The organism is Njordella calcicola, assembly GCF_056494125.1.
Map to the genome: position 1 here is coordinate 6,689,892 of NZ_CM151396.1, position 57,671 is coordinate 6,747,562.

Sequence of the window (57,671 nt, forward strand, 5' to 3'; positions counted from 1 at the left end):
TTGTGGTTAGCACAGCGAATCGCCCCCCACGTATCTGCCTCCCCGGTTGGCTTGCCCAACCGGAAGGGAAGTTTACATCCAGTTCTAACAGCTTCGGACGCAAAGATTGCTCCGCTCCTCAATCCGATTGCGATTATTCGATCTCAACGGTCCCTTTCGCATAATCCACAATCAATTTGTGCTGATCGAGCACTGTATTGCCATCCGCAAGTATGGCCTCTGCCGTCGACTCAACAGACAATCCAACAGACTTACAGAATCGTAGCGGAATTACCAAACTACCCGTGGACGCGGTATCAACCCATAATTTGACTTCGAAATCAGGTCTTTTACCACGTTTGCCAATCCGCACAGCAACCAAAGCCCGTGACTGATCGTCGACAACGCCCTTTATCATTTCATCAGGCCAATATGGAAGGCTCCCTTGTGTCCGATACGGATTGTGTGAGACACTCGGTCGGGATACGCTCCTCTTGCGGCATCTACCGCACCATCGAACGTTTTTGCAATGAAAACTTCACGGGACAAGCCAATAGGTGCCAGGTATTCTTGGTCACTTGTTAGCTGAATATTGGCCGATTCGGAAGAATTGCCAGACTTCATAGGTCACAATCGCTGGCAACCAAGACAGCCAAGCCAGCAAGCCATAAGTCAGGATCGATTCCAGTCTAAAGTAAATCGTCGTCTCTGCCAAAACACGCAGCACGACTGCTGAACTCATCAGTATGAAACTACGGGTCATCCAGCGTCGATGTGAAGCAAAATCTCCTTGACGAGCATCCATCGCACCGCGTGACGTTGTCCAAACGGCTAGCGTACCAAGCATGATGAAAGCGACCATGGCCGTTGTGCTGCTGTCGGTCTTTATTGCCATTGCCAGCCCGCTGGGCAGCGCAAGAAACAATGCGATTCCGACATACAACCTGCCAAGGATCCGATGGATTTGGGGATATCGGGATCGTATGAATGCTATGAATTGAGCTAATCCCAAAAACAGAACCGCTGGAGCAGAGATTATGTGGCCGTAAAACGCGATCGCATACCAGCCCAAAAAGTAATCTTGTCGACCTGCCAAAAATCCCTCAGTGAATCTTGGAGGGAAATACGTTAAACTAGTAATGACAATCAAAATGCCGACCCAAGCGATTAAGCTAAACGCGCAAACCTTCAGCGTCCTGACAACGGCTTCAAGGTTTACAGCATTGTTGATTCGCATCTTACGTTGCCAGTGTTCCAGTCTACTCGGCATTCGCACTAAGGCATGGAAACCTTATGACCACTTCTTCCCCCGAAAATCAATCACCAACTCAAAATCCTTACTCGGCACCCAAAAGCCCACCGAAGGCAATTTCCAAGAGCATCTTGACATTAGTTATCTGCATGGGACTCATCGCAACCTCCGTGTTTGTTGGGAGTTGGCTTTATAATCGTCGGACCGATCGTCTAGAGCATATTCTAAATCGGTTTCCACCGCTCCGCGATGCCGAGCCGATGGTTGCTCCTTGACGCACAATAGAAGGGCAACTTAGTTGTCATGCGTCAGACGACTACCAGCTTCCAACAGGCGTTCTTCCGAGGATAGGAGTCCGTAGTATGAATGGGATTGCCTCACCCGCACGCAATCTCTATCCTCTAAACAAATCGCTCATATAAATCTCGATCTGCAGAGCATTCGGCTATGAATCGCGTTGCTACTACCATTCTTGTATTAATCGTCTTCACTGCATTGACTTTGCACGGACAAGAACTGCCCCGCGAAGCGGCAGCGGTCGCATCAACTCGTCAGCGAGCGATCTGCAAGTTTGAACTTATTGAATTAGACCTCCACAAACTTCGACAGCTTGGCGTTCAATGGGAATCCACCGACGAATCAAGTCCCAGGTCAATTTCTAAAACGCACGCAGACAGTTTCCGCTCATTCGTTTCAACACTTGAGACTAATGGGGTTGCAGAATGCTTCTTCTCACCTTCGATGACTGTATCGTGGGGAGCAAGTGGTGCAATTACTGCCACAACAGACGGCTGCGAATATCGGCTAGAAGTGCAGCCCAATCTTACCGACGATGGCTTCACAGCCACAGTGTTCTTTCACACGCTCCAGCCCGAAGTGAATGGCCCGAGCGCTCAGCCAGGACGATTCGTCGAATTCGTTGGCTCCAACACACTTGGTAATACTGTCCTTGTCGACGTTACGAAGTTGTTTGCAAATGAGTCGCTACAAAAGGATGTGATCCTATTATTGACGATTGACCAGAACCGCAAAGCAGCCGATCGCTCTGAATAACTTCAGCCACAGCGGACAAGATTGAGCTTAACTCTAACTGGTTCAGAATTTCCGCTGCGAAGCGGAATCTCGAAAGGCAGCGCGACTTTGCCGGGGTTAAAACAATATTCTTCCATGCCGCTTTATCGCAATAGAGTGTTTACGATGCAAAAGATTCTAATGTTTGGGCTTTTCATTTTTGCGGCAACTGTGGGAATCATTGCTCAAGAAATTCTGGCAACTGGTCAGAAATATTTGACCGTTAAGTTTGTTGAGCAAGGCGAATCGAAGAAAGTTCTTATCGACCAAACCCTTGCACTTGGGGACGATGGCAAGATGAATTTTTTTTCCGGCGGTAGGCTTGACGTTACCGACGCGGACACCATTCCATTTGGAACTCGAATTGACGGAACCTTGATAAGCCTGGAAAACGGTCTGTGCAAACTTGCAGCACGATTTGAACTTGGCGTGGCGGTTGGAACAGAGGACCCTACAACAGAAATAGTTCGTTCTGATGCGTTAGAAATTCGCACCACACTGGTACCCGGAAAGACAAGGATACTGAACTGCGGCGGTAATCGGAGTATTGAGCTCACTCTATCCAACGATTGACCAACAAGGCGCTGCACCGAAGTTGTTTTTCATACGATTGCTTTCTACCGTTGTCGGCGGATGTGAGCGATGTGAAGAAAGTCACACGTTGTGTGGCAAGCTTACTGACCTTCCGTTTCGAGATCATAGTAGCTCGCTACGTCATCAACGTCACGATGTGCAATTTCACGCCTAATCGGGTAGCTTCTAAGGTCAACTATGACCGTCCCCTTCGGCACTGAAACAGTAAAGCTCGCCTCGTTTAGGGGCTTATTGAGTTCGATCTGGTCAAAAATGCAAACTTTGACGTTCGATGTCAGCCCTTGGTCATAGTCTGCCGTCCAGTATATTCGAGGAAAATACACGTCATCGCTGGACGATTCGAACTCGGCAGCATGAATCTCGAAATCCAGTTCGCCTGCTTTGTTGAAATGCTGCAATGCTTCTACGACGCCGTACTCCCTGTCAATTCGTAACTGTGTGCAAGGATTGGAATCAATAGGCCCGCATCTGACTACTAACTTGGAGTCACCGTCTAGAAATACTTGCGAAGCGCCCTTAAGACTCTCAGGAACAATAGTAAAGTCCGCGGCGGTTGCCGCAACTATCATGCTGCTTGTGCCTGTCTGTATCGTTGCCTGCCCAGTGGCCTTAAGATAATCGACGATGACATCCGAACCTTTATCTCTTAAAAAAGAAGAAGCGAACTCGGAATGCAGCACCTCTAACTTAAACCTTACTCCGTCCTGCACGATTGAACGTTTCGAATCCCAATCAAAGTAAACGCCCTTTTTGGGAGTCGGCGCAAATGCTGCTAGATGAATCGACAAGCCTGTCTGCTTAATCTGCTTACTGTCAATGGATTGGAGTAACTGCCTAGCGGTCTCGCGAGGAACCTTCACGCTGCTTTCGACGACCTCATACGTAAGAACGGCAGTCTTCACCGATGTGCGAAACGCGTCCCACTTTCCCTCAATGAACGCCCTTGTAGAAATCCATTCTGGCGAATCCAATTCGATCTCGCGAGTAGGTTCTACCGCACTGACGACTGCACTTGCAACAGGCAAAAGCAACATGCAACATAGCAACAAAACGGTAAGTCCATCCTTGGCCTTCATGATTTAATTCTTTGCAATGAGGAGGCCGTAATGCTGCGCGCCACTCTGAACGTATCAACGCCTAATGGTTTGAACGGTTTCGCTATATCATTGTGAATTAGCTTAATCCCCATGTCAAGGTACAACAGCGGCGGTAGTTGGCAGACGACGCAACCAACCATTCGTCTTTGGCAAGTTTTTTCAACCCTCATTAGGACTTTTAGCAAGCCCCGCGTCGTTGAACAATGTTGGGATTGGAAGATCTTGACATGAAACTTCGCTTCCTGCCGGGCGAGCCGGCTAGGGGAGCGGTTCTCAAGGTTTATTAAATTCGTTAGCTAACCTCAAAACTAACGCTCATGTCGAGCGAGCCGACATGGGGCGACTCCGCTCCGGGCAGGTCGCTGAATCGGAATGGGCGTTTTGCATTTGGCAGGCGCCCTTGCTGGCTTGCCAGCAGGAGCCAGAGTTTTGTGGTTAGCACAGCGAATCGTTCGCCCGTGTCGAACCTCCCCGGTTGGCTTGCCCAACCGGAAGGGAAGTTTACATCCAGTTCTAACAGCTTCGGACGCAAAGATTGCTCCGCTCCTCAATCCGATTGCGATTATTCGATCTCAACGGTCCCTTTCGCATAATCCACAATCAATTTGTGCTGATCGAGCCTGTATTGCCATCCGCAAGTATGGCCTCTGCCGTCGACTCAACAGACAATCCAACAGACTTACAGAATCGTAGCGGAATTACCAAACTACCCGTGAACGCGGTATCAACCCATAATTTGACTTCGAAATCAGGTCTTTTACCGCGTTTGCCAATCCGCACAGCAACCAAAGCCCGTGACTGATCGTCGACAACGCCCTTTATCATGTCATCAACCCAATATGAAAGGCTCCCTTGTGTCCGATACGGATTGTATGAGATACTCGGTCGGGATACGCTCCTCTTGCGGCATCTACCGCACCATCGAACGTTTTTGCAATGAAAACTTCACGGGAAATGGGCTCGATTGCAACAAAACTACCTGCATGTTCGGCTTCTAAGTCCGCACGAATTGCGTGGTATATTTCCTTGGCCCGCTCGATGACGGAATGTGAATTATTGGCTAACATGTTCGTTCTATCCTCCGTTTTGGCGACGCCCACATTCTATCAGCGTAACTTTACTCTGTCATCTTCGTAGGATTATTTGATTCAGATGACAACCCGTCTGAGAAAGGGGCTTATGGCTAGCCTCAAATGAAACACTTATGTCGGGCGAGCCAACCTGGGGCGACTCCGCCCATCGGATGGCACGCTCAAGCAGAAGAGAAGTTTACATCGCTCGCCAGGTCGTGATCAAGGGAGTGCTGCGGTGTGGATGAAGTGTTCACGATTGTTTGCACCGAAAGAGCAGCAAATGATCTTGATTTGAAGAACAGACAGGACCTTTAACAAGATCCACTACCGCCGACGCTTAGCTGCCATGGATCTTGGGCTGCCCGTGGCATAGTGGATGAAGGTCGAAAAGTGTTATCGCTTCAAGCGTTCTTTAATTGCTCGGTAGTAGTAATCAAAGAGCGTGTTCTCGAGAAGATCGGAATCCTTTGTATAGGAACCGCTGGTCAACGTTTTCTTCAGCTCGGGCAAACCGTTGTAAGACTTCAGTTCTTCTCCATCTAGAACTGAATCATTATTCTTGTCATACGTCTGAAACAGTCGCAGCGTCCAGATCGAGCATAACTCGCGCAGGTAGCTCGTCAGTTCTGCGTCTTGTGCTTCTACTTCTAACGCTTCGACGGCGGCCCAATAATTTAAACTGGCAATCAGTCCATTGACGGATCGCGTGCGAGCTTCAGGATTAGAGGAGAAGTGGAAGTCGAAATCTTTAAAAACTTCTTTGGTGCCCATATTTTGCCGCAACGTCTCCGTTTCAAATCCAACTGGAAATACTTCGCTCGTAATCCTGATGGCAGTTTCGTGATTTGCATGCGCAACGCGCTGAATCTCTGATTGTATTTCCGAGCTGATGTTCAATATTTTTGTAAGCTGGATAAGATTAGAGAGTAGTACACAGTCGATCGTCTCAGCACTAACTGCACTCCACGACCATGAAGCAGGCACCATCCTTGGGAAGGCAGCCCCCAGTCCCTGAAGTCTAAGGTATTCGGACCAGGAATTAGCCACCACTCCGAAGTTCGATTTCACGTAGGGTTCAATCGTCTCAGGGTTTTCTGCGAGCCGATTTATTTGCGCAATTAGCGATTGCTTCAGCGAAACAGTGACAATCATCGGTTTCGCGCCGGCACGATTAAAAACCCGTTCCGCATCAGACCTTCCACCAGCTTGGTCATTAGCAATCGCACCATTGGTGTGCAACAAGACGAGGACGGCTGAGGCAATTTGACTATCGCTAGCACCTTGCGTTTCAAGGGTTCTTGTCGCGGACCACTCCAGCAATTCGACGGCCGCCGGGTTCTTACTCGCTAATAGGTCGAACGCGTAGTTGTTCCATTGAAAGCGGTTTAACTCGATGCCTGTTTTAATTGCTGCAACGATGTTTTTACTCTCTCCCACGCCATTGCGCAAGGCTAGCAATTTATAGAGGCAGTTTGCAGTAGCGTCATACATCTCTTGAGTTGCCCCTTCCTTGCTGAGAGCGTTCACACACCAGTCAGTTAATGGCTTCATGGTTTGTTCGTCTGCCTTGGCAAGCCTAGAGGATGCCATACGAAGCACTTTCAAAGACCACTCCGAGTCCTCTGCTTTCAGTTGATCCAAAACAAACTGCACAGCATCTTTAGGTGTGCGGGCGGTTGACGTACGCCAATTGATAACACTGTTTGCCAATGTCGGCATGACCTTTCCGTTATCGTCAAGGTACTTCAGATTAGGATTTGCTTTCGCTCTACCGACCAGAAACTCAACCGCCAATTCCTCTTGTTCTCCTTCGGCTAAACTTGTGATCGCATTAAATGCCACTCCTAACTCGGCCGGATCGCGTTCTAATTGAAAATGTGTCATCCATTCGCTCAACGTCTTGCCTCGATAAAGTGGACCGCTGCTAGGCAAGACTTTTTCATCCGGCGTTAGCGGCGCAGAAGTTGGTTCCGATGGAGCCAAAGTTATCTTTGCAATCGCCACTTGGCCGCGCTCTAACGTGATGGATTGCTTATCCAGACTATACCGTTCTGCAGTACCGTCGATTTCGACTTCGTATTTGCCAGCGTACAGCTTTGTGATGTTGGTCCCTGGAACAATCTGAATGGATTCTTGCACTTGCCCGTCTTGGCGAATGTTCACGCGGACGTTGGCATCGGTCGATTCGATAATCAACTGCCCTTTTTGAGTCTCAATCGTGATCAAGACGCCAGCTAAGATAAACAATGGCAAACACGCTGCCGCGATCCATTTCCAAACGCGATTGGAATTCGAACCTCGATTGCCAGCGGCTGCTTGTACGCCTCGTGAAACTCCAAGCGGCAGGACACTTTCATCGAGTTCGTGGTCAACGACCAATTGCTGCGCGTCTCCGATCAACTTCGCCAGATCAGCACCTTGCGTAAACGGCTCAAGTAACTCAGCCACATGTGCTGCACTGCTGGGGCGATTGTCGGCCGATCTATCTAAGATTTGATGCAACAGGTGGCATAACGCGAGCGGTGCATCGCTGCGAAACATCTTTAAGTTCGGCGCGTCGGTGCTGGCTATCAATCGCAGTTTTGCCAGCGGTGATAGGTTTGGAGTGGCCACCAATGGCGGACGACCGGTCAGTAATCGAAACAACGTTGCTCCCAGCGAATAGATGTCGGCGCGATGGTCAACCAGCTCTGGCTTTTCGGCTTGTTCGGGAGCCATATAGTCGAGTGTCCCCATCAGTTGTCCAACGGTAGTGATCTCCGCTGTCGCTTCATCCCAGAAATTGGTTTGGGCCAGTCCAAAATCCAGCAGCTTCACGACACCGTCGCAGCGCAACATGATGTTCGATGGCTTGATGTCGCGATGAACGACTCCTTGAGCATGGGCATACGACAAACCCAAGGCGGCTTGATGCACAATCATGCAAGCATCGGCAATCGATAGCGGGCCAATTGCCCGAGCCAGTTTGCTGAGATCAAGACCTTCGACATATTCCATCGCTAAAAAGTGAACGCCGTTGATCTCGCCAGCATCGGTGGCACTGACAATCGCGGGATGATTCAGTTGGCCGACGGCGCGAAACTCGCGTTGAAATCTTGCTTGCGAGCTGGCATCGTGAAATTTGTTGGCTGGCAGGATCTTGATCGCGACTTGTTTATTCAGTTCTTGATGTTTGGCCAGATAAACCGCTCCCATACCTCCGCGTCCCAGAGCAGAAAGCAACTGATATGGGCCAATGTTTAGCGGCAGTAAGTTTGGCTGCGACGCGTCTTTGACATCGCGATGCAGTGGAGCATCGTTGGGCAAGGATTTTGCTTTGGCCAGAGCATAGTCCAGTAGTTGATCGTTGGCTTGTTGCAGATCATTCAAATGGCCTTCGGTGTTACGCAAAAATTCGGCCAGTGTGTCCGGTTCGCGTTCGAGATTGGATAACGTTTCCTCGCAAGCGACGCAGGCTTGCAGGTGAGCTTCGATTTGCTGCGCATCGTTGGGATCGGTCCAACCTTGCAGATAGCTTTTCAATTCGTCTTTTGCGAGGCATTGGTCGATTGGCATGATGCACCTAAATAAAAAGTTGGATTCCCATTGTTTCCGATGCGAAACGATCGAGCTATAGTTAAAAACGTTTTGAGTGTGACACGACTTCGGAAAGTTCCAAAATGTCTCTGCAAAGCACCAATCCAAGCTTGTTATCGCGAGCCAGGCTTCGCGATTCGCAGGCGTGGGAAAGCATCGTTGATTTGTATGGACCTTTGATTGCGTCTTGGTGTCAACTTTCCAAGCTGGACTCGCATCAAACCGCCGATTGCGTTCAAGAAGTATTTGCGTCGGTGCTGAAGTACTTGCAGGATTATGTTCCGAAGAAGCGCGAAGGCTCGTTTCGCAATTGGTTATGGACGATCACGCGGAACAAGATCTTGGATCAATGGCGTCGGGATGGTTTGCGTCCACAAGCCGTCGGTGGCAGCACGGCATTGCAAGAAATCCATGATGTAGCAGACCTGGAGGAATTGGATGTCGAACCCACCACGGCACTGGAACACGAGAAACTGGTCGCTCGAGCGATGCAGCAGGTACGTATGGAGGTTGAAGAAAAGACCTGGGCGATTTTTCAACGCTTGATTTTCGATCAAATACCGACAGCGGTGGTGGCCACAGAGTTCGAAACACAACCTGCCAACGTACGGCAGATTCGCAGCCGATTGCTGAAGCGATTGCGACAGCAGTTAGGGGATTCCTGTTAGGAGCGATTGGTGCAAACTACTCGATGACATCCACGATCACTCGGCGGTAACGCGTCAGTCGCGGCGTGCCATGGTCGGTTACGGAAAGAATTACGTGGATCGTGCCGATGCCTGGTGGCATGACTGTGCGGGCGGGGACAATGAACGACGCTTGTGGCTGGTCAAAATTCTGAATCACAAGGGGCTGGCCGGTCGTACCGCTGGTGGAAAGAAAGCTCCCCGCCTCGCCATAACAGTACCAGAGGTACGACACCGCATCCCCATCCGGGTCCCGAGTTCCCTCGGCGCTCAGCGATACGGACTCTCCCTTTCTTGCGGTCAGACGATCGGCGTGCCCAAGTCTTGGTTCAGGTGGATGATTGGCTTCTTCGTACGGCTTGATCGTCCAATCCATGCGTGCAGAGAAATCGTTCTGATAGGCTTCGCGCCAACGCCAGATGGTGGCATGGTTGCTGGTGTGCCAACGTCCATCAACCCCCATGACTTCATCCTGAGCGTCGGCCCAAAACGGTCGCAACTCGGGTTGGAAGAACCACTTCTTTAACGGCGGCGTGTAGTTTTCGTACCGCCCACCCCAACCGCCCCAGTCGGGGTGTTCCGGATGGCTCAGTCCGTTGTTGATGAGATTCATGAACGAAGGCGTGTCGCCTTCCATCAGATATTCCCAGTGAGGATACTCTTTTCCAAGCGGTCCTTTGCGTCGAATGTTTTTATCAAGCCATTCGTTGGTGACTAAGCTGAAGTCGGCACCGGAGAAACGACCGTGAAAGTAATCGCCACTAATTCCACTCCAGGTCGCATGGTGGTAAGCGCCACCCGGATAATAACCCGGACTCGCGACATAAAATAGCCCAGGGAATTGTTCCCGCATCCAGGGGCCGCTGTCGTCCTGGTCAGAAATTGTATAAACCCTTAATTTGCTAACGAACTGATTGAGCGCTTCTGCCGAACGCGTCTCGCGAACTTTCCATAACGCTTGCGCCAAGACATTCGGACCGCCCCAAGCCGTGACCCACAACGGTCGCGGATCGTCGGTATCCACCGCCTTGATTAGCATTTCGGAAGCGGGTGAGTCCTGCTCCTGGCCGACCCCGCTCATACCATAGACCGGATTCCCTTGGGTAACCAGATCAAGCAACTGGGCGGCAGTAGGGAACCCTGACTCGTGCTTTTCAAGGTTGTCGCGGACTTCGCCATATGCTTTGACGATCTGTCGGATGCGGTCCGGTGCGACCCTTGCCTTTTGGTGCACCGATGTGGTCGCTGCTAGACCTTCGATTTCGAAATGATTGGCATAGGTCAGAAAACGAACCATCGACATTGCATCGTCAGGTTCATTCTCGATGTCGGTAAGCACAAAGATTCGGGGTTTGTCACCGTCGGCTGCGAGCAAGACGGCCGAGCAAGAGCTGCCGCTCGCCATCCATACAAAGGCAAAAACCAACACGGTTGCAACCAGTAACTTGTTCATGGGTCAAACCTGTTCCGCAGACTCGATGTGAGAAAGCCAACATTATACCAGAAACGATCGGTGCAAAGGTCGGTGGCCGGGAAAGGTGCCAGGGCACTTTTTGGAGCACAATTTCTTCGCTTTGTGGTCACGTTTGGTAATCGAATGGCAATTTGAAATCTAGGGAGGAACGTCTTGTTCCCCGTTCGCTTCTGACGACCACTTTACGAGTACGATTATGAGCCAACTCACTGCAAGCGTTGGAGAGGGTGGGAGGAACATTAACTCCGATGTTACTATCGTTCAACAACTTCTCAATGCTCGGGCAAGTACTATAGGGCTCAAGCCGCTTCTATTAGTCAACGGGCAAGTCAATTCGAGCACGCTTGCTGCGATCGTGTTGTGCCAAGTGCATATAGGCTTTAAAAAACCTGATGGACGAATCGACCCTGGGGGCAGAACATTTCGTTTTCTATCCCAAGCGTCAACTCCCGTAGCGCCAGAAATCAAACGCGGACTCGCTGCAGCAATCCTAATACCTGGACAGGGCGAAGACGCTGCTTCATTCGTGGGGACAGCAAGACACTTCGCCGATGATTTTTATAGCGGAGCAGGTGGAGCAACCGCTTACCGTTCCGTTATAACTCAAGTCAGAAGTGGTGAGTACGCTATTCATTATCAGCGATGCCAGTGGAGTAAAGGGACAGATGACTTCTGGGAAGCTGTTCGGCAAGCTTCCACGTTCATCATGTTGGCACACTACGGAGAGATTGATGGTCCAATTCTCAACCATTGGAACTGGAGAGACAGACGCCTTCCGTCAGTCGATAGATTTTGGCAACCTTGGCCAGCTAACTCGACTCAAACCGATTTGTCCGAAAAGGGAAAGGCCTTTTGGCAACAGGTTTGCTGCGGAAGTGGCACGGAACTGAAGAAAGTAGTTCTGATGGGCTGCAAAACGGCTCGTTATTATGGGCGATTTGTTGCAAGACTATCAAGCATGCCTATCTTTGGCTACGAAAGCGAAACCGCGGCAGCGAATCACGATATCCAAATACCGAAACTGAGGAAAATCGAGAAAGGCGAACTCCCAGCCGGCGTGAGAAGGTGCTAATCAAAACTGTTTTGCCCAATTTGAAGCAGCGTCAATAGGCGCTTTTTGGAGCACAACGAATTGCAGCAGACGATGAATGCAGTTGCGAGATTCGAGGTCTCCCTTCATTCGTTGGACTCTTCTTAAGCTCCACTGAAAAGTGCCAAGCGCGCTTGGGGATTTTCGGCAGAGTTGACGCGGCCCGCTGGGCACGCGGTTAAACGACATTTGGACTGAAGGCCTTGATAGGTGCCAGGCGCCTTGATAGGTGCCAGGCGCCCTTCCGGCTAAAGCCCAATACCGCTAAGTTAGTATTCCAAAAAGGCAGGCTTCCTGCGAGGATCGGAGGTGTTGAATTTCATCACCAAGCAAGGAAGCTGCCATGACTCATGTTCGCACGATCTCTCAATCAAAGCAAGACAAGTTAATTTCACATGAGCGAATTACTTGCCTCAAGAGGACTGTTCGCAGTTGCATGCTGAAAGCCGAAGTACGCCGTCGCAAGCTCGAAAAACGAAGCAGTCGAAAGTGCCCGGCTGACATGATGGTTTGGTTTACGATCGCCTTGTGGCTATATGGCGACGATTGCTACACACACGTGTTTCGCTGGTTGCACCGATTCTCCATTGGGCTCATGCCCTCATCCAGCGCCCTGACTCAAGCCCGAGGGCGGCTGGGCGTTGCAATCTTGGCATTTGTCTACCAGAAGTTGGTTCACTGCCTATGTGATAGCCAGACACCTGATTCCTTTTACGCAGGTCGTAGGCTCGTGGCGGTCGATGGATTTGTATTGAACCTTCCTGACAGTGATGCCAATCGCCGTGCTTTCGGAAGGCCCAAAAATGGAACAGACTTCGGTGCGTTTCCACAAGCCAGGATCATCGCACTTTGCGAAGTGGGCTCGCACGTCTTTATCAACTTTCTTATTAAGCCAATGCGATGTGGCGAAGCGACCATGGCGAAACACGTTTATCGAAAATTGCCAGAGAAAAGTCTACTTTTGTTCGACATTGGCTTTTGTTCGTACCAACTAATGAACCAGGTCATTGATCAGAAGTCGGACTTCCTGGGGCGTTCGAAAATGAACCGTTGTTTCAAAATTATGCAGGTGCTTTCCGACGGAACGTTTCTGTCAAAGATCTATGCCAACGAGTATGACCGGCGCCATGATCGTAACGGCCAAAGCGTTCGCGTGATCGAATACAAATTGGATGACCCTCAGCGTACTGGCCATGGCCAGACGCATCGTTTGCTGACAACACTGCTTGATGAGCATGAGCACCCAGCCCAGGCACTGATAGTTCTATATCACGAGCGTTGGGAAGAGGAGATTGCTATTGATGAGGCTAAGACTCATCTTCGCAATTCCCCAAAACTCCGCAGCCATAGTCCGGCCGGGGTGGTGCAGGAAATCAATGGTTTACTGATAGCACATTTCGTGATTCGCAAGTTAGCACTTGAGGCGGCAGTCCAAGCTGGAGTGTCGCCGCGTCGGATATCATTTACAGGTGCGATCAAGGTACTGCGAATGTGTTTGGTAGAAGCTCCGCGTTCGCAAAAGTTGTTCCAGCCATGGTACAGCAACATGGTCTTGCAGATCAGCCTTGAGGTAGTTGAACCACGTCGCAACCGCCTCAATCCACGAGTGATAAAACGCACACAAAGCAAATGGCCCAAAAAACGCGACGAACACTGTAATTTGCCGCCTCCAACGCACACTTTCCCAGAAACCATTCGCCTGCTAACTTAGCGGTATTGGGCTAAAGCCGGGACTACGAACGAAAACCACGAAAGGTGCCAGGCACTTTTTGCGAAGAGGGCATAAAAAAACGGCTCGCGAGGAGCCGTTTCTAAGTGCTGTGTTGAGTAATTGCGGTTGCGGCCCGAGGGGAGCAACCAGCCAACTACTTCTTCTTTTTCTTCTTGTCGTCCGCTTCGTCTTCCTTCTTGACCTTCTTCTTCTTCTTCAAAGAGATCTTGGGAACACGGACTTTGGCCATGCCGACGACACTCATCTCATCGTTCCACTTGTCCAAATCCTTTAGTCTTTGGACGCGTTCAACGCGCGTCATCACGTTGCGAGACTTAATAGCACCCGCTTTTACTTTCAAACTCTTGTCTAGTGTCATCGTACTATCCGACCGCTGGATCGGAGATATGAAATAAGTGTCAAAGGAATCTAAAATCACAATTTCAGCTTGCCATTTGCAAGGGGCGGAATTTTAGCAGGCCCGACGTTGGCTGGCAAGACGTAAAAATTATGACGATCGACGTTTCGTTCTGCGCCGACCCGCCATTTGAGCCGACTCTGAGCCCAGCTCCTGCGGCAACTTTTCCAAAATCCTCAACATGCAGCGTTAAAAACACTTTGGTTTGTGCCGGTTGCTGCCCATACTATCATGCTTCAGGTACCGCGCCTTAGACGCTAGAAAAACTACTTCCTACTCGCCTTTTGAAGATTTACCCCATGAAGCGTTTGGTGATTTTCGCTCTGTCGATACTGTTAGGAGTGCCCACCGCGTGCCTAGCTCAACAGTCAGCCCTCCCGCCACTGATTCTCGATGCAGACACGGCCAACGAAATCGACGACCAGTATGCAATCACTCGGCTGCTCCATCAAAATCAATACCGCGTCATCGCATTGAACTCAGCGCAGTGGTTGCACCATCTGGGTGATCCCAAGTCGGTGCAGGCCAGCCAAAAAATCAATGAAGACCTGTTGCGATTGGCTGGCCGTACGGATATCCCGGCCATTCTCGGAGCTGAATTTCCAATGGGTAAGCCTTGGGGCGGCGAGGAACCTCAAAACAGTCCAGCGGCACAAATGATCATCAAGTCTGCGAAGGAACTGCCCGAGGGCCAAAAATTGAGCGTCGCTTGCATCGGCGCGTCGACCAATCTCGCCAGCGCTATCAAGCTCGCTCCGGAAATCGCCCCGCTTCTCAAAGTCTATCTCATGGGCTTTCGCTATGACAGCAAAGTGCGAATCTGGAATAAATCCGAATTCAACATTCGTCGCGATTTGAATGCCGCCGACTTTCTGCTGAATCATCCCGACGTGGAATTGCACATCATGCCAGCCACCACGTGCCTGCCTTTCACCTTCGATCGCGATTCCACGTTCGAACGACATAAGAAGCTCGGTAGCTACGGTGCATACTTAACTCAAAAATGGAACGAGCACTGCCCGAACGATACTTCGCGAATCATGTGGGACTTGGCATTGGTCCAAGCCATGCTCAATCCATCAATGGCCACCGTGCAACAAGTTTTTACACCGCCAGAAAACACCCATCGGCACGTCTTTATGTATACCGATTTAAATGCGGAAGCGATGCGTGCAGATTATTGGCAAAGCTGCCTGCCTGCTGAGTAATAGCCGATCGTAACGGGCAATCCTATAAGTCGTACAGTTCAGGATCGATATTGGGGCGATCCATCATGCGTCGCAAACGTTGCGTCAGCGTACCACTTTCGGAAGCAAACGGATCATCGGCGTCCATCGCATCGCCCAGTTCCTCATCGATCTTGTCGGGATCTTCACCTGACTCCATTCGGCGGATCGCTTCCATCATAGTGTCGTTGGGTTTCATACCCGTGGCATCGAAGAACTTCTTCATGACGGCAGCCATTTTCCGTGGATCTTCTTCGCCCCCTTGGCCTTCGTCGTCCCCCATGACCGATGCCATTTCGGCCATGATCGATTCCATTTTCGATTCATCCATATTTTCAAAGGGATCTTCAGGTCCCTTTTGATCGGATTCCTTTAGGCCTTTAGAGATAGCGAATCGTGAGACTTGTTTGTCCAGTTTCTTGAATCCGCATTTCGGGCACTTCGGCTTTTTGTCGGTGCTGGTCGAACGTGCATAGAAATTGAAGATCGTGTGGCACGGCTTACAGTAGTACTCGTAGATGGGCATGATCGTTGTTCTAATGAGCAAAAAGGGAGGAATCCAGCGGAAAGGGGTCCGCAGCGATCAGTTTAAGGAAACACAGTAGAATAGGTAAAGACGTTAATTTGCGAAGTTCCCCTCGGTTTCGGTCTGTCGACGGCAGCGGCGTTTTTCTATGATCGGCTCGTCCAACTGGCCGCCTTTCCGCCCAATTTTCAAGGAACCGCATGGATGCCGTTTCCGAACCATCAGCCAACACCTTCCAATAGCCCGTCACCGCCCCAAAGCGTTCTTCGCCAATTTCCCGCTTTGCTAGGGATTGCATATCGATGGGAAGCCGCCTTTATCGCGGGAGCATTGCTGTGGACGCTCTGGTTTGGTTTGGGCAGCCCGCGTTTGTGGGATCGAGATGAACCGCGAAACGCACGCTGCGCCGTCGAAATGATGGCCCGCCACGATTGGATCGTACCGATGTTCAACGACGAACTTCGCACGCACAAACCGATTCTGCTGTATTGGATGCAGATCGCCAGCTATGCGGTGTTCGGCGTCAGTGAATTTGCAGCCCGCTTCGGCTCGGCCTCTTGCGCAACGCTTTCGGTCATAGCGTTATATCTCTTTGGGCGTCGCCATGTGGCATCGGAGTTTGGCACATGGGCCGCGGTGGTTCTGGCTAGCTGCCTCATGTTTGTGGTTGCTGCTCGCGCGGCAACGCCGGATGCAGCGCTAATCGCTTCGACCACCATTGGCATCCTGCTGCTAGCTCATGGCCGCATGATTGCGGACGATCATCGAAAATCGAGCACGGCAACGCGGTTGGGCTACGTCGCTCTTGGATGTGCCGTTTTGGCGAAAGGCCCAGTGGGCTTGGTCATCCCCCTGACCGTCATTTGTGTGTGGCACTTTCTTCAAAATTGGCAATCCAGCGTCACCTCCTCAGAGACTATTCCCGTCGAGCACCAAGTGTGGTGGAAGACCTGCTTGGAATTGCTGCAGCGGCCTAGCGGTTGGTTCCAATGGCTGTCCAGTCGCATGCGCACCGCGTTTGCGATCGCTTGGCAATCCGCACGACAGTTACAACTCTTTAGCGGCTTGGCCATCGTGCTCCTGATCTCGCTCCCCTGGTATGTTTGGGTAGGCGTTAGAACTGATGGGCAATGGCTATACGGCTTCTTCGTTGAACATAATGTCCAGCGAGCTGTGTCGTCGATGGAGGGTCATTCCGGTGGCATTTGGTACTACCCGATCGCTATGCTCTTTGGTGTATTCCCTTGGTCGTTGCTATTGCTGCCAATTGTTGGTTGGACGGTGACTCACGCTTATCGCAGTGCCCATTCTGCTTGGGTGCAGCTAAGTGTTCTGTGGATTGCGATCACCGTGGCTGCGTTTACGTGCGCAGGTACGAAGTTGCCAAGCTACATCACGACGTGCTATCCGGCGGCTGCGTTACTCACAGCGGGATTTTTTTGCGATTGGCACTGCGGGCGACTTCGACTGGGCCGTGCAATGACGCTCACAGCCTCGGGCGTGATGCTGCTGTTCGGTATCGGCTTGAGCATTGCAATCACTTATGCGAGCCTTCGATTTGCCATACCGAAGCTGATGCTTTGTGCCTTAGCCCCACTGCTGTTGCTATGGCCAGCCGTGACACTTTACCGATCAACTCGGCGTTCTGCTCACAACGCCCCAGCTAGCTCCATCAACCATACCTTTCAGTTTGCGTTGGCTTGCGTCCTGCTCGTAGGTACTTGCCTAGGCGTAGCTCCGGCGATTGTTAGTCAATATCGATTCGACTTAGATCAACTCATCGCGGTATCCACGGCGGACCGTGCGACGCTGGATGACCAGCCCGCCCCCTGGCTAGCCGTCGGTACGCTTGATCCAAGCTGGGTCTACTATTTGGGCCATCCGATTCGCGAGATCAGCAGAGGCCAAGCGGATGGGAACCAGCCTGATGGTTGGCAGCGAGTTGCCTTGGAACATCTCCAACTACCGCACGCTCGCTTGATCCTATCTAAAGGCGATGCCAGTTTGATCCAAGAACTTTGGTCCAGCGAAGTTCGCAACGCAGCGGCCCCGACCAGTTTGGTCCCCGTGCTTCAATTCACACGGTTTTTAAGCCGCCAGGAACTGGTAGTGCTGCGTGCGATTCCGTCAGATGCCAGCACACGTGTTGCCAACCTGCCACGCTCGGCGGTTGATGAGGACAGGCCCAATCGTTTGCAGCGATAAGCGGCAAATCGTCCCAGACAGCTTGCAATCCCAGGCGACTGGCAGGCGAAGCCCTGACAAATGTTGCAGATGTCGTTAAAATTTCGGAGTTGGTATCCAAGGTGCTTGGCTATCGACGCCTTGGGCCGGTTGCCAGCACTGCACCGGTCCGGCAAGCCTGCCTTGAGGTTCGTCGTTAGCCCTCATTCCACTGTTCAACGATTTATTTGTTCAACGATTTATTAAAGATCAACTTATGGTTTCATCGCTGCGTTTTGGGCACTTGCGTTTCTTGGGTGTGATCGCGTTACCGGCGATCGCCTTGTTGAGCTCATCAGGTTGCGAACAGCATGTCTCCACAGACACTCCGCGATCTTTCGAGCCGAATTATGTCTACGCCAAAGTAATGGCGATGCGCGAGGATGTTGAGACCGACAAGTTCCTGGCCGATGTCAATCGGCTTGTCGAAGAGTGGTTTGGAACGCCCGACCAGCCGAAGCTGCCGCCGCTGTTTGAAAAAGAAGATAGCCTGAAGGAACTAATCTCGCTGGAAAGCCTGCAGATGGCCGCGGGTCCCGCACCGCTGACTGCTGAAGCGGGCGAGACGGGTTTATTCCGTCAACAATGCGCCACTTGCCATGGTGAGACGGGGCAGGGGCGTGGAGTTGTGGCCGCGTCGCAGAATCCTTACCCACGCGATTTCCGCCGGGGGATTTACAAGTACAAGACGACTTCTCGCAGTGGCAAGCCGACGAAAGAAGACCTAAAGCATATCCTTGTTCATGGCTTGGAAGGCACACAGATGCCTCGCTTTGAAAAGCTATCTGAAAAGCAGCTCAACGCAATCATTGACTATGTGGTTTATCTTTCGATTCGTGGTGAATTGGAAAGGAAGCTGTTGATGAACGCTGCTTACGATGTAGAACCAGACGAACCGCTTTTTGATCGCTCACGTATTGGGTCAACATTCAAAGACGAAACTTACACGGAAGAGTCCTACAAGGACCAAGTCGAAGAAGCTGAAGACGAACTGCTGGAAATCGCTGAGAGTTGGACTGATGCGGCCGATGACGTCGAAGAGGCAGACGAACCCGAAGAAACATTTGTCGTTGGGATTTCCGGGGATGAAGTCGACGCCGAAGCGCTCGCTGCATCGATCGAACGAGGTAAGATAGTGTTTGCGACTGAAACAGCCGCTTGCGCCAAATGCCACGGCCCAACTGGCAATGGCATCGGCCAGCAGATCCCCGATTACGATGACTGGACGAAAGAATGGACGACGGCCATCAACGTTGATCCGAAAAACCGAGATGAGCAGTTGCCATTCCTGGTCAGTGGAGCTTTGCCGCCGCAACCGCTTATGCCGCGCAACTTGATCGAAGGCAAACTACGCGGCGGTCGCGATGCGGAGGCTGTCTATCATCGAATTCGACATGGAATTGCCGGTTCCCCCATGCCTGCCGCGACGCTCAAGCAAGGCGCGGACGGCCAAGGGCTGACTACCGACGAGATCTGGGACTTGGTGAACTACGTCTTGTCGCTAAGAGAAGAGCCTACGACCGGTGCCGGGCCCTCAGTCGCACTTCAATAGGACACTTTGCTTTTGCTTGGTCCGAACTGATTGACACAGCCTGCACTTGCAACGGTTGTATACTGCCTGTGCAAAACCCCTTTTCATCCCTCTTGGAGTTGATTTTGGGACTGTACTCGCCTCGTGTATCGCATCCGGATTTAGGTCAATCATTTATCGGCTATGAGCAGCGTCCCGCCAGACCATCGTGTCGCGTTAGTTGTTGGAGGTTCGTCCGGCGTTGGGTTGGCGTGTGTAACGCGACTCAAAACTTTGCAGCATTTTCACGTCTACTCCGCAAGCCGCCGCCCCCCTCAGCAACCCGTGGCAGCAGTAACTCACTTGCCGCTGGATGTGACCTGCGACTTGTCGGTGTCGGACGGCATTGGGCAGGTCCTTGATCAGCAAGGGCGGATCGATGTTTTAGTTTACTGCGCCGGTTATGCGTTGGCTGGTCCAGTGGAAGAAACAACGCTGGAGGAAGCCAAACAACAGTTTGAAACGAACTTTTGGGGTGCGGTTCGAGTCAATCAAGCGGTCCTACCTGCGATGCGATCGGCTGGTTCGGGGCAGATTGTGGTCGTCGGCTCGCTCGCTGGGTTGCTACCGCTGCCTTACCAAGCGTTCTATTCAGCAAGTAAGTTTGCGTTGGAAGCATATTGTGAAGCCTTGCGCTTTGAGGTCGAGGGCTTTGGTATACAGATCAACTTGATCGAACCGGGAGATTTGAAGACTTCGTTTACCGCCAATCGCCAAGTCGCCCAGCAGTGCTCCATCGACTCCCCCTATTGGCCTTCCTTTCACCGTTGTTTGGAAAACGCCGCAAAGTTCGAAGCGTCTGGTTTATCAGCCGATCATGTGGCCAGCAAGGTCATGGCAGTCCTTGGCCAGCCTAAGAGCAATCTTCGATACCGCGTAACCAAGCCGCAGGAGGAAGCCGCACTGTGGGTACGAAGTCTTGGTATTGGCAAACTGTACGATCGCATCATCCGAAGCGCATTCAAGCTGTAGTGCAAGAAGGCAGTAGACCTAGTACTTCTATTTCGGCTCAACGTCCTGCTGTTTTTGTTTCTTTGCCCTCAAAAGACGTTCTGTATAAGTTAGTTGCGAGCTTGGAGTTTCATCGATCCCCTTATTTCCCAGTGATCGGATGTGGCGAGAGGATTCGACCTGTGGTACATCATGGAACTCGGTCAGGTCGTGTGTTTCAAACGTGTGTGCCATCGCGCTGTTGTGTTCCCGGTCGCGATTCGATATCGGTGATGCCGCAACAGAGTCGCCTGCGATTAAGACCGAGCGAGATCGCTTTATTGCTGGGTACCAAGCAATTCGCCGAACCGCAACATCCAGCACAAAGAGTATCGCGGTGAGCAATACACACATCGGCCAAATAGACACCGTGGCAGTTGACCTGGAGATGGTCGGACGATAAGCATTGGGTACAAACTGACTGCCCCATTCACTTACCTCCACCGGTAGTTCTACATAATTATCGAGCACCGTTTCGTGACCGTTATTTGCCGAGCGGTTCGATTGGTAGCCTGCTAGTTGAAACAGCAAACGTCGATTGCTCTCACGAACCTTGTATTCCTCACTGTTGGTGAAACTAAATCCGGTTCGGATCACGGCTCGAGAATCGGTTGGCGAAATTGCAACAAAGTAATTGCCGGTGTCCTGAAGCAAATGTTTGGCGGTGTAGACGCCCGGCCCGCTCTGTGAGAACCCAATGCTGCTGGGGGTCGAACCGCCAAGATTCTTTATTAGACCGTCAAACTCCAGTCCATTGACCAACTCTCCGCTTTGATCAAGTACACGCATCATCACCGTGATGGTATTACCTTGCAGTTGAGTTGAGGTGAAGTAGTTTCGATCGTCGCGAGAGGGCCTCATCGCCCAACGACACATCTGCAAGAAAAGTGCTCGAAATTCCGGCGTTTGACTCCATTGTGACGCCCATCTTTTGCCTAAATCCGTCGTAAATGCAATGGACCTACCCGCACCGTATTGCCATGCAGTCAAAACGCTATTGTTTGGCGATGAAGGTTGGTCTGCGGCTAACAACAATTCAACCAGTGGGTTATCCTTGAGCGTCGTTAGCACATAGCCTGTGATGGGTGGAACATTCACCTTGCCAACAGGCAAGATTTCATGCCCGCCAGTCCGCTGGACATTGATCCCCTCCTTTTGCTCGAAGAGGAGAGGCCGCAATATTTTACGGGTTTCCTTCATAAAGATGCGAGGTACAGCGCGTAGCGATGTAGGTCTATAAAAATTACCTTGTCCCGCGTTCGCTATTGCGCTAAGCAATTGGAGATCTGCATCGGTACCAATTGCGACCGCCGTTGTCGTAATACCCTCCGCTTGCATTTGAGCAGCCAACTGCTGATAGCCCGATCCATATGATTGTCCATCGGTCAGCAGCAACAAATGCTTCGTCGCTGCTGGAGCATTACGAAGATCTTCATAAGCCTTCCGAAGAGCGGGCTCCATATTGGTACCGCCTGATGCCGCAAGTGCACCAATTCGCTGTGAAATTGCATTGATCGAAGTTCCAACTTTCTGCATCGGTACCACCGACTGAAGCCCATCATCAAATGCGTAGATGCCTATATAGTCGCTTTCTCCCAACATTTGACAGGCGCTTCGAGCAGCAACTCGGCAGATAGCGATCTTTTCATTTGCCATCGAGCCGGATTTATCAATGACTAATGCTAAGGCGCCTACTGCGTTCACTTGATCGTTTTTCACTTGGAAACTCACGGGCATCGCGTCTTCCAATAATGTATTGCTCCAGCCACCCGCACCGAAGCTATTCTCACCCCCAAACATCAACAGCCCAGAACCAAAATCGCGAACGCTACTGACCAAACTCTTGATCTGGTCATCGGAGAAATTGACTTCGCCTTCCATTTGCGAGTCGACTCTCGCGACGTTGGCGAGGATGACGGCATCGTATGCGGCGAGATCAGTCAGATCACTAAATGGGTAAGATTCGTCGCGAACCACGACCTCAATCTGCGCTTGCTCAAGCTCGTCCATGAGGAATTTGTATTCATCGGTATAGCCGGAGGGCACGACCCAAAGAATTCGTCCAGCTCCGTTGACTGTGATAAAGGCTGACGAAGTATTGTTCTGCTTAAAATAATCTCTCTCTGCATCTTGCGGAATAAACGTGGCGGTAAAGGAGTGTACGCCGGCGTTTAGTCCCGACTGTCGAAAACGAATCAAGTTTTCACCCGGCACCAATGAGACTTCTTCGTCCAGCACGATGCGCTTGGCGGCACCGGATTCTAATACGACTTGTAGCCGTCCATGATTCACGGAAGGATCGCTTCGGTCCTGAAGCTGATGCTCTAACCAAACAGAGACATCAAAAGGCGCCGCGACTCGCATTTCGGCAGGGGCGTCCACCCGCGTGACCGCGACATCTTCAAGAGCATGCGTCGGAATTGCTAAGACATCAATATCAAGCCCACGTGTAAGGACAGCTGGCAAGCTCGACAGTACCTGTCCTTCCGTTTCTTTGCCGTCAGTGATCAGAACGATTCGTTTGTTGCCTTGGTTTGTAAAGGATGCGGCAGCCAATGAGATCGCGTCGGACAAATTAGTTGCTGATTGGTCCATTTGGATCTCCTTCCGCTGTCCAACCAACGTCATTTGATCCAGCGGTTCCTCAATCATCGCATTTCGACCAAAGACGACGACTCCAGTCGAATCACCCAGAAAATCACGTTGATGCTGCTGTTGCATTGACGCGGCCAAATCAATCACTGCTCGCCGCTGTTCTTGAGTTAAACTGCCCGATTGATCCAAGACAAAATACACCCCGATGTCTGGCGGTTCTTTCTCCAATTGTATGCCGCTCAAGCAGAACACAACTAGTGCCACCAACAAGCTTCTGAGAAGCAGAGATACTCGCGACTGCCAAACCGACCAAGGAAATAAACTGTTGCGGGCAGTAAACCAGAGTATCGGAATGACTGCCAGCAGCCACAGGAAGACTGGATGCTCAAATTCGAATTTGAAATCCAACATATGCTATTCAACCTACCGTGTATCTCTTGGGCTCTGATGAATTGAACTATTCTAACAAAGCACAGTCACGAATGGGGCACGGTTTATCACATGACAACTATATAGCTTCAACTGCACACTGCGTTCGAATTAGGTAGGAAACGCCGTCAAGCTCGCATGGGAAAGTTTCTGATTTCTGAGATTGACGCCGAATATTGTCTCGATAAACTTGCGGCCGTTCGAGGTGACTTGTGTTGAAACTTCAACCAAGTGAACAGGGAACTCCGGTGCGTTTTCATAACGAGAACAATTCCGGGACGGTCCGGCCGCTGTGTGCCATCGGCGATCTTTACACGATCGCTATCATTGCTCCTTTCTTTGGATTGAGCCATTGTCTGTTGTTGAAACAGATGAGAAGGCTGTGGGCGACGATCAGATGGTGAGTCAGAAGACCTACCTCGAGCTAGGCGATTGAGTGCCCTCCTGGATTGGGGCGATTGCTGCAACGTGCGGATTGCCAGTGCAATATTCGCAGTACGCCGTTGATGATCCTTTCAGTTGCTGGACGTCTTACGCTCACCTAGATAGCGAACGGTTTCATCGTTCGGAGACATTGCGTTTGTTGTAGCATACGTGATGAGGGAGATTGTATGCACCTACGGCAGCTCGGCTTTCATCCCAGATGGATCCCTTATTATGTCCCGTTTGTTCGCTCATAGGTTCTTGCTGTCCTGTTTGTTCGTTTGCTTTCCATTCGCCTGTATACGCCCAGCGTTGGCTGGAATATTTTCTGGCCCCACCGACACCACTCATCCGATTGATCCAGCGATAGCCGCCACGGATAGTCGCTTTCAAGAATGGGCGAATTTCATTGATCCGACTCGAACTTATTTCGCCCCACGCGGGAGCACCACGATCAACCAAACAGGGGGCTTCAACAGTCTAGGCGATCTTGATGAGACGCAGATCACCAGAGGCGATTCACCAGGCTACCTGACGGTGAAATTCCCAACAGGCATTCGCAATGGTGCAGGGCACGACTTTGCTGTATTTGAAAATGGGTTTAACTTTGGCGTTAACTCCGATGGTGTTCCTGGCTTGTTTGCGGAGTTCGCTTATGTTGACGTCTCTACCAATGGCACCGACTTTGCGCGCTTCGCAAGTATCAGCTCGAACACATCTGCATTGCCCGGCGGTTTTGGCAGCGCGTTTTCCGGTTTTGACGTGACGCAAGTTTATAACTTGGCAGGCAAGCATGCCGCTGGCTTTGGAACTCCGTTTGATTTAGATGAGCTTTCGTCGCACGCGTTGGTGCTCAGCGGCCTATTGGACCTGAACAACATTCAATACGTTCGACTATTTGATATACCTGGCAACGGAGCGTTTCTCGACAGTTTAGGCAATCCCATTCTCGACACTTGGCTGGGCAGCGGCACCAGCGGCGGCTTTGACTTTCGATTGGGCGTTGGACTGGGCATAGGAGTGATCCACGCGGTTCCCGAGCCTGCAAGTTTAGCACTACTTGCCTGCGCCGGATTTGGCGGTATGTGGCATCGACGTCGACGAGCCACGTAGAACTTAGCACACCAATCCTATTGCGACGCGTTGGGGCAAGCCCAACGGTCGCCCTGAACTCGCGATCTCAGAACGAAGCGCCTTAATCCTCTGTCTTTCAAATGCTCCCGGCTTGCCCGGGAGATAGTTACGTTTCTCGCTACATGCTTACGACCATACAACCTCTTTAACGCTAATGCTCCTGGCTTGCCCAGGAGATCCTTCCGTTTCTTGCTAGAGGTGGTTACTGCACAGCAAGAAGCCGAACAATCCACCGGACGAGCCGGTGGGATTCTGCAGGCTATGGCGGCCTCTGTCGTGTAGCGAGAAACCCAACGATCCACTGGACAAGCCAGTGGGATTTGGCTCGCGCTGTGGTGCAAGCATCGAAGCGAAGCTGGGCCTTGTGCCCAGACTTCGCAATAGGATTGGTGTGCTAAGGCTTTACTTCGCATTCACGACGTGCTGCAAATAGATCGAGGCTGGGCTCAGGAAACAATACTCTTGTGGGACCCATCGCAAGCGGGAAGCTTCTTGGATAATCCACAAGTGCAGTCGTTCATGCCTTTGCCATCCATGATCTGTGGCGCATATTTTTGGATTCTTGCAATGCGCGTTGCGGACTGCTTGGCCGATGTAAAGTAAAGCAAGTAGGCCCGCTGTCTACCAGGTGTCAACGTTTCAAACGCCTGCTGTAGCTCTGGCGACTCGCTGAACGCAGCCTGCAACTCCTGAGGAATAGCGATTGCCGCACCCTCATTAAAGTCCACGGCCAGTCCGTCTTGCTCAATCTGGATGGCCTCTTGGATATAAAGCTGAAGCGACGCTTGCAATTCGTTGATCTTTTCAATATTCGTAAACCGAATCACACGAGCTGCGCGTGAGTTTTCACCAGGCTTGGTCAAGATACCATGCGTGTCTTTCAGCAATGCTCCCTTGAAGAAGCTCAGCACGCAGCATGCTTTTAACTCACTGATAGCAACGACATTTCGATTTTGCAGCGTATAGACGGGAATGTTCCATTTCCATTCTTCGGAGAGCCCGCAACTCAATGCAATTTCCCGCAGCTTTTTTAGCTCGCCCTTCCACGCCTTGGACGCTTCCAAGTACGCATCAACCTTTACATTCTTTGTCATTGTGAACTACAACACAGCGCCTACGGTCCAGGGGATGAACTCGTCGTCGCCGTAGCCCAAAATTTCGCTCTTGGTCTTCTTGCCAGATGCAACGGCGATCAACTCTTCAAATAACGCATATCCATTTTCTTGCAAAGTCTGGTCGCTTAACATCCGACCTGAATCAAAATCCATATCTTCCGGCATGCGCTGGTAAAGCAAACTGTTGGTAGTAATTTTCAAACTAGGCACAGGCTTGCTCCCAAAGCAACTCCCTCGCCCCGTCGTAAATGCAACAACGTTACAGCCCGACGCCATCATGCCAGTAACACAAGCGGGATCAAACCCCGGTGAATCCATCAGCACTAAACCTTTCGTCGTTACGGGAGCAGCGTACTCAATCACGTCTTCCAGCACACTCGATCCGCTTTTCGACACCGCACCCAACGATTTTTCCGCGATCGTCGTTAGTCCTCCGGTTTTATTCCCCGTCGATGGATTGTGATCGATCTCTTCACCAAACAATCCTGTATACCATTGCCACCAATCAAGCTTGGCTTGCAGCTTGTCAGCAGTCGCTTTACTCCTAGCCCGCCGCATTAGCAAATGTTCGGCCCCGTAAATTTCCGTCGTCTCTCCCAGCACCGTCGTGCCACCGGCGGCAACAATCAAGTCGGATGCATAACCCAGCGCTGGATTGGCCGTGATCCCCGAATAACCATCCGATCCACCACACTTTAAACCCACGCAAAGCTCGCTTATCGATTCTGCCGTTCGCTGCGCTGCATTCACCCTGGGAAGCATCGCGACAATCGCTTGATCAATCGCTTCGATGGCGGCTCGAGTTCCACCGGCTTGCTGGATGTTTAATGTCGGAATACTGGACTCATCAAAACGGGAGCCGTGTTTGCCCGGCGGGCTGATCTGCACAAGCTTGGTGTAATCGATTAAGTGAGCTGTCGTTGCTTGCTCGCAGCCCAATCCAATAACGACCGCGCCTCCGATATTGGCATGGCCAGCAATGCCCGATAACACACGTTCGAGCATCTTATGCTTTTGCCCTTCATAGGCCATGCCGCAGCCCGTCTCATGGCGTATCGCAATCACGCCATCCACATTAGGAAACTGAGCCAATCGATCATCGATAAAACGTGAGGCTGACCAGCGCGCGACCGAGGCCGAGCAGTTGACGGTCGAGATCACCGCAATATAGTTGCGTGTCCCCACTTTGCCATTGGGTCGGCGAAAGCCTTCAAAAGTTCGTTCGCCATAACTGGGGACGTCGCTAGCGGCGCTGCTGGCCAGCCAAGCGTTAAGATCGACATGATGGTCGTTTCGAAGATTATGGCTATGAATCCAATCGCCCGGCACAATATTTTGTGTTGCGATGCCGATCGGCCAACCATATTTGATCACCGGTTCGCCTTGGGCAATTTTTGTAATCGCCACCTTGTGCCCGGGCGCGATTGCTTGGCGAGCAGCCACAGGTTGCTCATTGAAAACTTCAATGCAAGCCTCTGCGGCAAGGGGTCGGGTGGCAACCACGCAGTTGTCCAGTGGGTTTAAATGCAAATAGTAATTAGAATGGTATTTGGTTTGGGGCGATGTCATCGCTAGGCAACAACCGATTTTGTACGAATGGTAATTGAAATGCAGAAAATTAAGATCTTTAAGAGCATCGAAAGCGAATTACATCCGCTGGAAGACGAAATCAACCAATGGATCGAATCCAGTCAGATCAACGTCATCTCGATCACGGGCAACATCGCCTCACAAACGCCGGGCTCGCATGTGGGGTCCTTCAGTGCATCGGATGTGCTGATCGTGGTGTTGTACGAGTCCCCCTCTCATCGCGAACCGGTTTCCAGTCCGGAAGTTTAGGGCAGCTTGTAACTCATGACGTGATTCTGTTCTCGCAGGTATAGTCTACCATCGGATATCGCCGGGTAAGCCCATGATTTGTCTTTCTGGGTGGCCGGTGTGAAGCTGCGCAAGACTTCATACTTGTCGGGCGTTGCTTTAACAAACGAAACAACGCCGTCCTCAAAGCGAAACACAACCACGCCATCGGCGTAAGCGACCGAGGCTTCGCCGCGTCCAGCGCCTCGCACCGGTCCCCAAGCGACTTTGCCCGTTTGCAACTGTACGCAAATGGGCAGCCCGCTCCCGTTTCCATGTCCGCAATAGACATATCCATCGACCAGCACCATCCCGCCATGCTTGTTCTGTAAATGATTTGCCGGCAAGAAATACTGCTCTTGGACATTCACTTGACCATCGCCTGCACTAACCAGCCTCAGTAGAGCAGAGCCCGTATCGTAGGCGGTGGAGCAGAAGACGAAATCGCCATCGATCAAGACCGTCGGAATATTCGCCACGGTGTTTCCGACCCGCGTGTACCGCCACAGCACCTGCCCGTCGGTTGCCCGAACTCCGATCACGCCGCGGCCGACCAAGGAAACATACTGTTTGACCCCGCCGCCATGACTGACCATGATCGACGAGTAACCCGCGCCTTCGCGCAAGTCTCGCTCAAAGGGATCTTGCTGAGGCGTTGGGATGGCGGCGGCCCAAACCTCTTCACCAGTGAACTTATTCAAAGCCACGATGACTTTGTTATCAGCACCTGGAGTACACAACACGAAATCACCATCGACCAGAGGCGATTCGGAAAACCCCCAACCGCTCATCATCTTGCCATTCCAATCCGAGTACTGTCTGGCCCAAACGGATTGACCATTACTGCGATTCAAACAGTGGATACTGCCATTGGAACCGCAGACATAGAGATGATCGCCATCGATGGTCGGAGTCGACCGAGCTCCCGCGTAATCATGTCGCGGTATATCGGAGGTAATGGGTTGCTGCCAAGCGATCGTGCCATCGGCGACATGGATCGCCGAGACAACTTGTACTCCGTTTCGATTGCCTGTGGTTAGCAATTGGCCGTCGGCAATTGCAACGCTGGAATAGCCGCTGCCCACCCCTTCGGCGTTCCATTGCAGTTCCGGCTCTCGCTCTCGAATCCTGCTAAAAATGCGATGTTCGCCGCTGAGACCAGCGCGATGAAGCCCTCGCAATTGTGGCCAGGGTTCCGCGACAGCGGGCGCTGGATACGCACAGTAGCTAGCGGCAATTGCCAACGCCGTGAAAACTCTTTTGGGCAGGCAAAGCATGGACGATAAAAATCCGGGGCGGTAGGGGATCATGGCCAGGTATGGAAGGCGAAGTAAAAAATCGAACCAAAGCTTGGAGGGAGGCAGGTTGCAGCCAATCGTAGCATTTAAGTTAACTGCAACTGCGTTTGTAAGCAAATTATCGGCCAAAGTGAGCTGAACTATTGGCATTTGCTGAGCAGATTGATGTGAAGAAGCCGTTCGCCAAATTTCTGTTTTGTACTATCATACTAGCTAACGTTTCGGTGAACCTGGCGTTCAGAACGGCTGTCTACTACGCTTTTCGCTGGTAAAAACGCCCACTGGCCCCCTGTGTCCCGTCGTAGAACAAGCGGGCTACGCTGTCCCGACACCGGGCGTACCTGCCATTTATTACTGTTATCGCGATTCCGCCGCACACACCGAATGCTTTCAACTTGGACCCCAAATAGCTGGCAAACCAAGACCATTGTCCAGCAACCAACTTACGAAGACCCTGTCCAATTGGAGGATGTGCTCAGCCAATTACGCCGGCTTCCGCCGCTGGTCACAAGCTGGGAAGTGGACAATTTGCAGCGTCAATTGGAAGCTGTGCACCGCGGCGAAGCTTGGCTGCTGCAAGGCGGCGACTGCGCGGAAACCTTCGAGTCATGCCAATCTGAGCCGATTGCCAGCAAGCTAAAAGTGCTGCTGCAAATGTCGCTAGCGATTGTCTTTGGCGGTCGACGTCGCATCGTCCGCTTGGGTCGCATGGCAGGTCAATATTGCAAACCTCGTTCAAGCGACACCGAGACTCGTGACGGAATCACTCTGCCAGCCTATCGTGGCGATATTGTCAACGAGAACGCATTTACGCCCGAATCGCGCCGCGCCGATCCGATGAAGCTGCTGCGTGGCTACGAACGATCCGCCTTGACGATGAATTTTATCCGGGGCTTAAGCGAAGGCGGTTTTGCAGATCTGCATCATCCAGAAAACTGGAACTTGACGTTCGTGGAAAAAGCGACTGCCGAAGTCGCGATGCGTTACAACAAACTCGTGGAATCAATCGGCAGTTCGCTAACCTTTATGGAGAACATCGCTGGAGCCAACCCCAAAGAGTTCTCGCGCGTCGACTTCTTTGTGTCGCACGAAGCGTTGCATTTGGCCTACGAGTCTGCTCTTACACGCAGCAGCGTCCGTGGCACTGGCTACTACAATTTATCGACTCACATGCCTTGGATTGGCGAACGCACGCGTGCATTGGATGGGGCGCATGTTGAGTATGCTCGCGGGATTCGCAATCCGTTGGGTGTAAAGGTTGGTTCGTCGGTGACTCCCGATCAATTGCTAGATTTGATCAGTGTGCTCAATCCCGAAAACATACCTGGTCGACTGACGTTGATTCATCGTATGGGTGCCAGCAGAATTGGCACCGCATTGCCTCCATTGATAGAAGCAACCAAGCGTGACGGGCTGAATGTCTTATGGATCTGCGACCCGATGCATGCCAATACGATCCCTACTAGCCAAGGCCGCAAGACACGGCGTTTCGAAGATATCTGTGAAGAGCTTCGGCTGGCCTTTGAAGTCCACGAAAGCTGCGACTCGCATCTCAGCGGCGCTCATTTGGAGCTCACCGGCGAAAACGTCACCGAATGCACGGGCGGCAGCGCTGGCTTGACCGAAAGCGATCTGGAGTCCTGCTATCAAACGCAGGTCGACCCACGTTTGAACTACGAGCAAGCCTTAGAAATTGCATTTGAAATCGCCGAACATCTACGAACCGCAAACCTGCCTTAGCCCCTTTAAGCTCCTCGATATTTGTCTACAAAATCGAGGAGAGCTCGCGTTGCTTCGTCGTCGGGCTCGCCAAGGCGGGCATTGATTTGCGAATGAGTTGTCTCGCGAACGCCGAAATCGACTGCTGGAACTCCCGCGGATTGCAAACTATTCAACAGCCGCTTGGCCTGAGCGGTGACGTCGGGATGACCTGCGACGTATAAGACGAAAAATGGAGGAATCCCTCGATCGCTCTTCACATAAGTCACCGCTGAGAAATCAATGTGCAGCTTGGGATCGTTGCCAAATTTCACGCGATGACCGTTCTCTGGAAGCGGAAGCCCATGAAACGTCTGTCGCATCTCGGCTGTCGCGATCATGGCTGGAATATCATAGGTGTCTCCATCGACAGGCACACAGCCTCTGAGTGCACTGATGGGCACACCTTCGGCTTCCAAGTAGCGATGATCGGTCGCTAGGATCGCGGCTAACTGCGCACCTGCAGAATGCCCCATGACAAAGATCCGATTGGGATCGCCTCCTTGTGACTTGATGTTCGCGTGCACCCAACCTAGGGACTTAGCGACATCTTGAATCAGCGTCCGCATGTCAACTTCGGGCAGCAATCGGTAATTGGTCGACACAAAGACAAAGCCTTGTTGGCAGAACATCTGCGGCTTGAGCTGGATGTCCGATTTGTCACCAGCATGCCAGCCACCACCATGAATCCAGAATACGACAGGGAGACTCTTCGCATTCTCTGGAGCATAAATATCCAGCACCTGCCGCGCCGCATGCGGTGTGCAGTAGGGAATCTCTGCAAGCTTCGAAAGTTCCTCAGCGAAAACGTTTATTCCCCCGCTGACAGATCCCAGCAGCATAAGGCAACCGAGCAACATTGCCTTGCGTATTCTTAGAAGCCCAACGCGTGCGGCGAAGCATAAGCTATTCATCTTCATAAGAGTCTCATAAATCAAGTTGTGCGATATCAACTTGTTCAAAAACAAGTCATGGTTATTGGTTTGTCAGCCAAGCGGCCGCTTGTTCCGCAGCCTCTGTGTTCTCATTCCGAGCGATAAAAGCGTTGATCAACTTGGCCGCGGATTCACGACTGGTTGCCTTCTGAACTTGAGCTTGCAGTTTTTTCAACTGCTGAGCGGCCGCTAGTTCGGCTCGTACTTGTTTATCTTTGTGCAGATCGCTGCCTAGTTTGAGGAATTCTTTAGGCAACTCCATCCCAGAGTAACGTTGCGTGATAGCCAAAGCAGTCTTGTATCGCTTCCATGTCAGTGATTCGTCCATTGCGTTAAACTGGTCAACTTCTGCCTGCAGTTGTTCATCGAGAAATGTTTTGAGAGTAATAATCGATTGACGAGCTTCATCAGATTTTCCGCGTCCCAAGGCCTTCAACAATGGCACGCTGCGGCTGTACTCGCCAAACTCAATGAACTGCCACGCAGGTTTCACCTCGGGCGAGATGTTCTTCGGGTCGATCTTCCACTGAGCCCCAACCAATGCCTGTTCCGTGGCCGCCTTTAAATCGTTCCAGTTGGAACGACGAAAGTTTCCGTTACCATCAATGATCGCTACCTGATGAATATTCTGCAGACTGATCTCTCCCACACCGCTCGCTGCTTCGAAAGTACGGAGGGGGTCCAGCAGGACAGGCCATTTGAGCTTTACGTCATTTGCATACTTCATGACTTGTGCACGCTCGGTACCACTGCTAACTGCGACAAAGATCACTGGTCGATCGGAATATGCCGCCGCCAACTCATACATCTCAGGCCACTTTGCGCGACACCGCGGACAGGACTCCTCGAAATACCACAGCAGAACTCCTTTTCCATCCAGCATGCTGTTGCTTAATGGTGGCGAGTTGATCCAGAAAGCCGGCTCGGCTGGAAGTTCCACCGCTCCCTCCTCTTGAGCTTGGCACGAGGTGGACCATGGCAAGACTCCCCATAGGAGCGTTGTCGCAAGCAAGAGTAAACGATTCATAAGCGTGCAGCTATCGAGAAAACAAAGCAAGACTTGCCGACCATTCTAATCGATTTGTCGGTGAATGGGTAAACTTGCAAGTGCGATCGCTTCCCGGCCGTGGCAATAAGCCAGCGTTGCTTGTCCCAGCCGACGCTTCTTGGTCTATAATGGTCGGGAAAGTTTCCATAACAGCCCTCCCCCTGCCACTACTCCTGCCATGAAGATCCGCTTCCTCTCCATGATCGCGTTGTTCGCTGTGCTGGCTCCCAACCATGTTCAAGCAGAAACCGATCGCCCAAATATTCTGTTTATCTTTTCCGATGACCATGCGCAACATGCCATTTCCGCTTATGGTTCCAAGGTAAATCAAACGCCCCACATCGATCGGCTGGCAAAGGAGGGTGCCAGATTCACCAAGTCATTTGTTACCAATTCCATTTGCACCCCCAGCCGCGCCACCTTGCTAACCGGCCAATACTCGCATCTCAATGGCGTTCCTGTCTTCAATCGCTTTGACGGCAGTCGCGATCATGTCGCCAAACACTTGCAAGCTGGCGGCTACCACACCGGGATGATCGGCAAATGGCATTTAGGTTCAGATCCAACGGGCTTTGATCGCTGGATCGTTCTGCCAGGGCAGGGGGCTTACTGGAATCCAGTTTTCTTAACTGCAGGTCACAAACTGACGATTGAAGGCCACTGCACAGAGGTAACGACACAGCTAGGTCTTGAGTTTCTGGAAACGCGTCCCAAGGACAAACCCTTCTTTTTGATGTTGCACCAGAAGGCTCCTCACCGTGCTTGGGAACCGGACCTGCGCAATCAAGCGAAATTTAAAGACCAGACCATTCCTGAACCAGATACCTTTTGGGATGACTATGCGACGCGTCCTTCCGCTCTGCCGACAAACAGGCAAACGATCGCTCGCGATTTGACGCGAAGAGATTTGAAGCTCCAACCGCCCGCAGATCTAAAAGGACCTGCATTGAATCAGTGGAACGAGCAAAAGCCCATGGAATTGGAGGTCGACGGCAAGACGTTGAGCGGCGAAGCGTTAGTCAAATGGAAATACCAACGTTACATGCAAGACTACCTCGCTTGCGTTCAAGGTGTTGATGATGGAGTTGGCGAGGTACTTGATTACCTCGATCGCACGGGCTTAGCAGATAACACCATTGTCATCTACTCCGCAGACAACGGTTGGTACCTTGGCGATCTTGGTTTATATGACAAGCGTTTCATGTATGAACCTGGTTTGAATGTCCCTTTGCTAGTGCGAGGACCTGGAATTAAAGCTGGCAGTGTGCCAGACCAATTCGTGGCGAATATTGACTTAGCGCCCACCTTCTTGGATATGGCTGGGCTGCCGATCCCTGAGTTCATGCAGGGTGAATCGTTGTTACCCATTCTCAAAGGCGAGTCGCCTGAGCACTGGCGAAAGAGCGTTTACTATCGTTACTACCATGACCCTGGCCACCACAATACGGCCGCTCACTTGGGCGTTCGCACCGAAACTCACAAATTGATCTACTATTGGAAGCACGATGCTTATGAATTGTTTGACATCGTACAAGACCCGACGGAACAGCATAATCTGCTATATTCTCCTGACGATGCGAATCGGCCAGAGGTCGTCGCAAAATTCTCGGAGTTGAAAGCCGAAATTGCTCGCCTGCAACAGAAATACCACGATGACGAACAGTATGCCGATCCGGCGAATTGGCCTGAGGGCAGTGCAGATGGTCCGTTTGACGCCTACGTACCGCTAGGCAAAAAATCGGTTGCCGAAGCGATCACGGCCGCGGCCAATACCGGAAACTAACCGCTTCGACGTGCGATCGGTCCATAAAATAAGAAACGCCGTGCATGGGCTGACACGGCGTTTCTCGTTTTGAGCGTTCACGTTTCCAGGCAGAACTACTTGCTCCGCTGGCTAGAACTGTTTGGAGAACTGGCTGTAGAAGAACTGAGCGTTCTCCGACGTTGGCACTCCTGGAGTTTGTTTGTAGTACTCACCCGCATCGAAGTACGAGTAGCCTATCACGATATCAGCTCGTGGGTTGATCTTCGTCGTCCACAACAAATCAATTTCATGCCCCAGATCTCGGCTGGCCGCTGGGTTCGCCGTATTGAAAGGCGTCATGACAACGCTATACGGCGTGGTTGCTTGATCCAAGAAGAAGTAGTGATACCAGAGCAACAGGTTCGTCTTCTTGCCAATCGGTGTGATCAACTGGGCGTTCACGTCATGCAGGTTGCGGCGTCCGAACAAATCCATCAAACCATTGTATTTGTGAGCCAGCGGGAACAAATGGTTAAAGCCATTGTCACCGGCAGAGAAGACCGGGTCTTCCGCACCGGAAGCCCAGTCATACCAACCCCAAACCGTTGGCGTCCATGTCTTGCTGCCGCACAGGCAGATCTCAAGCTTCTTGCCAAGGCCCGCGGTCGCAAAGCCTGCGCTATGATCGGTGCCATTGGTATTGGAACCGAATTGCGTCCCACCTTCAAACTCGTACAAGAAGTAATCGTTCTTGCCCGATAGTTGGCTGCCCAAAGTATGGAACGAGAACCCCAATCGCTCATCATCATAGCCGATGTAGTACGCATCAACTGTACCAATGTCGTACCGCTTCGTGCTCCAGTAGGCACCGTAAAAGTGCTGATCGTCATCGGAGCTATCCCATTGGTTGGTCCCACCGGTGGCTGGCACGCGTGCGACAGGATTGGTGTAGAACAGATCCAAATCGGTATCGCTGCTGGAGACAGTCATACGGTAGCCATCAAAAGTGCGGCGAGTATTCGCCCAGTCAAGTGGCGACACGAGACGCTGATTTCCTAACAGCAATTCCTGGCGACCGACACGTCCTAAGATTTTGTAGTCGCCATCGTCATACAGTTTGGCATCGAGGAACAAGTTTTGTGCGTCCCCTCGGTTTTCTTCGATGGGTCGCGGAGCAAAAGTTTCTCCTGCGGAATCGGCGTATAGATACTCGCCGAAGAATCTCAGGTTCTCGGTAAATCGGTAGTTGGCGAACAGCCGCACTCGCGTCAACCAGAATTGGTCATCGCGGCCAGTAAGCCCAAGGCCTCTCATGTTCTCTTCTTTGTGGTAGCGGCTTCGGAATTCGCCGCCGACATCCAACTTGCCATCATCCATCCGTTTGAGGCTGTCGCCTAAAAAGCTGGGGCCATCATAAGCAGGGCTGTCGAGATAGGCAAAATTGTTCGCGTAGTAGACGCCTTTATAAGCGCCTGTCATCGCGGTATCGAGCTCTTCCTTCTTTTTCTTATCCGCCTCGGCCTTCTTCTTGGCCTGAGCTTCATCGGTCACCGCGGGCCCAGGGGCCGGTGCTGGTTGACTAAAGGACATTGGGGATGCGGGGGTGAAGTCGGAAGGGGATGCTTGTCCATAAGCAAAGTCCGTCCAAGATTCTGGTCCCTCCTGCGCTAGGATGTTAGCTGGGGCGGCTGCACATAGGGATGCAAGAACCAGCTTCAGCCCAAAACGCCTCCTGCGTTTGGTCAATGGCATGCGTACTACTCCATGAAATATATTCGAGTTTAAGTTTATCGACACTGATACGACAGGCACTATCCGCCGCCAAGACGTTATGCCTGATGCTGCCTTCTTTCGTCCCCCGCTGGTTGTCGATGTGAGAAAAGTTGTGGCAAGCCGCCACACTTTCTAAAAACCAAGGCGTTAGAGTCAAACAAGTGTTGCCGACTGCAAGCCCACGCAATGGGCCACCATGGCTACAGAATGCTCACCTGCGCATTTCGTAACCACTACCAGCAGTGCACTGAATGCGAGACTTAAGTGCAAGCCTGCCTGCAAAGTCGGCAGCCCGCTTGCTCCGCCATCTATTCTGCACTTTCTCGAAGGGTCAGAGCAACTCCCACAACGTGCCACTAAGGAAAACGCCATAACGCAAGGTGGGTATTTTGCATCACTGCTGCATTGATCCGTGAAATGTCCGGCATTGCTTGTGCGTTCATCAGGGGTAGAGCCAACGTGGTCACGACTGGTTCACATCCTCTCGCAAACACTTGGTCCCCCCCCTAAGGTAATATCGCTAATGTCTGTTCCAATGAATTCGGTGTCTCAAACTTCCAACTCGACGGCTCTTGATCGTCGCGGAGTCCTTAAGTCCATCACTGCGGGTGCCGCTGCTGTTGGCCTCGCCCACTTCCCATCCTTTGTACCTGCCGTCTATGCATCGGAAGCACCAGAAAAGAACAAGGTTCGGTTCGGGTTCATTGCTCTAACAGACTGTTCTCCGTTAGTCATTGCACATGAGAAAGGATTCTTTGCAAAGTACGGTATTCAAGCTGAACCGGTGAAGCCCGCTAACTGGGCGGCTGTACGAGATGCGTTAGTCAAAGGCGATATCGATTGCACCCATATGCTGATCGGTATGCCAATCGCGTCCACCATGGGACTGGCAGGAACTAAACCCGTCCCCATGATCATCCCTTGGATCCTGAATCGAAACGGCCAAGCCATCACGCTCAAGAAAGAATGGGCAAAAAAGGTTGCCGATGACCCCAAAGCCCTGAAGCCTCTTGTTGACGCAACCAAGAAATCGGGCAAAGCCACTTTTGCCATGACGTTCCCACCGGGGACACACGCAATTTGGCTGAGATACTACTTGGCCGCAGGCGGAATTCATCCCGATCGCGATGTCGACTTAATCACCATCCCGCCTCCACAAATGGTCCAGAATATGAAGGTCGGCAAGATGGATGGATTCTGCGTCGGCGAACCCTGGAACGCTCGCTCAATCGCGGAGAAGATTGGCTTTACTTCTATCACTACGCAAGAGATCTGGAAAGACCATCCCGAGAAGGTATGTGCTTTTACTGGCGAATTTGCAGACAAGAATCCCAAGACGGTTAAGGCAGTACTGAAAGCGGTCCACGAGGCCAGCGTCTGGTTGGATGACTTAAAAAATCGCCCTGAACAATGCGATATTGTTTCCCGCGATGCCTATATCAAATGCAACAAGGATCAAATCCTCGGACGTTTGCTAGGTGAAATGGATTACGGAGATGGGCGGACCAAGCAGGATTCCGATTACATGATCTTCAGTCAGCGCAATTGCAACTATCCCCAGCTTGCTTATGGCAAGTGGTGGGTTACCCAATTGCGACGGTGGGGCATGGTCGAAGGAGCTCCGGATTATGAGGGCATCGCTAACAAAGTCATGCGGCCCGATATCTACGAGGAAGCCATGAGCGAGATCGGGTACACCCACGGTGGCCAAGACAATTCGCCTTGGACCATGATGGATGGTGTCACATTCGATCCCGCACAAGACTTGGAAGCTTACTCCAAGAGTTTTCCAATCCATAATTTGAAAGGTTAGTCTCATGACGTCGACGTATGTAAAAAAGTTCTTAATTGACAACGTGGCTCTGCCCATGGTTGGGCTCGTCGTCTGCCTTGCAATTTGGTGCGGCATATCTTGGGCAACTTACGATTCAGATGCAGAGGTCTATGACTTTCCAACCCCGATTGCAACGTGGCAGGAAAGCACGAAATACTTCGTTGCTCCTTTTACCAGCAACCAAGAGGAAGGATTCGATGGCATCGGACTGGAAACATGGCGTTCGCTTCAGCTCGTCGCGATGGGGTACGTGATGGCGATCATCGCGGCGATTCCTATCGGATTTTTGCTAGGTGGCAGCTATCGCTTTTCCAGAATGTTTGACCCTATTTTTCAGATTCTACGTCCCATTTCGCCGTTGGCTTGGTTTCCCTTGGCTGGCTTGATCGTCATTGCGATTCGACGTCACAACACGGAGATCGACGCCACACAGTTGCAATGTATTTTCACTATCGCCATGTGTTCGATTTGGCCGACCATCTTGAATACAGCGGTTGGAGTCCGAGCGATTCCGCAAGATTATCTGAATGTTGCGAAGGTTTTAAAGCTTTCGCCTTTGAAGCTTTTTTCTCGCATCCTACTACCAGCGACGATGCCGTACATGTTCACCGGCTTTCGGTTGAGCTTGGGGATCGCTTGGCTAGTCATCGTGGCTGCTGAGATGCTCTCAGGCAAAAACGGAATTGGTGCGTTCGTCAATAACCAATATCAAGCAGGTACCTACGGGCCGATGATCGCCGCTGTCATCGTCATCGGTGTCGTAGGCTTTGTTTTGGATCGATTGATGAATGTGATCGAAAAGAACGCGCACCAAATCCTCAGTTGGCCAGCAGTCGCGTGGCGAGGACTGTTGAACATTCGCGCCAATCGTTTGAACCACTACCTCACCCTCGAAAGCTCGCCACCTGTTCGCACCAAGGAGACTTCCGATGCCGTTGCTTGAAATGAAGAGTGTCTCGAAAGGTTATGGTAAAGGACCTGACCGAACAGAAGTCCTCAACAAATTGAACCTTCAGGTGGAAGAAGGTGAGTTTGTGGCGATTGTGGGGTATTCGGGAACGGGCAAGACAACGCTGATATCGACTCTAGCAGGCCTTCGACAGCCTGACTTGGGTGATGTCCTGATGCGGGGTGAGCCAGTCCGCAGCCCCAGTCCTGAGCGCGGGATGGTTTTCCAAAACTACTCGCTGCTACCATGGCTCACCGTGCTGGATAATGTGCTGTTTGCCGTCAAGCAAGTCTTTCCGAAGATGCCCTATCGCGAGCAAGTCGCTCATTGCGAAAAGTACATTGCCATGGTGAAACTGTCGCATGCTGTGCATAAGACGCCCAGCGAGCTTTCCGGTGGCATGCGGCAACGTGTGTCGCTAGCGAGGACCTTAGCAACTCAGCCTGAAGTCTTGCTGATGGACGAACCGTTGTCGGCGCTAGACGCCCTCACTCGAGCCACCTTGCAAAACGAAATCATTAGCATTTGGGAACGAGACCGACGTACCGTCGTGTTGATTACCAACGATGTCGAAGAAGCAATTCTTATGGCAGATCGCGTGATCCCACTACTACCTGGCAACCATCATGGCGCCACCTTAGGAGAATCCTTTCAGGTCAATATCCCAAGACCTCGCAATCGCGATTCCGTCATTCATCACGCTTCCTTCAAACCCTTAAAGAAGAACATCATCCAAACCTTGATGACCGCTCGGCGAACATCACAAGAAATGGAGTTGGTGAGCGCATGACCGCCCAGCTCAATATCCCTCACCGAACCCATCCAAGATAGGCCACTGTATGCAAACCAAGTACTTAGAATTATGGCGGCTCAAGAAGGAGTTCAAGACGGATAAAGGCCCATTCCTCGCCGTCCGCGACTTCACGCTGAACATGACCGAAGGCGAATTCGTTTCGATCATCGGGCACAGCGGTTGCGGCAAAAGCACGGTGCTGTCGATGGTCGCTGGACTCCATTCGCTCAACGGTGGCGGTATTGTTCTAGACAATCAAGAAGTACTCGGTGCCGGGCCTGATCGCGCGGTGGTGTTCCAATCGCCCAATTTATTGCCTTGGTTGAATGCCATCGAGAATATCACGCTTGGCTTAGAGCAAGTCAAACCGAGCATGCTGCACGGCGATCGCATCGAATTAGCCCACGAGTGGCTCAAACGCGTAGGTTTGGGTCGCGCCGCGCACAAGAAGCCAGCGGAGTTGAGTCAAGGGATGCAACAACGCGTCGGAATCGCGCGTGCCTTTGCACTCGAACCCAAAATGCTCCTGCTGGATGAACCTTTTGGCATGCTGGATTCCTTAACTCGAATTGAATTGCAAGACGTACTGCTGGACGTTTGGAGTCAGCATCGGATCACCACGTTGATGGTGACACACGATGTCGATGAAGCAGTTACGTTGAGCGATCGAATTGTCATGATGACCAATGGTCCTGCGGCAACTATTGGCGATATCGTCTCGGTACCGTTTGCACGACCACGCCATCGAGGTTCCTTGATGGAGACCCCGGAATACGCGGGCTATGTCGATCGAGTTCTTGAATTCCTCGCTCACCCCGCAGAAAGAATGGTTTAGTTCATCTAATCGCTGCCCCTATGAGCTCAATCCTTCAATCGCCGACAGTTCCAACAACACAGCTCACGCTGCCGTTGCTTGAACAGCTATTGCACGAGCAGCAGATGCCCTCGGCGGTCGATGAGTTCTCGAACTGGCATGATCAAGAGCAAACGTTACTAGCCTCCAAATACCATGCGTTACTACCTGCTACGCAACCTGGGGTCGGCCAACAGTACGCTTTCGAAGTGGATCTCGATGCCTGCAGTGGATGCAAGGCTTGCGTGGTCGCTTGTCATAATCTTAACGGTCTGGAAGCAAATGAGACCTGGCGCAAAGTTGGCTTGCTGAGCAGCCAGAAGAAGACCTTGGCTGTCGTCCAACATGTCACAACCGCCTGTCATCATTGCGTTGAGCCAGGTTGCTTGGAAGGTTGCCCCGTTCAAGCTTATGAGAAAGATGAAATCACGGGCATCGTCAAACACCTAGATGACCAGTGCTTTGGTTGTAAATATTGCACGATGATGTGCCCCTACGAAGTCCCACAATATGACGCATCTATGGGCATTGTCCGCAAATGCGACATGTGCAGTCAACGGCTTTCTCAAGACGAAGCTCCCGCCTGCGTCCAAGCCTGCCCGAACCAAGCCATCCGCATCTCCATTGTGGATGTAAAGACAACCATTACGAGCACATTGCGCAACGACGCCACCTTGCTGCCAACAGCCCCTCCCAGCAGTTGGACGAAACCTTCAACACAGTTTTTAACCAAGCGATCGCTAGACGAAGAACTCGTAAGCCTCGAATCCACTCACGACCATTTACATGAAGCCCATTGGCCTCTCATCGGCATGCTGCTGCTAACACAAATGGGAATTGGCCAGTGGCTCATGACCACAGCGTATGCGACGTTGGATGGCCGTTGGCTGCCAGTAAGTACGATTCAAGCCATCGTGGCGACCGTTTTGGTCGTCATGGGGGTCCACCTAGCACTGCTACATTTGGGGCGACCACATTTAGCCTTTCGAGCCTTTTTGGGGTGGCGAACCAGTTGGCTTAGTCGCGAGGCGATCCTGTTTGGAGCGTTCATGTCACTGTGCATGACAAGTACACTGGTGATGCTATCGCAACGCTTACCCAACGGATCAAACATTCTATTGGCTTGGTCGACAAGCTTAATAGGCGTCATGGCTGCGGCTAGTTCAGCGATGATCTATGTTGCAACGCGACGACCGCTGTGGTGCTTGTCACGCACTCTGCTGGACTTCTTCGGAACCGCAGGCGGTTTGGGGTTAGCCATCTATTGTCTAACCCAGTTCGCCCTTGGAATCGAGAACCGCTTTGGCTTGTTGGCCGCTTGTTTGATGAGCATCCTGAGTATGCTGCCAAAGCTTGCCGATTGGTGGAGAGCAAATTACAAACTGCCTACCCAATCCGCTTTGGCGTTTTCCATTCGCAGTGGCGCTTTGATCCAACGATCTGCAAAACTTGCTTGGCAAACCCAGTGGGCTATTGTCTGCGTGGCAGTCTTCACAGCAGCCGCACATGCTTGGCAACCAAGCTTAACTAGTTCGATCAGTGTCGTCAGTTGTCTACTGGTGGCCCATGTGATTTCGCGGGCCTTGTACTTTTCGAGCATCGTCACCTATCGCATGCCAGGAGCCAGCACATGATTCCTGAGCTGATTTCGCGAAGCGGGCCACTTACCAGCAGACTGACTCTGCAGCCATCGCCGCTGGGACTGGGGCTGCTTCCTCACAACAAGCTCCCGGATGCAACCGTACGATCGGTATGCGGCTACTGCTCAACAGGCTGCGGCCTCAAGATCCATCTTCAAGACGGACAAGCGATCAACCTAACACCAGATGATCACTATCCGGTCAATTTAGGCATGGCTTGTCCCAAGGGGTGGGAAGCCTTGCAAGTCCTCCAATCTCCTGATCGAGCATCGGTTCCTTTGGCACGCTCGCCTAGCGGTGAATTGCATGAGGTCTCATGGCCGTCGGCAGTTCAGCTTTTTTGCGACCGATTCAAAGCCATCCAGCGACAGCACGGAGCCCACTCAGTCGCCTTTATCAGCACCGGTCAAATGCCGACCGAAGAAATGGCGTTTCTGGGAGCACTGGCCAAATTTGGAATGGGCATGATTCACGGCGACGGGAACACCCGCCAATGTATGGCTACCTCCGTTGTCGCTTACAAGCAAGCGTTGGGCTTTGATGCCCCGCCGTTTACTTACGCTGACTTTGAGCAGTCCGATTGTTTAGTCTTCGTCGGTGCCAATCCTTGCACTGCCCATCCAATCCTTTGGCAACGAGTCCTGCAGAATCAGCGTCAGCCAAAGATAATCGTGATTGATCCTCGCGCAACGGAAACCGCGATGGCCGCCACCGAGCATCTCGCGATTCATCCGAAAGGGGATTTGAGTCTGTTGTATGGGTTGGCCAATCAACTGATTCTGTTGGGTGCCATCGATCATGCGTTTGTCGAACAACACACGACTGACTTCGAAGCTTTTAAGAATCATGTTTCCAAGTTTACGCCGCAGCGAGTGGCGATCGATTCCGGCATTGATGTTGATCAACTATATCGAGTGGCAGAGATGATCGCTCAATCGCCTCGAGCTTCGTTCTGGTGGACGATGGGCGTCAATCAAAGCCAACAGGGAGTACGGACCGCTCAAGCACTGATTAATCTCGCGCTGATGACAGGCAATTTCGGCAAACCGGGCACCGGTGCGAACAGCATCACAGGGCAATGCAACGCCATGGGCTCGCGTTTGTTTAGTAATACAACCAACTTGCTTGGGCATCATGACTTTACCAACCGCGAGCACCGCGAAAAGGTGGCCGCCATTTTGGATATTCCAGTGCAACGTATCCCTGAAACCAACAGTTGGGCCTATGACCAGATCCTCTCGGGAATTGAAAGCGGGCACATCAAAGGTCTTTGGATCATCGCGACCAACACGGCTCATTCTTGGATCAATAGTGCTCGTGCCCAACAATTGCTAAAGAAACTCGACTACCTTGTCGTCCAAGACATGTACCACTCGACAGAGACCGCTCAACTGGCCGATCTCATCCTTCCGGCAGCAGGCTGGGGAGAAAAGGAAGGCACCTTCATTAATAGCGAGCGACGGATCGGCGTGATCCAGCGTGTTGCAAAAGCACCAGGTCAAGCCTTAGCGGACTTCTCGATCTTCCGACTACTGTCGCAAGCATGGGGCTGTGACGATCTGTTTGCAAGCTGGACGTCTCCGGAAGCTGTCTTTCAAAAAATGAAAGCTCTCTCACGGGGCCAACCCTGTGATATCTCTGGCATCGAGGGCTATGCCATGCTGCAGCAACATGGCGGTATCCAGTGGCCATGGAGCGAAGCGGACCAACTTCTATCCCCCACGGGTCCAGATCAGGAACGTCGCCTGTTTGTCGATGGAAAATTCTTTCACGCCGATCAGCGTGCGAGATTCCTGTTCGAGGAGCCTGAACCGATGCTGGAGCCAACTTGTCCGGCGTATCCGTTTGTTCTGATCACCGGCAGAGGGACGGTCAGCCAGTGGCACACTCAGACCAGGACGTCAAAAAGCGCTGTACTTCGCAAGTTGTATCCGCAGCATGCCTATGTTGAGATGAATCCCACTGACTCCCAGCGACTGGGAGTCCAAACCGGTGACCGCGTTTGCTTGTCCAGCCGACGAGGCAGCGCGATGTTCGACGTACAAGTTACCGCGACGACGCAAGTAGGTAGCGTCTTCGTACCCATGCACTACTCAGAAACAAATCTTCTGACCTTAGAACATGTCGATCCACATTCCCGTCAGCCAGCTTACAAAGACTGCGCTGTTCAAATCGAACCTGTGAGTTAAACGATGAACGCACCCAACGAAGGTTTCAATATTGAACAACAAGCGTACTTGCAAGGGCTTATGCTGGGTACTGATGTGGCAAGGACGATCCGGAATTTACCTGTCATCAGCAATTCCGGGAACATCGCTGCTGCGATGACCACGATTCAAGTAGGAGGTAAACAAGCCGCACCGGGGATCGAGAGTCACTTGCCCAAGATCCATCTGGAAGCTCAGCAGCGATTTGAATCCGCTGGCAAAACGCTGGTAGCTGAGGAGAAAGCTAAACGCGACAAGAATGGATTGACGATGTGGGAAGAGATTGGCCAGCGTGCCGCCCGCGGTGAATTCCCGAAAGGCACGGATGTCTTTTTGACAAAGTACAGCGGCCTGTTCTATGTAGCTCCGGCACAAAATTCCTACATGTGCCGCATGCGATTGCCTGGCGGTTTCCTGCGGTCCGACCAGCTAGAAGGACTCGCAAATCTTGCTGATCAATTCGCCGGTGGATACGCGGATGTGACCACCAGAGCCAACTTGCAGTTGCGTGAGATCCAAGCTGGAGACGCTCTGCACGTCCTCATGGGTTTGCGCGACTTGGGCATCGTGGCGCAAGGATCTGGAGCCGACAACATTCGCAATGTTACGTGCAGCACGCTGAGCGGTATCGACGAAACGGAACTCATTGAAACGTATCCGCTGGCTCGCAGTTTGCATTATCATATTCTCAACAAGCCAGAGCTGTACGGGCTGCCTCGCAAATTTAACATTGCCTTGGATGGATCAGGCCGCGTCAGTTCACTGGCCGAGACCAACGACATCAGCTTCCACGCCGTACGACTCAAGGACGCTTCGGATGTCACGCCGACCCATAGCGACATTTCCGAAAATGGCGTTTACTTCCTATTGGGCTTAGGCGGCATCACAGGCCATGGCGATTTTGCTCGACCAACAGGCATCTTGGTTTCACCTGCGGAATGCATCGCAGTTAGTGAAGCGATCTTACGCGTCTTTATCATGCATGGCGATCGGACCGATCGAAAGAAGGCTCGACTTAAATATCTGCTAGATGCTTGGGGATTCGAAAAATTCCTCAATGAAGTCGAAGTTCAGTATGGCCGTAAACTTAGCAAGATCGCTGCAAGTGCGTACGAGCGTCCCGACCAGACAGATCGCTGGGCTCATGTGGACGTCCATCCGCAGAAGCAGACGGGGTACTCTTACATTGGCGTGGTTTTGCCCGTAGGACGTATGACGTCCGCGCAATGTCGTGGCCTCGCTTCGATCGCGCGTCGATACGGTTCCGGCGAGTTGCGTTTGTCGGTTTGGCAAAACATCCTCATAACCAACATCGAGAACAAACATCTGGAACATGTTCAGCGGGCAATTGAAGATCTAGATCTCCATTGGCAGGCATCCAGCGTCCGCGCTGGACTAGTCGCTTGCACCGGCAGCGCTGGCTGCAAGTATGCAGGAGCAGACACGAAGCGCCATGCGATGATGATCGCCGACTACCTTGAGGAAGCCATCGAATTGGATCAGCCGATCAACATCCATATCACCGGCTGCCACCACAGTTGCGCTCAACATGCTATCGGCGACATTGGCCTGATCGCCACCAAAGTGGAAGTCGGCGAAGACATGGTCGACGGCTACCACATCTTGGTGGGAGGGAGAACAGGCATTGACCCTGCGATCGGGCAGAAGCTGTTCGAGGCAGTGCCCTTCGATCAAGTGCCTGGCAAGATCGCGGCCATGCTCGAATACTATCTGGCTCACCGCCAGCCGCAGCAATCCTTTGAAGACTTCACCAAGAGCCTGCAGTGGAGCGAAGCCCTGCCGCTATTGTCCGTCAATTCTCCAATCGTTTCATGAAGTGATGCCAATGACTGTTCAATTCGTTCCGGAAACCGCGCCTTTTTCACCTCAGCAGCGTGCATGGCTGAATGGATTTTTCGCTGGTGTGATAGGAGTCATCGAACAACAAAATGCCCAAGGCGGGAGTTCAACGTCACTGTCAGCCGCCGCCGCGATGCTGACCCCGCCTTTGGGCTCCTTCCAAGATGATACCGTCATCGAACAAGATGACGACGATGCGCCGTGGCATGACCCGTCGCTGGCCATCGACGAACGTCTGAACTTGGCGAAAGACCAACCTCCAGCTCGACGATTGATGGCCGCCATGGCTCAACTTGATTGTGGTTCCTGCGGCTATCTGTGCAAGTCATACGCTGAAGCGATTGCCAATGGTTCAGAAAAGAATCTGACGCTATGTTCGCCCGGTGGCAGCGAAACTGCCAAAATGCTTCGCAAATTGCAGAAGGAATCGGTGGCTACAACGTCCTCCGCTCCCTTGGCCAGCCAGCCAATCCAAGCGCCGCCAGGGACTCGCGACAACCCTACGGCCGCAAAGGTCATTAGCGCTGGACGCTTGAATGGCGACGGTTCGGCAAAAGACACCCGCCATGTAGCGATCGATCTCGCTGGTACCAATCTCACCTACAAAGTTGGTGATGCATTGGGAGTCTATCCGACGAACTGCACCGAACTGGTAACGGCCGTGATCCAAGCCGCTGGGATCGCGACCGAGTCTTTGGTGAAAGTGGACGGCCAACAGCTTTCGCTTGCCGAAGCGTTCCAGAAACGCTGCCTGAGATCGATTCCTATGGAGTTGATCGAGGCCAGTATCGCTCATGTAGCGGCGAGACCCAAAGTCAATGGTGCCTTGGCAGCCGATGCAGAGCTTGTTGAACGCCTTCAACAATTTAGTGAGAGCGAAGAACTCGATGCGTGGGACGTGCTTGAGTATTTTGAAAGCTTCCCATCACTGCACCTTACACCGCAATTGATCGTTGACAGTCTCAGTCCACTCCGCCCGCGACTTTACTCGATCGCCAGTAGTCCAACAAAGTTTACCAGCGAAGTCCACTTGACGGTTGGACGTGTGGAAACGCAACTGCGTGGACGTCAGCGAAAAGGAGTTGCATCAACCATGTTTGCAGATCGCGTATCGCAAGGTACGGAGGTCAAAGTCTTCATACATCCCTCGCATGGGTTTACGATCCCAGAAGATCACTCGGCTCCTATGATCATGGTCGGACCAGGTACGGGCATCGCGCCGTTTATGGCTTTCTTGCAGGAGCGAGAAGCTCTCAACGCGACGGGTCGCAATTGGTTGTTCTTTGGCGATCAAAAGTCCAGTTGTGATTTCCTGTATCGAGAACAACTGACCGCTTGGCAGGAGTCTGGGTTACTCACCCGATTGGACTTAGCATTTAGCCGCGACAGCGACCAGAAGGTTTACGTTCAGCATCGCATGCTGGAGCAAGGTGCCGAGCTATTTCAATGGCTAGAGCAGGGGGGATACTTCTTTGTTTGCGGTGATGCCTCGCGCATGGCCGTCGACGTTGATCGGACGCTGCAAGAGATCGTGGCTAAGTTTGGCCATCGATCTGCTGCGGATGCCAAGGCTTATGTCGCGGAACTTACCAAGAGTAAGCGATATGTCCGGGATGTTTATTGATGAGAAAACCTAGCACACCAATCCCATGGCAAAGACTGGGCAGGAGAATGGGGGCAGGAGAATGATCAAGGAATCTATTCTACTGCCCTGATTCTCCTGCCATAAGAAATCCGGTCGCCCTTAGCGCACCAATCTCATGGCGAAGACTGAGCGCATCGCCCCGCTTCGCGTCGATGCATGCACCGCAGCGCGATCCAAATCCCACTGGCTTGTCCAGTGGATTTTTGGGTTTCTCGCTACAGCAAAGAGCCCGCCAAAACGGGAATCCCACCGGCTCGTCCAGTGGATCGTTCGGCTTCTTGCTTTGCAGTAACGACTTTAGCAAGAAACGGAACGATCTCCTGAGCAAGCCAGGAGCATTAGTGGTAGAGGGGTCGTTTGTTCGTAGGCATGTAGCGAGAAACGGAACCTCTCCCGGACAAGCCGGGAGCATTAGAAAGACAGAAGACCAAGGCACATCGTTCTGAGATCGCGAGCTCTGAGCGACCGTTGGGCTTGCCCCAACGCGTCGCAACAGGATTGGTGTGCTAAGCCTCGTGCCAACCCCCACCCCTTTTCCGGTTGGCCGCTCAGCGGCCAACCAAAAATGATCGGTAAGTGGGAGGCGTTTGCAGTTAGCGCACCAATCCTATTGCGAAGACTGGGCACAAGGCCCAGCTTCGCTTTCCCAATGCCGCTGCTTCGCAGCTCTGACGGGTGCCTAATGCATTTGCATTCGCCCTCCGCCGAATAGCTCAGTCAGTTCGTGTGGCGCAGTGAAGACGATGTGATAATACTTGGTATCCAGCTCCCAGGACTGGATCGTATCGAGCCATTTCTTACGCTTGAGCCAACCGCAGTTGGGGCAATGACGATTGGAGCATGGCGAATACAGAATGCGTATGTCTTTGCCAGCAGTGGTTGGCGGTGCGAAAAAAGTCGAATGAACGGGAACTCAGATGCTAGGAATACACCGCAAGAGTTGGGAGTTTCGCCAGAGTTGCTTTCAAAATAGTTGTTCATTCATCCTCTCGCGGTTCTCTTTTCTCTCGCGGTGTAAAAAAGGCGAATGATCTGGCAGTACTTGAAGGATATCTTGCATCGCGTACTAGCAGGCGAGACTCAATACGAGAAACTTTTGCCGGACGTATGGAAGCAGGAGCATCCCGAAGCGATTCGCGAGTACCGGGCAGAGGAAAGCCGCTATAAATCAGACCGCAAGCAGATAACACGAGCCCGCAGAATCATCTCCGCCAAACTCAAACGCCAGCAAACCCAGGGCCAATCCAACTAACCCCAACAACTGGTTGTGGTGGACGCTTGCCATTCAATCCAGCGGTAAGCTTGGAGCTTCCCAAAGCGGAAGTTCGCTTGCCCATGAATTACTTAACAGAGCCTGAGGTAGAGCTGTTGATCAATCAGCCCGATGTGAAAGACGAGCTTGGCATCCGTGACCGAGCATTACTAGAGATCTTTTACTCTAGTGCGATTCGTCGCCAGGAGCTACTGTCGCTTGGGGTTTATGACATTGATCGCAGTCGTCGGTTGTTGATGATCAGCTTGGGCAAGGGGCGTAAGGATCGCGTGGTACCGATTGGTGTGCGAGCCTTGCAGTGGCTTGAAAAGTATTTGGCCGATGTGCGTCCTTGGTTGCTGGCCGGTCATGGTCGCAAGCGATTGGGGCCAGCGGCGTTGCCAACAGATCGAATCTTCTTGAGCAACACGGGCAAGCCGCTGCTGCCCGGTCAAGCTTCGAAGATGGTGCGAGACTATTTGGATCAGGCGGGGATTCACAAGAGCGGCGCGTGTCATGTGATTCGTCACACGACGGCAACGTTGATGCTTGAGAACGGCGCTGACTTGCGGAGTCTGCAAACGTTGCTGGGCCATGCGAATTTGAATACGACTCAGATCTACACGCACGTGACCATCGATCGCTTGCGTAAAGTGCACGACGCCACGCATCCGGCCAAACCAGATGTCGAAGGCACCTCAGCAACTCCGCCCGCTGAGTAGCTCAGCGACTCCGTTCGCTGAGTAACCCGTAGCCCAGCGACTCCGTTCGCTGAGTAATATGTAGCTCAGCGACTCCGCCTTCTTCGTTTAACCGTCAGCCGCCAGGCGTACGCGTTCTTCTTCACCTGCCTCATCAAGCCGAAGGCTTGTCACAATTGCTGCCGTGGCCGATTCGGCCACGGTTTGAATCTGCAGTTGTCCCCTCAGGCCCGGAGGGCCGAGATAATTGATTTGTGCCAGCCCTTCGGGCTAATCGGTCTCAAGGAATCCCAAGGTCCGGTGGCCTGCGGCACACCGGCAATAATTGCTACGGCCCTTCAGGCCGCCACCTCAAACTTCCGCCAAATATCCCGCCCATCTCGCACCACCGCTCAACTGTCACTCTCTATAATGGAAAGCATGCAGTCTCAAGCCTCATCACTTCCGGTTAATCCCACATCGCATCGAGCAACCTCGATTAGCGACTGGGCTACGTTGTGTGCTCAAGATGCAAACTATTTGAACGCCACTGTTTCATTCAATGGTTCTTTTTCTTTCCAGGCAAAGTCATCTGACGCGTCAGTCTCAAATAGCAAGTCATCACATCACGAGTCCGCAGCAGCCTGCATCACTTGCACATCCTCATCGCTCATCGGCAACAGTGATTGGCCTTCAGAAGTTGCACTAGCGCAGCATCGCAACCAACAGTACTCGATCTACGCTATGATCAATTCCAGCGGCAGCGTTGTAGAGCGCTACGCTTACACCGCTTACGGTCAACCAACGGTGCTGAATGCATCCGCCTCAGTCATAGCGACAAGCGCTCATGACAACCGCTACACCTACACCGCCCGCGAGTGGGATCATACCGTCGGCTTGCATTACTTCCGAGCAAGGTGGGTTAGTGGGAATAGTGGAAGGTTTACGGGGAGAGATCCGATTGGATACCAGGATGGATCTTTGCTTTACGCCAACCATATGGAAATCAACAAAGTTGATCCCCTAGGATTGAGTTTTATATTCCCTTCCAAGGTCTCCTGTGAATCATTCTTGGTTGATATTCAAGAAGGGATTCTCGGGGAAACGTCTGGTATTCCACGTGAGGTTCGACGCAGAATAACTGCAGGTGGTGACTACCTTTTCTGCAGTGACTGCAGCGGCGTTCAGAACCGATCTTGGCGTGAGCAGAGTGGACGATGCAATATCTGCCTTTCGGATACAGCATCAGCCTATCTCGATGAATGGATCGCAATCCTAATGCACGAACTAACCCACTGTAAGCAATATAATTGTCCTTTGCGGGGGCGGCCTATCATACCTGGGCAACCTATTCCACTACCACGTGGTACGGTCGGGGGACCGAGCTGTGGAGCATGTCAGACAGCAGAGCGCGAAGCTTACAAAAATCAATGCAACTTCTTGTATCCTACACGACCTGTCACTGCCCAGCGCTGTATTCAAGCCGGTATCTGCTATAGCTGTCAGGGGGTTTGTCGTGAAAACAGGACGTTTCTCAGAAATTGTAGGGAAAAAGAATTTCCGACTTATTTTCCTGAGCCACTTCCATACCCGATGGGACCTATTGCTGTCAGTGTGAAAGCAGTGAACTGATGAATGGTCGGATTTCTCGGCTCAATTTTACTACCCGTACCATATTGATCGTAGCCACGGTAATCGGTCTCTTCCTGTATTTATGGGTTATTCCAAGAAGAGGTAGACAATTAGCGATTTATAGACTTGAAGCCATGGAGACGTCTGACATGTCGATATGGATAGTAACTCGAGATGCCAGCTGGCTTGAAGGGCGTCTGGGGTTTGAGGGGTCCGTATCGGATTTAATCGTTACAGGAACCTCAATTGACCATCCTAGTTTTGATTTGTCCTGTTTAACGGAGTTTCCGGAATTGGAAGTATTGGAGTTGAGTGGACTGCAACTAGAACACTCACAAGGGGCAGGATTGTTTCCAAGCTACATCCACAGTCTTGCATTAACTAATTGCACACTTCAATCTACTGCGCCTGGCAGCTTCTTTCGTAATGGTCTCAACAACCTCAAAGAGTTAGCAATCGATGATTGCCACTGGTTCGACGACCGTTTGTTGTCGTCAATACTGACTCCGAAAAATCGTGTTGAGTGCCTCAGTTTAACTGACTGCCAAGTCGAGCTTTCATCAAACTACAATTTTTCAAACAGAAACCTTTTTACATTGGAGCTTGTTCGTGTTCCTGCAACGTGCGATCATCTCGTACATTTTTTAAGGGAAGTACGAAGTTTAGAACTGCTTGGTGTAGAGCAAGGAAATTGGAATGACACCTGCTCAGGCGTGCTATTGGATCGTGGTGTGAAGACGTTTCACCTAGCACTTACTTCTGACAGATTGTCTCACTCGCGGAAAGAAGAAATCAGAAATTCGGTACGCGTATTTATATACGAAGAAGTTCCAAAGAGCATGAAGGAATCACCACAGTAAAGAGCAAATAAGAATTGCCCCACCAGGCTGGGACTAGAAAGGGAATCAACGCTAGCTGAGGTGGCCCAGGGTTCACCAAGTAAGAGATAGTAACGAGTGATTAAAACGGCTGCAAGCTGTGGACGGTCCTTCTCCCCAGCTTTGCAGTTATTCAATGTTTTCTCTACAGAATTACCAGGTACTAATCTAATTCGCAGTCGCGGTTTGCAGGGCTCAAGAGCGAGCTAGAACGCAGCTCAATGGCCACAATCCGTGTTGATAGTTGTTCATTAAATGCGGATTTCACTGGCTGATGCCAACGAACTCTAACCAGCGCATCACGAATTCGTCGGCTTTTGATAAGAACTCAATTTGAGAAGAGTAAATCTCTGTACCATCTCCCAACGGTTCGTCGATATCGAATACTTCGATGAAGTCGAGCATTCGATGGCCAAAGTCGGCTTCATACTTGTGGAAAAAAACTCGGCCTTTTCCAAAGCGTGCTCAAAGCTGCGTGCATTGACTATTATAACACGTTCTTCAATCCGACCTCTTGCATTTCCATTAATTCGAAATTCAAAAAAGCACTTAGCTCCGAACCAAGTTCCATCCATAATGATCTCAGTTGCGATGTGGGATTAACCGGAAGTAGCGTGGCTTGAGACTGCATGCTGGCCATTATAGAGCTGGCCGTTGAGCGGTGGTGCGAGAGGGGCGGGATAATTGGCGGATATTTGTGCAACGGCCTGAGGGGCCGTAGCAATTTTGGCCGGTGTGCCGCAGGCCCCCGGACTTTGGGGTTCCTTGAGACCGATAAGCCCGAAGGGCTGGCACAAATCATTTATCGCGGCCCCCCGGGCCTGTGGGAACAACTGCAGATGCAAACCCTGGCCGAGCCGGCCACGGCAGCAATTGTGACAAGCCTTCGGCTTGAAGAGGCAGATGCGGCGAGGTCAATTGGCAAGTGGACGCGTAGGCGGCTCGCCCTCCCCGGTCGCTCGTGGAACTCGCGGCCGACCCTCCCGCAAGCGAGAGGGTGAAGAAGAACGCGTACGCCTGGCGGCTGACGGTTAAACGAAGAAGACGGAGTCGCTGAGCTACGTATTACTCAGCGAACGGAGTCGCTGAGCCACGTATTACTCAGCGAACGGAGTCGCTGAGCCACCCTCCTTCCTGGGCGAGCAATGTTGGAGAATTCTTGCGAAGTAACCACTCTGAAGGTAGGAATTTTCAGGGTAGAAGCTAGAATCCGAAATTGTTGGCAGGAGCTTTTCAACAACGAAGGAAAGCTCCGATGGCAGTATCAGACTTGGCAGGTAAGGCAGCGCGGCACTTACTTGCGTTTGCTCATTGTTAAAGGATAAAATGACTTCCGTACCCGCGCGCCTGCTCTTAATTGACGACGATCGTGGCATGTTTGCTTTGGTTCAAGGCTTAGTTGATCCAGACAAAGTGTCCGTTCACTGGGAGAAAACTCTTGCCGCTGGCGTTCAAGCCGCCGAGAAACTGCGAGCCGACTTGGTGATCCTCGATCACTTGCTACCCGATGGAGATGGCATCGATCGCATCGATGAACTGATTCAGCAAGATCGATTGCGTCCCATTCTGTATGTTACCGCACTGGCTGGCTCGAACACGGCGATTGAAGCGATCAAACGCGGCGCGTTCGACTATCTTTCCAAACCGATCGATTTCGGACTTTTGCGCGATCGAATTGCCGAAGCGATTGAGTACCGTCAATTGACTCGACTGCCCGTAGTGGTTGGGGTGGGCGCGGACCAGGCGACTCAAAGCGATGTCTTGGTGGGTCGCTGCCGCGCTATGCAAGAAGTTTACAAAGGCATTGGACGGCTGGCTTCGTTGACTTCCCCAGTTCTGATTGAAGGGGAGGTTGGCACAGGCAAAGAGATGATTGCACGAGCCATCCACCAACATGGCCGCAGCAAAGAAAAGCTGTTCTATACGTTAAGCGCGGAAGATTTCGAAGATGAACAATTCGCTAGTCAGCTTTTCGGAAAACCGTCCCACGGGGATCAAGCCCGAATTGGAAAGCTACAAGCTTGTGAGGGCGGTACCCTGTTGATTGAAGAGATCGGTTCAGTTTCATTGGCCACGCAATCCAAACTGTTGCGGTTCCTGCAAGAGCCGCTATTGGATAGCAAGCCTGTCGATGTACGTGTGGTAATGACCACGTCTATTGGCAGCAAGCAATTGGTGGAAAGGGGTAAGCTGCGCAGCGACCTTTATTATTTCTTAAGTCCGTATGTCATTCGCGTTCCGCCGTTGCGCGATCGGCAAGAAGACTTTGAAATGTTGGTAGCTCACTTTATGCAAGAGCTCGCAAAGGTCTCTGCTCCGCATCACAGTCAATCGCCTCCGCGTGTCAGCCCCACGGCGCTCAGTATGCTCAAGACCCACGACTGGCCGGGGAATGTCGCTCAGCTCAAGAGCGTCTTGCAAAGCGTGCTGATGGAATCGCGGGGTGCCGTACTGGCAACGGATGCATTGAATCGGGCTTTGGACACTCGGAAGATTGCCTTGGCCACTAGCAGTTCCAATGATAGCTTCGCAATGACCGCTGAATCTTGGAATTTAAGCAAGTTTGTCCAAGAACAGGTCGAGGAAAAGACGGATCGATTGTATGAAGAGGCCATCCACCGGCTTGATCAACAGTTGTTGACTTTGGTTTTGCAGCACACCAAAGGCAACCAAGCTGCGGCGGCTCGCATCCTTGGTATCACCCGCACCAGTTTGCGAAGAAAGATAATGAGTTCAAAAATACAACTTTCCATCTTTGGCAGCGAAGGCAATCGCGATCCGGCATTGATGGATCACGATTCCGAAATGGACATTGAGTAGCTCACATGACGGCCCGTCCTATCCCCACCATCAATACCAGACGCTTAACAGCTTGGTACATTGTTGCGCTGGGCATGGTAGGTTTACTGACTTTCGCGGGTCAGTTAGCCGTCCAATACTTCTTGCAGCGACTGCAAAGTGACGCCAGAATTGTTAATATTGCGGGCCGTCAACGAATGCTCAGCCAGCGACTGCCGCTGCTGGTCCAAGTAGCCCAGAACGCTGATCGCGAGGCGATCGATGCGATGCGTTTTGGTGAACAGCTCAGCGAATTGCAGTCGCAACTGAGCTTATGGAAAGAGAGCCATCAAGGTTTGCAGAACGGTTCCCAGCAACTTGGCCTGCCCGGCAACAACAGCGTCACGGTGATGCAACTTTTTCGGGATGTAGATCCGCATTTCGTGAGGTTAGAGGAACTGATTTCGCGTTTTGTCGCTGATTCCATCGCGATGGATACCCCTTATCGATTCACGGACGACGAGAGCCGCGATTTGCTGCGACACTGCCGTGGTTTTCTGCTGGGAATGGACCGCATCGTTTCGCAATACGAAACCGAAGCCAACAGCCGAGTCAATCGGTTGCGCGTTTTTGAAAGGGGGCTTTTGGTTGCAACCATTTGCATACTTTTGACCGAAGGCGTGCTTATCTTTTCGCCAGCAGTCTCATCATTGCGTCGCACCTTCGAGGCGCTGCAGGCGACAACGGATCAAGTACGTTTAGCTCAGCAACAGGCCGAGCAAGCGAATGCGGCCAAGACCGATTTTCTCGCCAAGGTGAGCCACGAGCTCCGAACGCCGCTGCATGGTTTGCTGGGAATGCTGGAGTTGGTCCAACGAGGCCGACTGACACGAGGCCAGCGAGCGAAGATCAGCTTAGCTCAAGAAGCGTCTCAAACACTGCGACGTTTGGTCGATGACTTGTTAGATGTCGCATCGATGGAATCTCGCAAGGATGTGCGGTTGCAATCGAAAGCCATCGATCTTCGCGTTTTGGTGCGATCGGTTGTGAATCTGATGGACAATCTGGCACAGCAAAAGGGACTGCGCGTGCGTTGCGAGCTGGATGACCAACTACCTAGCAGAGTGCTGATCGATGGGGATCGCCTGAAGCAGGTGCTTGCGAACTTAATGCAAAATGCGATTCGTTATACCGACCGAGGACATGTCGAATGCAGAGTCTATCTTGTGTCATCAACTCTTGCAGCCCTTGGCGATAAAGCAATCGACGCGTCGACACCTTCCAACACGAGCGACGATTCTTTGCGTCCATCCAACCAGGCAGACCAGCCAGCGCAGGCAGTGGATGTGACCTTTGAAGTGAGCGACACCGGCAGAGGGATCGCTGCAGAAGACCAAGCACAGATTTTCGAAAGCTTTGTACGAATCGATGCTTCGCACCAAGATCAAATGTTTGGCAAAGGCTTGGGGCTTGGCCTGCCCATCAGTGCATCGCTGGTAAGGCTTATGGGCGGCAAACTTGAACTAAACAGCCAGCTTGGTGTCGGCACGGTTTTTCGATTTACCATTCGTTGCCCTCTTACCACAGAAGAGCTGTCGGTCGCGGCACCGGATTCGCGGGCGCTCAAGCGACCGCAGAGCCCGCTTGTGACGAGGGGCGTGTTGGTGGTAGATGATTCGCAAACCAATCGATTGTTGATGCGCGCGTTCCTTAAGCAGTTGGGCTTTTCCGTACGTTGCGTGAGCACATTGAAAGCGGCCAAGAAAGCGATTCGGTTGCTGAACCCTGGCATCTTGTTGCTAGACCGACAGTTGGCTGATGGCGACGGGATCGATTTTGTGCGGCAGTTGAACATGGAGTCGATTCGATTGCCGATCACTTATATCGTGACAGCGGACATCAGTACCCAACCAGACACGCTTCCAAGCGATTTGCCGATACAAGGCATTCTGCATAAGCCTATCAGCATTGATGAATTGTCCGATGCCTTTCGGCTCCATGAGCA

45 protein-coding genes and 1 riboswitch (1 of these 46 only partly in view) are annotated in these 57,671 nt (G+C 51.9%); of the genes, 27 read left to right on the top strand and 18 right to left on the bottom strand.

The window, feature by feature from the left end:
* Positions 1–133: 133 nt before the first annotated feature.
* Both SH302x_RS25835 and SH302x_RS25840 read right to left on the bottom strand, forming a co-directional pair.
* On the bottom strand, positions 134–397 hold the full coding sequence (locus tag SH302x_RS25835; RefSeq protein WP_479365911.1) for a hypothetical protein: 264 nt from the start codon (positions 395–397) through the stop codon (positions 134–136).
* Positions 398–553: 156 nt separating this feature from the next.
* Positions 554–1,216 carry a DUF2306 domain-containing protein gene (locus SH302x_RS25840; RefSeq protein WP_479365913.1) on the bottom strand — a complete coding sequence of 221 codons (663 nt, stop codon included), beginning with the start codon at positions 1,214–1,216 and terminating at the stop codon, positions 554–556.
* 462 nt (positions 1,217–1,678) lie between these two features.
* Between SH302x_RS25840 and SH302x_RS25845 the strand changes: the two genes are divergently transcribed.
* Positions 1,679–2,284, top strand: coding sequence for a hypothetical protein (locus tag SH302x_RS25845; RefSeq protein WP_479365914.1), 606 nt, complete (start codon positions 1,679–1,681; stop codon positions 2,282–2,284).
* A 21-nt stretch (positions 2,285–2,305) separates the two neighbouring features.
* Positions 2,306–2,875, top strand: a complete 570-nt coding sequence (locus SH302x_RS25850) for a hypothetical protein (protein WP_479365916.1) — start codon at positions 2,306–2,308, stop codon at positions 2,873–2,875.
* A 101-nt stretch (positions 2,876–2,976) separates the two neighbouring features.
* Here SH302x_RS25850 and SH302x_RS25855 read toward each other — a convergent pair whose 3' ends face one another.
* The 4 genes from SH302x_RS25855 to SH302x_RS25870 all read right to left on the bottom strand — a co-directional run bounded on the left by SH302x_RS25855 (position 2,977) and on the right by SH302x_RS25870 (position 8,621).
* Positions 2,977–3,972 (bottom strand): hypothetical protein, encoded by a 996-nt coding sequence (locus SH302x_RS25855; protein WP_479365918.1) that lies wholly within the window; start codon positions 3,970–3,972, stop codon positions 2,977–2,979.
* 621 nt (positions 3,973–4,593) lie between these two features.
* Positions 4,594–4,818, bottom strand: coding sequence for a hypothetical protein (locus SH302x_RS25860; protein ID WP_479365920.1), 225 nt, complete (start codon positions 4,816–4,818; stop codon positions 4,594–4,596).
* A complete protein-coding gene (locus SH302x_RS25865) occupies positions 4,815–5,060 on the bottom strand; it encodes a hypothetical protein (RefSeq protein WP_479365922.1) in 246 nt (81 codons plus the stop codon). The genes SH302x_RS25860 and SH302x_RS25865 overlap by 4 nt, the downstream gene beginning before the upstream one ends.
* A 399-nt stretch (positions 5,061–5,459) precedes the next feature.
* Positions 5,460–8,621 (bottom strand): serine/threonine protein kinase, encoded by a 3,162-nt coding sequence (locus SH302x_RS25870; RefSeq protein ID WP_479365924.1) that lies wholly within the window; start codon positions 8,619–8,621, stop codon positions 5,460–5,462.
* Between the two features lie 104 nt (positions 8,622–8,725).
* Here SH302x_RS25870 and SH302x_RS25875 point away from each other — a divergent pair, with 104 nt between their 5' ends.
* Entirely contained in the window at positions 8,726–9,310 is a 585-nt protein-coding gene (locus SH302x_RS25875; RefSeq protein ID WP_479365926.1) for an RNA polymerase sigma factor, read from the top strand.
* A gap of 16 nt (positions 9,311–9,326) precedes the next feature.
* Here the strand turns inward: SH302x_RS25875 and SH302x_RS25880 are convergent, their stop codons facing one another.
* A complete protein-coding gene (locus SH302x_RS25880; RefSeq protein ID WP_479369318.1) occupies positions 9,327–10,733 on the bottom strand; it encodes a nucleoside hydrolase-like domain-containing protein in 1,407 nt (468 codons plus the stop codon).
* Positions 10,734–10,998: 265 nt separating this feature from the next.
* Here SH302x_RS25880 and SH302x_RS25885 point away from each other — a divergent pair, with 265 nt between their 5' ends.
* Entirely contained in the window at positions 10,999–11,874 is an 876-nt protein-coding gene (locus SH302x_RS25885) for a hypothetical protein (protein WP_479365927.1), read from the top strand.
* 361 nt (positions 11,875–12,235) lie between these two features.
* A complete protein-coding gene (locus tag SH302x_RS25890) occupies positions 12,236–13,603 on the top strand; it encodes an IS4 family transposase (protein WP_479365928.1) in 1,368 nt (455 codons plus the stop codon).
* Positions 13,604–13,757: 154 nt separating this feature from the next.
* Here SH302x_RS25890 and SH302x_RS25895 read toward each other — a convergent pair whose 3' ends face one another.
* The gene (locus SH302x_RS25895) at positions 13,758–13,982 is read right to left on the bottom strand and encodes a small basic protein (protein ID WP_479365930.1); all 225 of its coding nucleotides are present in this window, start codon (positions 13,980–13,982) and stop codon (positions 13,758–13,760) included.
* A 338-nt stretch (positions 13,983–14,320) separates the two neighbouring features.
* On the opposite strand from SH302x_RS25895, the gene SH302x_RS25900 reads away from it, so the two are divergent.
* On the top strand, positions 14,321–15,229 hold the full coding sequence (locus tag SH302x_RS25900; protein WP_479365931.1) for a nucleoside hydrolase: 909 nt from the start codon (positions 14,321–14,323) through the stop codon (positions 15,227–15,229).
* Positions 15,230–15,251: 22 nt separating this feature from the next.
* Here SH302x_RS25900 and SH302x_RS25905 read toward each other — a convergent pair whose 3' ends face one another.
* Positions 15,252–15,773 (bottom strand): FmdB family zinc ribbon protein, encoded by a 522-nt coding sequence (locus SH302x_RS25905; protein ID WP_479365933.1) that lies wholly within the window; start codon positions 15,771–15,773, stop codon positions 15,252–15,254.
* A 204-nt stretch (positions 15,774–15,977) separates the two neighbouring features.
* Between SH302x_RS25905 and SH302x_RS25910 the strand changes: the two genes are divergently transcribed.
* The 3 genes from SH302x_RS25910 to SH302x_RS25920 all read left to right on the top strand — a co-directional run bounded on the left by SH302x_RS25910 (position 15,978) and on the right by SH302x_RS25920 (position 20,538).
* Positions 15,978–17,978, top strand: coding sequence for an ArnT family glycosyltransferase (locus SH302x_RS25910; protein WP_479365934.1), 2,001 nt, complete (start codon positions 15,978–15,980; stop codon positions 17,976–17,978).
* Between the two features lie 235 nt (positions 17,979–18,213).
* On the top strand, positions 18,214–19,548 hold the full coding sequence (locus tag SH302x_RS25915; protein WP_479365936.1) for a c-type cytochrome: 1,335 nt from the start codon (positions 18,214–18,216) through the stop codon (positions 19,546–19,548).
* Positions 19,549–19,710: 162 nt separating this feature from the next.
* Positions 19,711–20,538: an SDR family oxidoreductase gene (locus SH302x_RS25920; RefSeq protein WP_479365938.1), complete on the top strand. Its 828-nt coding sequence runs from the start codon at positions 19,711–19,713 to the stop codon at positions 20,536–20,538.
* A gap of 27 nt (positions 20,539–20,565) precedes the next feature.
* On the opposite strand, the gene SH302x_RS25925 is transcribed toward SH302x_RS25920, so the two are convergent.
* Positions 20,566–23,562 carry a VWA domain-containing protein gene (locus SH302x_RS25925; RefSeq protein ID WP_479365940.1) on the bottom strand — a complete coding sequence of 999 codons (2,997 nt, stop codon included), beginning with the start codon at positions 23,560–23,562 and terminating at the stop codon, positions 20,566–20,568.
* A gap of 204 nt (positions 23,563–23,766) precedes the next feature.
* A riboswitch (cobalamin riboswitch) is annotated at positions 23,767–24,016 on the top strand.
* A gap of 221 nt (positions 24,017–24,237) precedes the next feature.
* Here SH302x_RS25925 and SH302x_RS25930 point away from each other — a divergent pair.
* Complete coding sequence (locus SH302x_RS25930; RefSeq protein WP_479365941.1) at positions 24,238–25,116, top strand: PEP-CTERM sorting domain-containing protein; 879 nt, start codon at positions 24,238–24,240, stop codon at positions 25,114–25,116.
* A 467-nt stretch (positions 25,117–25,583) separates the two neighbouring features.
* On the opposite strand, the gene SH302x_RS25935 is transcribed toward SH302x_RS25930, so the two are convergent.
* The gene (locus SH302x_RS25935) at positions 25,584–26,231 is read right to left on the bottom strand and encodes a YdeI/OmpD-associated family protein (protein WP_479365942.1); all 648 of its coding nucleotides are present in this window, start codon (positions 26,229–26,231) and stop codon (positions 25,584–25,586) included.
* 6 nt (positions 26,232–26,237) lie between these two features.
* A complete protein-coding gene (locus SH302x_RS25940; protein ID WP_479365944.1) occupies positions 26,238–27,821 on the bottom strand; it encodes a UxaA family hydrolase in 1,584 nt (527 codons plus the stop codon).
* A gap of 39 nt (positions 27,822–27,860) precedes the next feature.
* Between SH302x_RS25940 and SH302x_RS25945 the strand changes: the two genes are divergently transcribed.
* Positions 27,861–28,091, top strand: a complete 231-nt coding sequence (locus SH302x_RS25945) for a hypothetical protein (protein ID WP_479365946.1) — start codon at positions 27,861–27,863, stop codon at positions 28,089–28,091.
* Here the strand turns inward: SH302x_RS25945 and SH302x_RS25950 are convergent.
* Positions 28,088–29,386 carry an outer membrane protein assembly factor BamB family protein gene (locus SH302x_RS25950; RefSeq protein ID WP_479365947.1) on the bottom strand — a complete coding sequence of 433 codons (1,299 nt, stop codon included), beginning with the start codon at positions 29,384–29,386 and terminating at the stop codon, positions 28,088–28,090. The genes SH302x_RS25945 and SH302x_RS25950 overlap by 4 nt on opposite strands.
* A gap of 405 nt (positions 29,387–29,791) precedes the next feature.
* On the opposite strand from SH302x_RS25950, the gene SH302x_RS25955 reads away from it, so the two are divergent.
* Positions 29,792–31,147, top strand: coding sequence for a class II 3-deoxy-7-phosphoheptulonate synthase (locus SH302x_RS25955; RefSeq protein ID WP_479365948.1), 1,356 nt, complete (start codon positions 29,792–29,794; stop codon positions 31,145–31,147).
* Between the two features lie 5 nt (positions 31,148–31,152).
* Here the strand turns inward: SH302x_RS25955 and SH302x_RS25960 are convergent, their stop codons facing one another.
* Positions 31,153–32,085 carry an alpha/beta hydrolase gene (locus SH302x_RS25960; RefSeq protein WP_479365949.1) on the bottom strand — a complete coding sequence of 311 codons (933 nt, stop codon included), beginning with the start codon at positions 32,083–32,085 and terminating at the stop codon, positions 31,153–31,155.
* A gap of 55 nt (positions 32,086–32,140) precedes the next feature.
* The gene (locus SH302x_RS25965; protein WP_479365950.1) at positions 32,141–33,127 is read right to left on the bottom strand and encodes a TlpA family protein disulfide reductase; all 987 of its coding nucleotides are present in this window, start codon (positions 33,125–33,127) and stop codon (positions 32,141–32,143) included.
* Positions 33,128–33,326: 199 nt separating this feature from the next.
* Between SH302x_RS25965 and SH302x_RS25970 the strand changes: the two genes are divergently transcribed.
* Positions 33,327–34,931, top strand: a complete 1,605-nt coding sequence (locus SH302x_RS25970) for a sulfatase family protein (protein ID WP_479365952.1) — start codon at positions 33,327–33,329, stop codon at positions 34,929–34,931.
* 111 nt (positions 34,932–35,042) lie between these two features.
* Here SH302x_RS25970 and SH302x_RS25975 read toward each other — a convergent pair whose 3' ends face one another.
* Positions 35,043–36,644, bottom strand: a complete 1,602-nt coding sequence (locus SH302x_RS25975) for an alginate export family protein (RefSeq protein ID WP_479365954.1) — start codon at positions 36,642–36,644, stop codon at positions 35,043–35,045.
* Positions 36,645–37,188: 544 nt separating this feature from the next.
* Between SH302x_RS25975 and SH302x_RS25980 the strand changes: the two genes are divergently transcribed.
* The 8 genes from SH302x_RS25980 to SH302x_RS26015 are packed head-to-tail and all read left to right on the top strand — an operon-like array spanning position 37,189 to position 48,425.
* Positions 37,189–38,478 carry a CmpA/NrtA family ABC transporter substrate-binding protein gene (locus tag SH302x_RS25980; protein ID WP_479365955.1) on the top strand — a complete coding sequence of 430 codons (1,290 nt, stop codon included), beginning with the start codon at positions 37,189–37,191 and terminating at the stop codon, positions 38,476–38,478.
* A gap of 4 nt (positions 38,479–38,482) precedes the next feature.
* On the top strand, positions 38,483–39,442 hold the full coding sequence (locus SH302x_RS25985) for an ABC transporter permease (RefSeq protein WP_479365957.1): 960 nt from the start codon (positions 38,483–38,485) through the stop codon (positions 39,440–39,442).
* Positions 39,429–40,238, top strand: coding sequence for an ABC transporter ATP-binding protein (locus SH302x_RS25990; protein WP_479365958.1), 810 nt, complete (start codon positions 39,429–39,431; stop codon positions 40,236–40,238). The genes SH302x_RS25985 and SH302x_RS25990 overlap by 14 nt, the downstream gene beginning before the upstream one ends.
* A 49-nt stretch (positions 40,239–40,287) precedes the next feature.
* Positions 40,288–41,076 carry an ABC transporter ATP-binding protein gene (locus tag SH302x_RS25995; protein ID WP_479365959.1) on the top strand — a complete coding sequence of 263 codons (789 nt, stop codon included), beginning with the start codon at positions 40,288–40,290 and terminating at the stop codon, positions 41,074–41,076.
* A gap of 20 nt (positions 41,077–41,096) precedes the next feature.
* A complete protein-coding gene (locus SH302x_RS26000; protein WP_479365960.1) occupies positions 41,097–42,728 on the top strand; it encodes a DmsC/YnfH family molybdoenzyme membrane anchor subunit in 1,632 nt (543 codons plus the stop codon).
* Positions 42,725–44,923, top strand: coding sequence for a molybdopterin oxidoreductase family protein (locus tag SH302x_RS26005; RefSeq protein ID WP_479365962.1), 2,199 nt, complete (start codon positions 42,725–42,727; stop codon positions 44,921–44,923). The genes SH302x_RS26000 and SH302x_RS26005 overlap by 4 nt, the downstream gene beginning before the upstream one ends.
* 3 nt (positions 44,924–44,926) lie before the next feature.
* Positions 44,927–46,777 carry a NirA family protein gene (locus SH302x_RS26010; RefSeq protein WP_479365963.1) on the top strand — a complete coding sequence of 617 codons (1,851 nt, stop codon included), beginning with the start codon at positions 44,927–44,929 and terminating at the stop codon, positions 46,775–46,777.
* 10 nt (positions 46,778–46,787) lie between these two features.
* Positions 46,788–48,425: a sulfite reductase subunit alpha gene (locus SH302x_RS26015; protein ID WP_479365964.1), complete on the top strand. Its 1,638-nt coding sequence runs from the start codon at positions 46,788–46,790 to the stop codon at positions 48,423–48,425.
* Between the two features lie 700 nt (positions 48,426–49,125).
* Here SH302x_RS26015 and SH302x_RS26020 read toward each other — a convergent pair.
* On the bottom strand, positions 49,126–49,308 hold the full coding sequence (locus tag SH302x_RS26020; RefSeq protein WP_479369319.1) for a transposase zinc-binding domain-containing protein: 183 nt from the start codon (positions 49,306–49,308) through the stop codon (positions 49,126–49,128).
* A gap of 165 nt (positions 49,309–49,473) precedes the next feature.
* Between SH302x_RS26020 and SH302x_RS26025 the strand changes: the two genes are divergently transcribed.
* The 4 genes from SH302x_RS26025 (at position 49,474) to SH302x_RS26040 (ending at position 52,870) form a co-directional block, all read left to right on the top strand.
* On the top strand, positions 49,474–49,698 hold the full coding sequence (locus tag SH302x_RS26025; protein ID WP_479365965.1) for a hypothetical protein: 225 nt from the start codon (positions 49,474–49,476) through the stop codon (positions 49,696–49,698).
* 26 nt (positions 49,699–49,724) lie between these two features.
* Entirely contained in the window at positions 49,725–50,420 is a 696-nt protein-coding gene (locus SH302x_RS26030) for a tyrosine-type recombinase/integrase (RefSeq protein WP_479365966.1), read from the top strand.
* A gap of 399 nt (positions 50,421–50,819) precedes the next feature.
* Complete coding sequence (locus SH302x_RS26035) at positions 50,820–52,010, top strand: RHS repeat domain-containing protein (protein WP_479365967.1); 1,191 nt, start codon at positions 50,820–50,822, stop codon at positions 52,008–52,010.
* Entirely contained in the window at positions 52,010–52,870 is an 861-nt protein-coding gene (locus SH302x_RS26040) for a hypothetical protein (protein ID WP_479365968.1), read from the top strand. Before SH302x_RS26035 ends, SH302x_RS26040 begins: the two co-directional genes overlap by 1 nt.
* Before the next feature lie 282 nt (positions 52,871–53,152).
* Here SH302x_RS26040 and SH302x_RS26045 read toward each other — a convergent pair whose 3' ends face one another.
* A complete protein-coding gene (locus SH302x_RS26045) occupies positions 53,153–53,293 on the bottom strand; it encodes a hypothetical protein (protein WP_479365969.1) in 141 nt (46 codons plus the stop codon).
* 921 nt (positions 53,294–54,214) lie between these two features.
* On the opposite strand from SH302x_RS26045, the gene SH302x_RS26050 reads away from it, so the two are divergent.
* Positions 54,215–55,708: a sigma-54-dependent transcriptional regulator gene (locus tag SH302x_RS26050; RefSeq protein WP_479365970.1), complete on the top strand. Its 1,494-nt coding sequence runs from the start codon at positions 54,215–54,217 to the stop codon at positions 55,706–55,708.
* 5 nt (positions 55,709–55,713) lie between these two features.
* Positions 55,714–57,671, top strand: partial view of an ATP-binding protein gene (locus SH302x_RS26055; RefSeq protein WP_479365971.1) — the 5' portion only. The gene runs 337 nt beyond the window's last position; only the first 1,958 of its 2,295 coding nucleotides appear in the window; it begins with the start codon at positions 55,714–55,716; the stop codon falls past the right edge of the window.

What these genes read in the sequence shown, in the direction of transcription:
- SH302x_RS25880 (WP_479369318.1), bottom strand. Translation starts at nt 10,733, where the DNA reads ATGGCGAGCGGCAGCTCTTGCTCGGCCGTCTTGCTCGCAGCCGACGGT.
- SH302x_RS25970 (WP_479365952.1), top strand. Translation starts at nt 33,327, where the DNA reads ATGAAGATCCGCTTCCTCTCCATGATCGCGTTGTTCGCTGTGCTGGCT.
- SH302x_RS26010 (WP_479365963.1), top strand. Translation starts at nt 44,927, where the DNA reads ATGAACGCACCCAACGAAGGTTTCAATATTGAACAACAAGCGTACTTG.
- SH302x_RS26045 (WP_479365969.1), bottom strand. Translation starts at nt 53,293, where the DNA reads ATGCTCGACTTCATCGAAGTATTCGATATCGACGAACCGTTGGGAGAT.
- SH302x_RS25895 (WP_479365930.1), bottom strand. Translation starts at nt 13,982, where the DNA reads ATGACACTAGACAAGAGTTTGAAAGTAAAAGCGGGTGCTATTAAGTCT.
- SH302x_RS25860 (WP_479365920.1), bottom strand. Translation starts at nt 4,818, where the DNA reads ATGATAAAGGGCGTTGTCGACGATCAGTCACGGGCTTTGGTTGCTGTG.
- SH302x_RS25840 (WP_479365913.1), bottom strand. Translation starts at nt 1,216, where the DNA reads ATGCGAATCAACAATGCTGTAAACCTTGAAGCCGTTGTCAGGACGCTG.
- SH302x_RS25960 (WP_479365949.1), bottom strand. Translation starts at nt 32,085, where the DNA reads ATGAAGATGAATAGCTTATGCTTCGCCGCACGCGTTGGGCTTCTAAGA.
- SH302x_RS26040 (WP_479365968.1), top strand. Translation starts at nt 52,010, where the DNA reads ATGAATGGTCGGATTTCTCGGCTCAATTTTACTACCCGTACCATATTG.
- SH302x_RS25870 (WP_479365924.1), bottom strand. Translation starts at nt 8,621, where the DNA reads ATGCCAATCGACCAATGCCTCGCAAAAGACGAATTGAAAAGCTATCTG.
- SH302x_RS26050 (WP_479365970.1), top strand. Translation starts at nt 54,215, where the DNA reads ATGACTTCCGTACCCGCGCGCCTGCTCTTAATTGACGACGATCGTGGC.
- SH302x_RS25965 (WP_479365950.1), bottom strand. Translation starts at nt 33,127, where the DNA reads ATGAATCGTTTACTCTTGCTTGCGACAACGCTCCTATGGGGAGTCTTG.
- SH302x_RS26015 (WP_479365964.1), top strand. Translation starts at nt 46,788, where the DNA reads ATGACTGTTCAATTCGTTCCGGAAACCGCGCCTTTTTCACCTCAGCAG.
- SH302x_RS26035 (WP_479365967.1), top strand. Translation starts at nt 50,820, where the DNA reads ATGCAGTCTCAAGCCTCATCACTTCCGGTTAATCCCACATCGCATCGA.
- SH302x_RS25955 (WP_479365948.1), top strand. Translation starts at nt 29,792, where the DNA reads ATGCTTTCAACTTGGACCCCAAATAGCTGGCAAACCAAGACCATTGTC.
- SH302x_RS25990 (WP_479365958.1), top strand. Translation starts at nt 39,429, where the DNA reads ATGCCGTTGCTTGAAATGAAGAGTGTCTCGAAAGGTTATGGTAAAGGA.
- SH302x_RS25855 (WP_479365918.1), bottom strand. Translation starts at nt 3,972, where the DNA reads ATGAAGGCCAAGGATGGACTTACCGTTTTGTTGCTATGTTGCATGTTG.
- SH302x_RS25890 (WP_479365928.1), top strand. Translation starts at nt 12,236, where the DNA reads ATGACTCATGTTCGCACGATCTCTCAATCAAAGCAAGACAAGTTAATT.
- SH302x_RS25945 (WP_479365946.1), top strand. Translation starts at nt 27,861, where the DNA reads ATGCAGAAAATTAAGATCTTTAAGAGCATCGAAAGCGAATTACATCCG.
- SH302x_RS25905 (WP_479365933.1), bottom strand. Translation starts at nt 15,773, where the DNA reads ATGCCCATCTACGAGTACTACTGTAAGCCGTGCCACACGATCTTCAAT.
- SH302x_RS25900 (WP_479365931.1), top strand. Translation starts at nt 14,321, where the DNA reads ATGAAGCGTTTGGTGATTTTCGCTCTGTCGATACTGTTAGGAGTGCCC.
- SH302x_RS25950 (WP_479365947.1), bottom strand. Translation starts at nt 29,386, where the DNA reads ATGCTTTGCCTGCCCAAAAGAGTTTTCACGGCGTTGGCAATTGCCGCT.
- SH302x_RS25910 (WP_479365934.1), top strand. Translation starts at nt 15,978, where the DNA reads ATGCCGTTTCCGAACCATCAGCCAACACCTTCCAATAGCCCGTCACCG.
- SH302x_RS25865 (WP_479365922.1), bottom strand. Translation starts at nt 5,060, where the DNA reads ATGTTAGCCAATAATTCACATTCCGTCATCGAGCGGGCCAAGGAAATA.
- SH302x_RS25985 (WP_479365957.1), top strand. Translation starts at nt 38,483, where the DNA reads ATGACGTCGACGTATGTAAAAAAGTTCTTAATTGACAACGTGGCTCTG.
- SH302x_RS25885 (WP_479365927.1), top strand. Translation starts at nt 10,999, where the DNA reads ATGAGCCAACTCACTGCAAGCGTTGGAGAGGGTGGGAGGAACATTAAC.
- SH302x_RS25925 (WP_479365940.1), bottom strand. Translation starts at nt 23,562, where the DNA reads ATGTTGGATTTCAAATTCGAATTTGAGCATCCAGTCTTCCTGTGGCTG.
- SH302x_RS25915 (WP_479365936.1), top strand. Translation starts at nt 18,214, where the DNA reads ATGGTTTCATCGCTGCGTTTTGGGCACTTGCGTTTCTTGGGTGTGATC.
- SH302x_RS25845 (WP_479365914.1), top strand. Translation starts at nt 1,679, where the DNA reads ATGAATCGCGTTGCTACTACCATTCTTGTATTAATCGTCTTCACTGCA.
- SH302x_RS25995 (WP_479365959.1), top strand. Translation starts at nt 40,288, where the DNA reads ATGCAAACCAAGTACTTAGAATTATGGCGGCTCAAGAAGGAGTTCAAG.
- SH302x_RS25920 (WP_479365938.1), top strand. Translation starts at nt 19,711, where the DNA reads ATGAGCAGCGTCCCGCCAGACCATCGTGTCGCGTTAGTTGTTGGAGGT.
- SH302x_RS25875 (WP_479365926.1), top strand. Translation starts at nt 8,726, where the DNA reads ATGTCTCTGCAAAGCACCAATCCAAGCTTGTTATCGCGAGCCAGGCTT.
- SH302x_RS25940 (WP_479365944.1), bottom strand. Translation starts at nt 27,821, where the DNA reads ATGACATCGCCCCAAACCAAATACCATTCTAATTACTATTTGCATTTA.
- SH302x_RS25935 (WP_479365942.1), bottom strand. Translation starts at nt 26,231, where the DNA reads ATGACAAAGAATGTAAAGGTTGATGCGTACTTGGAAGCGTCCAAGGCG.
- SH302x_RS25975 (WP_479365954.1), bottom strand. Translation starts at nt 36,644, where the DNA reads ATGCCATTGACCAAACGCAGGAGGCGTTTTGGGCTGAAGCTGGTTCTT.
- SH302x_RS26025 (WP_479365965.1), top strand. Translation starts at nt 49,474, where the DNA reads ATGATCTGGCAGTACTTGAAGGATATCTTGCATCGCGTACTAGCAGGC.
- SH302x_RS26000 (WP_479365960.1), top strand. Translation starts at nt 41,097, where the DNA reads ATGAGCTCAATCCTTCAATCGCCGACAGTTCCAACAACACAGCTCACG.
- SH302x_RS26005 (WP_479365962.1), top strand. Translation starts at nt 42,725, where the DNA reads ATGATTCCTGAGCTGATTTCGCGAAGCGGGCCACTTACCAGCAGACTG.
- SH302x_RS25980 (WP_479365955.1), top strand. Translation starts at nt 37,189, where the DNA reads ATGTCTGTTCCAATGAATTCGGTGTCTCAAACTTCCAACTCGACGGCT.
- SH302x_RS25930 (WP_479365941.1), top strand. Translation starts at nt 24,238, where the DNA reads ATGTCCCGTTTGTTCGCTCATAGGTTCTTGCTGTCCTGTTTGTTCGTT.
- SH302x_RS25835 (WP_479365911.1), bottom strand. Translation starts at nt 397, where the DNA reads ATGATAAAGGGCGTTGTCGACGATCAGTCACGGGCTTTGGTTGCTGTG.